The 57,671-nt window shown below is 71.5% G+C and carries 50 protein-coding genes, 1 tRNA gene and 1 pseudogene (1 of these 52 running past the window's edge); 31 read left to right on the top strand and 21 right to left on the bottom strand.

Translation table 11 applies throughout. The annotated features are described in order from the left end of the window. The 4 genes and pseudogenes from dpdF to Q0994_RS22500 form a co-directional block, all read right to left on the bottom strand. Positions 1–1,709, bottom strand: the 5' portion of a protein-coding gene (gene dpdF, locus Q0994_RS22515; RefSeq protein WP_299537801.1) for a protein DpdF. Its footprint begins 871 nt before the window's first position; 1,709 of the gene's 2,580 nt are visible here — the first part of the coding sequence; its start codon is at positions 1,707–1,709; the stop codon falls past the left edge of the window. Beyond that, positions 1,706–5,023: a protein DpdE gene (dpdE, locus tag Q0994_RS22510; protein WP_299537800.1), complete on the bottom strand. Its 3,318-nt coding sequence runs from the start codon at positions 5,021–5,023 to the stop codon at positions 1,706–1,708. Before dpdE ends, dpdF begins: the two co-directional genes overlap by 4 nt. Positions 5,024–5,754: 731 nt before the next feature. Then, positions 5,755–5,892 (bottom strand): annotated as a pseudogene (locus Q0994_RS22505) (helix-turn-helix domain-containing protein); the annotation flags it as partial. After that, a complete protein-coding gene (locus Q0994_RS22500) occupies positions 5,873–6,256 on the bottom strand; it encodes a hypothetical protein (protein ID WP_299537989.1) in 384 nt (127 codons plus the stop codon). The pseudogene Q0994_RS22505 and the gene Q0994_RS22500, both read right to left, overlap by 20 nt. Positions 6,257–7,183: 927 nt before the next feature. Between Q0994_RS22500 and Q0994_RS22495 the strand changes: the two genes are divergently transcribed. Continuing rightward, positions 7,184–8,069 (top strand): IS5 family transposase gene (locus tag Q0994_RS22495; RefSeq protein ID WP_299537981.1). Its coding sequence is split into 2 segments (ribosomal slippage): positions 7,184–7,648 and positions 7,650–8,069, totalling 885 coding nucleotides; the frame shifts between segments, so codons are not numbered across the junction. A 96-nt stretch (positions 8,070–8,165) separates the two neighbouring features. Next, a complete protein-coding gene (locus tag Q0994_RS22490; RefSeq protein WP_299537798.1) occupies positions 8,166–8,699 on the top strand; it encodes a BTAD domain-containing putative transcriptional regulator in 534 nt (177 codons plus the stop codon). Positions 8,700–8,726: 27 nt separating this feature from the next. On the opposite strand, the gene Q0994_RS22485 is transcribed toward Q0994_RS22490, so the two are convergent. After that, a complete protein-coding gene (locus tag Q0994_RS22485; protein WP_299537796.1) occupies positions 8,727–9,668 on the bottom strand; it encodes a LysR family transcriptional regulator in 942 nt (313 codons plus the stop codon). A 151-nt stretch (positions 9,669–9,819) separates the two neighbouring features. Between Q0994_RS22485 and Q0994_RS22480 the strand changes: the two genes are divergently transcribed. Continuing rightward, a complete protein-coding gene (locus Q0994_RS22480; protein WP_299537794.1) occupies positions 9,820–11,295 on the top strand; it encodes an MFS transporter in 1,476 nt (491 codons plus the stop codon). Positions 11,296–11,499: 204 nt separating this feature from the next. After that, positions 11,500–12,354 carry an MBL fold metallo-hydrolase gene (locus tag Q0994_RS22475; protein WP_299537792.1) on the top strand — a complete coding sequence of 285 codons (855 nt, stop codon included), beginning with the start codon at positions 11,500–11,502 and terminating at the stop codon, positions 12,352–12,354. A 76-nt stretch (positions 12,355–12,430) separates the two neighbouring features. On the opposite strand, the gene Q0994_RS22470 is transcribed toward Q0994_RS22475, so the two are convergent. Next, positions 12,431–13,711, bottom strand: coding sequence for a M6 family metalloprotease domain-containing protein (locus Q0994_RS22470; RefSeq protein WP_299537791.1), 1,281 nt, complete (start codon positions 13,709–13,711; stop codon positions 12,431–12,433). Positions 13,712–13,966: 255 nt separating this feature from the next. Between Q0994_RS22470 and Q0994_RS22465 the strand changes: the two genes are divergently transcribed. Continuing rightward, on the top strand, positions 13,967–14,626 hold the full coding sequence (locus Q0994_RS22465; protein WP_299537790.1) for a TetR/AcrR family transcriptional regulator: 660 nt from the start codon (positions 13,967–13,969) through the stop codon (positions 14,624–14,626). A gap of 662 nt (positions 14,627–15,288) precedes the next feature. Then, positions 15,289–16,839, top strand: coding sequence for an MFS transporter (locus Q0994_RS22460; RefSeq protein ID WP_299537789.1), 1,551 nt, complete (start codon positions 15,289–15,291; stop codon positions 16,837–16,839). A 171-nt stretch (positions 16,840–17,010) separates the two neighbouring features. Here Q0994_RS22460 and Q0994_RS22455 read toward each other — a convergent pair whose 3' ends face one another. Beyond that, the gene (locus Q0994_RS22455) at positions 17,011–17,520 is read right to left on the bottom strand and encodes a MarR family winged helix-turn-helix transcriptional regulator (protein WP_299537788.1); all 510 of its coding nucleotides are present in this window, start codon (positions 17,518–17,520) and stop codon (positions 17,011–17,013) included. Between the two features lie 143 nt (positions 17,521–17,663). On the opposite strand from Q0994_RS22455, the gene Q0994_RS22450 reads away from it, so the two are divergent. Next, positions 17,664–18,446 carry a dioxygenase gene (locus Q0994_RS22450; protein WP_299537786.1) on the top strand — a complete coding sequence of 261 codons (783 nt, stop codon included), beginning with the start codon at positions 17,664–17,666 and terminating at the stop codon, positions 18,444–18,446. A 90-nt stretch (positions 18,447–18,536) separates the two neighbouring features. Here Q0994_RS22450 and Q0994_RS22445 read toward each other — a convergent pair whose 3' ends face one another. Next, positions 18,537–19,076, bottom strand: coding sequence for a GNAT family N-acetyltransferase (locus tag Q0994_RS22445; RefSeq protein WP_299537784.1), 540 nt, complete (start codon positions 19,074–19,076; stop codon positions 18,537–18,539). 147 nt (positions 19,077–19,223) lie between these two features. Between Q0994_RS22445 and Q0994_RS22440 the strand changes: the two genes are divergently transcribed. Beyond that, positions 19,224–20,225 carry an RNA polymerase sigma factor RpoD/SigA gene (locus Q0994_RS22440; protein ID WP_299537783.1) on the top strand — a complete coding sequence of 334 codons (1,002 nt, stop codon included), beginning with the start codon at positions 19,224–19,226 and terminating at the stop codon, positions 20,223–20,225. A gap of 194 nt (positions 20,226–20,419) precedes the next feature. Here Q0994_RS22440 and Q0994_RS22435 read toward each other — a convergent pair whose 3' ends face one another. Both Q0994_RS22435 and Q0994_RS22430 read right to left on the bottom strand, forming a co-directional pair. Then, positions 20,420–21,184 (bottom strand): DUF6227 family protein, encoded by a 765-nt coding sequence (locus Q0994_RS22435; protein WP_299537782.1) that lies wholly within the window; start codon positions 21,182–21,184, stop codon positions 20,420–20,422. A 120-nt stretch (positions 21,185–21,304) separates the two neighbouring features. Then, entirely contained in the window at positions 21,305–22,510 is a 1,206-nt protein-coding gene (locus Q0994_RS22430; RefSeq protein ID WP_299537781.1) for a P1 family peptidase, read from the bottom strand. Positions 22,511–22,801: 291 nt separating this feature from the next. Here Q0994_RS22430 and pflB point away from each other — a divergent pair, with 291 nt between their 5' ends. The 8 genes from pflB (at position 22,802) to Q0994_RS22390 (ending at position 31,775) form a co-directional block, all read left to right on the top strand. Continuing rightward, entirely contained in the window at positions 22,802–25,060 is a 2,259-nt protein-coding gene (gene pflB / locus Q0994_RS22425; protein ID WP_299537780.1) for a formate C-acetyltransferase, read from the top strand. A gap of 184 nt (positions 25,061–25,244) precedes the next feature. After that, the gene (pflA, locus tag Q0994_RS22420; protein ID WP_299537779.1) at positions 25,245–26,039 is read left to right on the top strand and encodes a pyruvate formate-lyase-activating protein; all 795 of its coding nucleotides are present in this window, start codon (positions 25,245–25,247) and stop codon (positions 26,037–26,039) included. A 294-nt stretch (positions 26,040–26,333) separates the two neighbouring features. Then, complete coding sequence (locus Q0994_RS22415) at positions 26,334–27,506, top strand: MFS transporter (RefSeq protein WP_299537778.1); 1,173 nt, start codon at positions 26,334–26,336, stop codon at positions 27,504–27,506. Beyond that, on the top strand, positions 27,503–29,827 hold the full coding sequence (locus Q0994_RS22410; protein ID WP_299537777.1) for a molybdopterin oxidoreductase family protein: 2,325 nt from the start codon (positions 27,503–27,505) through the stop codon (positions 29,825–29,827). The genes Q0994_RS22415 and Q0994_RS22410 overlap by 4 nt, the downstream gene beginning before the upstream one ends. Before the next feature lie 6 nt (positions 29,828–29,833). Then, positions 29,834–30,436 carry a 4Fe-4S dicluster domain-containing protein gene (locus tag Q0994_RS22405; protein ID WP_299537776.1) on the top strand — a complete coding sequence of 201 codons (603 nt, stop codon included), beginning with the start codon at positions 29,834–29,836 and terminating at the stop codon, positions 30,434–30,436. Next, positions 30,433–31,128, top strand: coding sequence for a Rieske (2Fe-2S) protein (locus Q0994_RS22400; protein WP_299537775.1), 696 nt, complete (start codon positions 30,433–30,435; stop codon positions 31,126–31,128). The genes Q0994_RS22405 and Q0994_RS22400 overlap by 4 nt, the downstream gene beginning before the upstream one ends. Further along, entirely contained in the window at positions 31,125–31,499 is a 375-nt protein-coding gene (locus tag Q0994_RS22395) for a hypothetical protein (protein ID WP_299537774.1), read from the top strand. Before Q0994_RS22400 ends, Q0994_RS22395 begins: the two co-directional genes overlap by 4 nt. 39 nt (positions 31,500–31,538) lie before the next feature. Further along, positions 31,539–31,775 (top strand): hypothetical protein, encoded by a 237-nt coding sequence (locus tag Q0994_RS22390; RefSeq protein ID WP_299537773.1) that lies wholly within the window; start codon positions 31,539–31,541, stop codon positions 31,773–31,775. Between the two features lie 211 nt (positions 31,776–31,986). On the opposite strand, the gene Q0994_RS22385 is transcribed toward Q0994_RS22390, so the two are convergent. From Q0994_RS22385 to Q0994_RS22365, 5 genes are all read right to left on the bottom strand, one after another. After that, positions 31,987–32,469 carry a hypothetical protein gene (locus Q0994_RS22385; protein ID WP_363325567.1) on the bottom strand — a complete coding sequence of 161 codons (483 nt, stop codon included), beginning with the start codon at positions 32,467–32,469 and terminating at the stop codon, positions 31,987–31,989. 580 nt (positions 32,470–33,049) lie between these two features. Then, positions 33,050–33,919 (bottom strand): S-methyl-5'-thioadenosine phosphorylase, encoded by an 870-nt coding sequence (locus Q0994_RS22380; protein ID WP_299537979.1) that lies wholly within the window; start codon positions 33,917–33,919, stop codon positions 33,050–33,052. Between the two features lie 91 nt (positions 33,920–34,010). Continuing rightward, positions 34,011–34,349, bottom strand: a complete 339-nt coding sequence (locus Q0994_RS22375) for an FmdB family zinc ribbon protein (protein WP_299537772.1) — start codon at positions 34,347–34,349, stop codon at positions 34,011–34,013. 65 nt (positions 34,350–34,414) lie between these two features. Further along, the gene (locus tag Q0994_RS22370; protein WP_299537771.1) at positions 34,415–35,695 is read right to left on the bottom strand and encodes an MFS transporter; all 1,281 of its coding nucleotides are present in this window, start codon (positions 35,693–35,695) and stop codon (positions 34,415–34,417) included. A 330-nt stretch (positions 35,696–36,025) separates the two neighbouring features. Continuing rightward, positions 36,026–37,948 carry a potassium/proton antiporter gene (locus tag Q0994_RS22365; protein WP_299537977.1) on the bottom strand — a complete coding sequence of 641 codons (1,923 nt, stop codon included), beginning with the start codon at positions 37,946–37,948 and terminating at the stop codon, positions 36,026–36,028. A 217-nt stretch (positions 37,949–38,165) separates the two neighbouring features. Here Q0994_RS22365 and Q0994_RS22360 point away from each other — a divergent pair, with 217 nt between their 5' ends. Continuing rightward, complete coding sequence (locus Q0994_RS22360) at positions 38,166–40,910, top strand: penicillin acylase family protein (protein ID WP_299537770.1); 2,745 nt, start codon at positions 38,166–38,168, stop codon at positions 40,908–40,910. Positions 40,911–40,952: 42 nt separating this feature from the next. On the opposite strand, the gene Q0994_RS22355 is transcribed toward Q0994_RS22360, so the two are convergent. Then, complete coding sequence (locus Q0994_RS22355; RefSeq protein WP_299537769.1) at positions 40,953–41,546, bottom strand: 5-formyltetrahydrofolate cyclo-ligase; 594 nt, start codon at positions 41,544–41,546, stop codon at positions 40,953–40,955. Between the two features lie 94 nt (positions 41,547–41,640). Here Q0994_RS22355 and galU point away from each other — a divergent pair, with 94 nt between their 5' ends. From galU to Q0994_RS22320, 7 genes are all read left to right on the top strand, one after another. Next, positions 41,641–42,543: a UTP--glucose-1-phosphate uridylyltransferase GalU gene (gene galU, locus Q0994_RS22350; protein ID WP_299537768.1), complete on the top strand. Its 903-nt coding sequence runs from the start codon at positions 41,641–41,643 to the stop codon at positions 42,541–42,543. 3 nt (positions 42,544–42,546) lie between these two features. Continuing rightward, positions 42,547–43,857 (top strand): gephyrin-like molybdotransferase Glp, encoded by a 1,311-nt coding sequence (glp, locus tag Q0994_RS22345; protein ID WP_299537767.1) that lies wholly within the window; start codon positions 42,547–42,549, stop codon positions 43,855–43,857. Positions 43,858–43,983: 126 nt separating this feature from the next. Continuing rightward, positions 43,984–44,484, top strand: coding sequence for a cyclic pyranopterin monophosphate synthase MoaC (moaC, locus tag Q0994_RS22340; RefSeq protein WP_299537766.1), 501 nt, complete (start codon positions 43,984–43,986; stop codon positions 44,482–44,484). Further along, positions 44,481–45,017 (top strand): molybdenum cofactor biosynthesis protein B, encoded by a 537-nt coding sequence (locus Q0994_RS22335; RefSeq protein WP_299537765.1) that lies wholly within the window; start codon positions 44,481–44,483, stop codon positions 45,015–45,017. The genes moaC and Q0994_RS22335 overlap by 4 nt, the downstream gene beginning before the upstream one ends. A 17-nt stretch (positions 45,018–45,034) precedes the next feature. Continuing rightward, positions 45,035–45,655 carry a GNAT family N-acetyltransferase gene (locus Q0994_RS22330; protein ID WP_299537764.1) on the top strand — a complete coding sequence of 207 codons (621 nt, stop codon included), beginning with the start codon at positions 45,035–45,037 and terminating at the stop codon, positions 45,653–45,655. Positions 45,656–45,879: 224 nt separating this feature from the next. Then, the gene (gene glpR, locus Q0994_RS22325; RefSeq protein ID WP_299537763.1) at positions 45,880–47,070 is read left to right on the top strand and encodes a gephyrin-like molybdotransferase receptor GlpR; all 1,191 of its coding nucleotides are present in this window, start codon (positions 45,880–45,882) and stop codon (positions 47,068–47,070) included. A gap of 85 nt (positions 47,071–47,155) precedes the next feature. Then, a tRNA-Ala gene (locus Q0994_RS22320) sits at positions 47,156–47,229 on the top strand. Between the two features lie 294 nt (positions 47,230–47,523). On the opposite strand, the gene Q0994_RS22315 is transcribed toward Q0994_RS22320, so the two are convergent. The 3 genes from Q0994_RS22315 to Q0994_RS22305 all read right to left on the bottom strand — a co-directional run bounded on the left by Q0994_RS22315 (position 47,524) and on the right by Q0994_RS22305 (position 50,186). Then, positions 47,524–48,390 (bottom strand): YwqG family protein, encoded by an 867-nt coding sequence (locus Q0994_RS22315; protein ID WP_299537762.1) that lies wholly within the window; start codon positions 48,388–48,390, stop codon positions 47,524–47,526. Between the two features lie 67 nt (positions 48,391–48,457). After that, complete coding sequence (locus Q0994_RS22310; protein ID WP_299537761.1) at positions 48,458–48,922, bottom strand: DUF4265 domain-containing protein; 465 nt, start codon at positions 48,920–48,922, stop codon at positions 48,458–48,460. A 196-nt stretch (positions 48,923–49,118) separates the two neighbouring features. Then, positions 49,119–50,186, bottom strand: coding sequence for a hypothetical protein (locus tag Q0994_RS22305; RefSeq protein WP_299537760.1), 1,068 nt, complete (start codon positions 50,184–50,186; stop codon positions 49,119–49,121). Positions 50,187–50,429: 243 nt separating this feature from the next. On the opposite strand from Q0994_RS22305, the gene Q0994_RS22300 reads away from it, so the two are divergent. Together Q0994_RS22300 and Q0994_RS22295 are read left to right on the top strand one after the other, a co-directional pair. Further along, positions 50,430–50,894, top strand: coding sequence for a hypothetical protein (locus tag Q0994_RS22300; RefSeq protein WP_299537759.1), 465 nt, complete (start codon positions 50,430–50,432; stop codon positions 50,892–50,894). 101 nt (positions 50,895–50,995) lie between these two features. Continuing rightward, positions 50,996–51,337, top strand: coding sequence for a hypothetical protein (locus tag Q0994_RS22295; RefSeq protein ID WP_299537757.1), 342 nt, complete (start codon positions 50,996–50,998; stop codon positions 51,335–51,337). A gap of 43 nt (positions 51,338–51,380) precedes the next feature. On the opposite strand, the gene Q0994_RS22290 is transcribed toward Q0994_RS22295, so the two are convergent. Further along, complete coding sequence (locus tag Q0994_RS22290; RefSeq protein WP_299537756.1) at positions 51,381–51,863, bottom strand: GNAT family N-acetyltransferase; 483 nt, start codon at positions 51,861–51,863, stop codon at positions 51,381–51,383. Between the two features lie 50 nt (positions 51,864–51,913). Between Q0994_RS22290 and Q0994_RS22285 the strand changes: the two genes are divergently transcribed. Beyond that, positions 51,914–52,729 (top strand): exodeoxyribonuclease III, encoded by an 816-nt coding sequence (locus tag Q0994_RS22285; RefSeq protein ID WP_299537754.1) that lies wholly within the window; start codon positions 51,914–51,916, stop codon positions 52,727–52,729. Positions 52,730–52,830: 101 nt separating this feature from the next. Here the strand turns inward: Q0994_RS22285 and Q0994_RS22280 are convergent, their stop codons facing one another. Next, positions 52,831–53,472 (bottom strand): MerR family transcriptional regulator, encoded by a 642-nt coding sequence (locus Q0994_RS22280; RefSeq protein ID WP_299537976.1) that lies wholly within the window; start codon positions 53,470–53,472, stop codon positions 52,831–52,833. 168 nt (positions 53,473–53,640) lie between these two features. Between Q0994_RS22280 and Q0994_RS22275 the strand changes: the two genes are divergently transcribed. The 4 genes from Q0994_RS22275 to Q0994_RS22260 all read left to right on the top strand — a co-directional run bounded on the left by Q0994_RS22275 (position 53,641) and on the right by Q0994_RS22260 (position 57,308). After that, entirely contained in the window at positions 53,641–55,179 is a 1,539-nt protein-coding gene (locus tag Q0994_RS22275) for an NAD(P)/FAD-dependent oxidoreductase (RefSeq protein ID WP_299537752.1), read from the top strand. A gap of 26 nt (positions 55,180–55,205) precedes the next feature. Further along, complete coding sequence (locus tag Q0994_RS22270; RefSeq protein WP_299537975.1) at positions 55,206–56,108, top strand: alpha/beta fold hydrolase; 903 nt, start codon at positions 55,206–55,208, stop codon at positions 56,106–56,108. Beyond that, a complete protein-coding gene (locus Q0994_RS22265) occupies positions 56,105–56,989 on the top strand; it encodes an SDR family oxidoreductase (RefSeq protein ID WP_299537751.1) in 885 nt (294 codons plus the stop codon). The genes Q0994_RS22270 and Q0994_RS22265 overlap by 4 nt, the downstream gene beginning before the upstream one ends. A gap of 133 nt (positions 56,990–57,122) precedes the next feature. Next, positions 57,123–57,308 carry a hypothetical protein gene (locus Q0994_RS22260; RefSeq protein ID WP_299537750.1) on the top strand — a complete coding sequence of 62 codons (186 nt, stop codon included), beginning with the start codon at positions 57,123–57,125 and terminating at the stop codon, positions 57,306–57,308. The last annotated feature ends 363 nt before the right edge of the window (positions 57,309–57,671 follow it).

Below are 57,671 nucleotides of genomic sequence, written 5' to 3'. Positions count from 1 at the left end.
TCGTTCCAGCTGCGATGGCGCTTGTATCCCTCGGCAAGGCGTGCCGGCCGGTCCGTCAGGTTCAGCCGATACAAGGTGCCCTCTGTGGGAGGGCGCTTCAGGAACATGCCTTCATACCAGCGCTCCCAGGCGGTGGGGGCGGAGATGAGCTTTTGGCGGTTGAGGCTGTGCGCGATCTGGCGGTCTGAGGGGCATGTGGCGAGATAGGCCAAAGAGGGGCTGCCGTCACGGCCGCCGCGCCCGACTTCTTGGTAGTAGCGATCCACCGTTTCCGGCAGGCACGTGTGGATTACCGTGCGCACATCACCCAGATCGACTCCGAGTCCGAAGGCGGAGGTACCCACGATGACGTCGAACCGTGTCGAGACCGGCGTGTCATCGTGGCGTCCCGCCCACCCGGACAAAGCAGCCCGCCGCTCGTCTTCGGTCGAAGCACCATGCACCGTGGCCACCCGGTGCAACCCGGCGTCGCGTAGTCGCTGCAGCCACAGTTTGGCGTCGTCGCGCCGCGCCACATACAGCGCCATGGGTTTGGGTAGGCGGGTGACAGCCTCCAGCACGGCCTCAGTGCGCTCCTCCTCGGAGGGGAACGAATCCAAGAAGTAGGCCGGCTCCTGTCGCAATTCCGAGGCCCACACCATTTTTGCCCGCCGAGGGCGGGCGAAGAGGTTCTCCAGGGTTCGCACCTGCTGCTGCGTGAGGGTGGCGCTCATGGCAACGGTGCGCGGCGCCCGCCCCGGCAGTGCCGCCGTCATCCAGGAGCGGCGCTGCGCGGCCAGGGATTGGAACGCTGTGCGGAAGTCGTTGCCCCACTGCTCGACCAGATGGGCCTCGTCCAAAACGAGGTAGTTGAGATGGCCTGCTTTGGCGGCCTCCAGCAAGGCTGCCTGCAGCCCCATGGTCACGGCCTCGGGGGAGGCCACCACGAGGGGTTGGCGTCCGGAGACGATGCTGTCGCGCATTTCTTGCTTGGCGGCAGCATCGAGCGAGCCGACATAGGCATACCGGCGCTGGGCAGCCCGGGGATCGTTGCGGCCCAGCAGGCTACGGATTCTGCGTTCCATGTCGATGGCCAGCACCACCGTGGGGACCACAAGCACCGACACGCCGCCATGGGCGCCGGCCAGCATGCACGCTGCCAGAGCCACCGGTGTCTTGCCGTGCCCGGTGGGCAGGCACACGATCGCGGTTTCCCCCGGTGGCATCATGGCGAGTGAACGAGCAGCCTGCTGCTGGCCCCGTGACAAATAATGGTGGTAGTCCCACACGTGGGTCCAGAAGGGGTCGGCCGGCGTGTGGTCCAACGCGCGCCGCATCGGGGAGTCGGTTCCCAAGACGGCATGCCGGACCTGGTCAAGCCCTGCTTCCTGTGCCGTGGCGGATTCTTCGGCCGGTGCCCACGTCACGCCCCGCAGCAAGACTCTTTCGTCGTCGAAGAGCGCATCACAGCCGCCCTCCCGCCACTGCTCGAGCGTCGGCAACCCGGCCCGCAGCGGGACTGGCAATCGGTCGGTGTTGCCCAGTGCTTGTGCCCGCAACAGAATCTGATGCGTCAGTGTGATGACGTCGCGCCATCCGCTGTCGCCGCTGTGCAGGCCGGCCAGCGCGTCGCCCAACCGGCGCACTGTCCCTTCCTGCGTAAGACCCAAGGTGATGGTCGGCCACGCGGCAAACAGGTACCGGGCCTGCCCCCATTCGTCTTTGCTCATTTCTGTACATACTCCAAACCACGCCGCACGACACACGCCGCAGCGACGATGCGGATCACAGGACGGGACAAACCAGTGGCCAAGGTCTGCAAAATGGCCGCATCGGTCACCAGACCTTCGGTGTCTCCCACCAGGTGTCCGGCGGCGCGCCGCGCCCCGCACTGAGCATTGAGGACCGCTGCTACCTCCAGGGCCTGCTGTTGGGCTTCTTCGCAGGTGGCCGCCAGATCTGTGTGCTGGCGCAGGAACGCCAGCGCAGTCTCGGCAGCCTCGCGGGCCATGGAGGCGGCAGCCTCCTGGCCGCCAAACAGAGCGAAGTACTCATCGGCGCGTGTGCTGTTGTAGTTGCGGTCGCCCTTGTTCTTGTCGTAGGGCCGATCCAGCCAGTCGCGCTGCGCTGGATGGGTTACCGCCCGGTTGGTTCCCCCTTCCACCCATACCCGACGCACGAAGGGAGCTAGGATGCGGTCCGCCTGCCGGTGCAGGGCACGCGCGGCATCCGGGCTGTCTTCCACACACGATAGGGCGCCCGTGACATCGGCTTCAACGAGAAAGTCGAAGCCGTAGTACGGCTGGGGCTCCTCACCACAAGGCATCGCTCGGTCGATCCGGCGAAAGACGGCGCTTTGGCCCAGGTCGTCGTTGAGGACCGCTTCACTGAGCAGGTCTACCAGCGGGTTGCCCAGCCGGAACAGCCGTGTGCCAGGAAGCCGCAGTGCCGGTGAACGGTTGAACAAGCCGAGTGCCAACGCGTCATCACTGATCCGCTGCTGTACCTGCTGCCAGTGCCGAGGCGCCAGCATGGGGTGCGCCGTCCGCACGCTGAACTGCACCGCCGCTGCGCCGTCCACCGAGCGCGTCACGTGCGGCAGCTTGATCCCTCCGCCGTCCGCAGCGGTGTAGCCCAACAGCGCCGACTGGATCTGACCCCAGTCCGTTTCCGCTTCGATCAAGGATGCCGGCACGCTGCGCAGCCCCTGGCTCGCTGCATAGATGGACTCCAGAAGGTCCATCTTGGCGATCTCTTGCTGCTCCTCACGTAGTCGTCCCCGCACCCTTTCCCGCTGCGCCAGCAGCCCTTCCGGGCCGGAGACAAAGGCATGCGCCCACACCCTTTCAAGGGACTGGGCAATGGCATCCTGCAAAGTCGAGGTGGAGACATCAAAGATCTGGTAGCCCTCGGTCAACAACGTCGCCCACGCCTCGGTGAAAGAGCCGTCGCTGCCGCTCTCGTCTGCCAGACGGAACTGCGCGGCGGGCACGTCCGCTCCTGCCCCTTGTGCACCGGGGTAGCGGTCGACCCGTCCCATTCGCTGTTCCAGCTGGTTGGCGGACCAAGGCAGCCGCAGATGGAAGACGCCATCGGCTACCTGCAGGTTCAGACCGTCCTCGGCGGAGTCGTCTGCAAGGAGCAGTGCCTGTCCCGTGGCTTTCGACCACGCGGTAAGCGCATCCGCGGAAGGTCCTGGCCCTTGGCGGTGCGTGTGTTCGGCCACCGTCAGACGGTGAAAGGAGTTGCGTAGATGTTCGGCCAGGTGACCGGCCAACGACCCCGGTCCGCAGAAGATGACCGACCTTTTCAGCCGACGCAGGTGCGGCAGCAGGGCATCGACGATCGCCTGTAGGTCCTGTTGGGCAGGGGAGTGGCCTTGTTCTTCCACGCTGCTCAGCAGGCTGCGCTCCTCAGCCAGCACCGGGACCACGGCCAGCAGAGCCACTTCCCGCGTACTCAAGCCGGCTCGCTGCGCAGCGGCCTGATCGGTGTGCACGCGCCACCGTAGTACGTCTACGACGTCCCCCGGCCACACCGTCGCCCGTGCCGCAAGGACCGCCAGGACCATGCCATATGCAGCGCTGTGGTGGTCGGTGGATTCCTCGTTGTCCAGATGGTCGCGCACCTGACTCCACCAGCGCAGGACCAACTCTTCCCCTGCTTCGCCGGTGCCTGGGGGAGCGTGGATGAGCGTGGGCGGCTTCCGGCCTCGCACCGCATACGCCAATCCCACTGCGTCCGGGTCGGTGCTCTCCCGCAGTACCGCCTCGCGGCGATGCCGGATCACCCGCCGGTGAATGCGGTATGTCTCGCTGAGATGCGCGCGCACCTGCGCGACCCGGTAGCTGAACTCGCCCCGCAGCGCGTCATCAACCAACTCGTCTTCGCCGTCCAGCAACGCCAGGACATCCTGCGCAAGTTGGTGAAAACGAGTGTCGCTGTCTGGGAGCAGCTTGGCGATGTCCTCGAGGCTGTCGCGGATCACGTAGTTCAATTCCGGATCGAGCGACTGGACACTGTCAGCTAGGGCCGAGCGCATCACATAACGCTGCTCGAACTCTTTCTGCCGATCCCACCGGTACAGTTCGGGATCCAGCAAGTGCAGCAGGCCCAGGTTGGTCAGGTAGTGCGAGGTGACGGGCGTCGCAGACAGCAGCAGCAACCGCTCCGCGGAGTGCGCAAGGGCACAAAGTTCCCGATACGGCGACTGTTGCGGGCCCGACTGCACCAGAGCGTGCGCCTCATCCACGACAACGAGCGCAAATCCCTCGTAAGCTTGCCATTTATACGGTGTCTCATGCGAGGTGACGACCAGTCGCTCCAGCGAGAAGTCCCCGATGTGGAACTTCTCCTGAAGTTCCCGCAGCCACTGCCGGCGCAGCGCCGCGGGAGAAACGATCAACACCCGCGCAGCCGGATCATCCAACAGGATCTGCCGGATCACGTATCCCGCCTCGATCGTCTTGCCCAGGCCTACCTCGTCGGCCAGCAGATAACGCTGTACGGGGTCAGACAACACCGTCAAAGCGGTCTCGACCTGATGCGGATAAATCTCCACCGAAGAGGACAAAAAAGCGCCCATACCCGCGCACGCGCCACGCTGCTGCACCAGGCTGCGCAACATCGGCAGTCGGCCCTCCCGGAAGGGGGCTGTACTGCCTCCGCGCACTGCAAGATTGGCCACGGGGTCCTGCACCGGACGATCCCAGCGGACATAAAGATCGCCCACGGTAACCGGGAGATCGTAGTCCGCGTTAGGAAACCGCACGATGTACTCACGCTCGCTGGCGTGAACTATCCGTCCCGCGTTCCACGACCCGTTCGGGCTCCTCCACCAGATGCGCTCCTCGCGCTCCAGGAGCACCCGATGGATCAGTTGATTCGCAACCCACTGCGACTGTGCGATGACCGTAACCGGCGACTCGAAGTAGTCGACGCGGACGCGTTCCCCGTCTACCTCCCCAATCTTGCCGATCCCTGGACCGCCCGGTACCCGAACAAAAGCACCGCGCGTGATGTCGCTCGCGTGACCGTACTTCATGATCTTGCCCCCACCTGCTGTGCGGCCTGCCCCTCCCCAAGGCGCCATGGCCACATATCCTTCACTATTTGACCACATGATCTACGGGTTGTTGAACCCTTGAGGGTGCATCTACTTCGGCGTGGAGACGCGATTGCATCCTTAAAGGTGTAGCGCGCAACGGACGATAGAGGGCGGAGGTCTCCCCTCGTCGCTGTTCCTGCAGGTTGGACGCCACAAGGGGCGACACTCCATGCATTCGGTCGGACGGGAAGGCTCGGGCGTAGCCAACGTCACTGCGTCGACTGTGCCTGCCCTGTGTCGAGAGGTCACGTCCCCCTAAAGTCTCAAGTTTTCCGCCTCAATGGACGACGCTGCCCGGCTTCGCGACCCACGTATTGCGTCCTCCGGTGGACTCTTGAACGGCGCAGGCGCACCGCCCTCCATGACTTGGGGGCGCCGACGGGACGGTAACTGGCGGTCGTTCGCGTCATCTCCCCAACACGTTAACGGCACAACGTCTACCGCATGCCACTGACAACGGCTGAGTATGGCTCCTGGTTGCGTCCCGCTGAGTGGTGTAGCTCTGTGGGCCACGCGGCTCTGCTCCATGCCGTCGTGGAGAATGCAGGTCGGATCGCCTCTGGGGCGGTGGTGCTGCTCGCGGGCCTCGCAGAAATTCGGCATGGAGTCGGCCGTACTTCCGCATTGACCTGTGTCAATTGTGCGCTCCGGGCCAGGTAGTTGAGCTGGCCGCCGCGTGCGCCTGCGTTGCGCCGCAACTCCCGCGAGACGGTCGAGGGTGACCTGCCCGGCCGACGCGCGATCTCGCGCACCCCCTCGCCCTGGGTGATGAGTAGCGCGATCTCCTCATGCTCTGCGAACGACAGTGGTGCCTGCCCGAGGCGGGCTGAGTTGGATCGACGGCATGCGGCCACGCCCGCGGAACCACCGTGAACCGACCGGCCCCGACACGCCACACGCGATCGCCGCGTCATCGCTGGTCAGACCTCGGCGATCTTCACCCAAAACGCCCGCTCCACATCCCGACGGACCGGAGGCCGCCCCGGCGAACACATCGCCTGATGCCTCGTCAACGTCGTCACCTATCCCACTGGTCTTGCCATGCAACGCCTCCACGATCAGGTGTTGCGACGACCCGTTGAATCCACCCTCGCTGCCGCGATCGGAATGGAAGATCACGCCACGGACGTCACCGCTGCGGGTGGCCGCTGCACTGTTCAGCGCGGCCACGACCAGGTCCGTGTCGTGGTGGGCACTCATCGCGTAGCCGAGCAGGCGCCCGGGAGAACGGGTCGATCACCGTGGCGAGGTAGAGTTTGCGCTCCTCCGTGGCGATCTCCGTCATGTCGCCCGCCCAGGCGAGATCGGGTTCCTCGGCGGTGAAGGCCCGCTGGGCGAAGTCCGGTGCAGCCGGCAGTTTCCCCGGCCTGGCCAACCCGCTTCGGCGTCTCGGCCGACGAGGCCGAGTTTGGCCATCAGCATCAGCTTCGCGACGTTGTTCATCGAGACCCGCCAGCCCTTGCGGACCAGCAGAATGAAGATTTCCTTGATCTCGTTGGCCAGCCGCTGTCTGCGCAGTTCACGCTCGGTGAGCCTGCGGTTGCGTTATTTGTGGAACCATGGCTCGCTCACGCCAAGAGCGCGGCAGAGACGGTGTGAGGGATGCCGTGCCTGGTCCAGTTGTCGCTGACCATCCCCAGCCACGGCGGCCGGTGGGAGGGGTGTGCACGCTGGCGGCGTTTTGAATTCCGGGGGAGGTCGTTTTCACTCCCAGAGAGCCAAGCCGGTGACCTGCGTTTCGAGAGTTTTCGACACATCCTACGAAGGCGGGGTTCTGCCGACAACCAGGTCCGAAGCCGCCGCAGAGGGCTGCGACGCTTGTGGTCTGTCTGTCGCCAGGTCGTGGTCCGTCCGTGAGGCCGGGCCACCGCCGACAGTGTAGCGGGTGGGCTCACTCGCCATACGGAGATGTGGTTCCGGACGGCTCGGCCGCGGAGGCGCGTCCGGGGCCGTGCTCCGGATCCGGGGCACCCGTGCGTCTTCCGCACCAGCCCCGCCGCCACGGGGCCTCAGAAAGTGTTGGGTAACTGATCGCTTGCGTTCTGTTGCCGACGGGTGGTGATCTTCGCGGGTCGGGCGCCAGCGAAGATCATCTACATGTGCGTCTGCTCCTGTAAGCCTTGCTACGAGACGTCGTTGACGGACGCTCAGTGGGCGGTGATCGAGCCGCTTCTGCCCGTGCGTGACCTGCGGCGCGGTGGCCGTCCGCTGAAGTTCTCGCGCCGGCTGGTCCTGGACACGGTGCTGTATGTGCTGGGCACTGGGTGTGCCTGGCGGCTGGTTCCGCATGATCTTGCGCCCTGGGACGTCGCCTACCGGTGGTTCAGGTCATGGGCGGCAGACGGGACCTGGGACCGGGTCCATGACGCGTTGAGGGACCGCATCCGGGTGGCCGACGGTCGTGATCCGGAGCCGTCGGCCGCGGTGCTGGACTCGCAGTCGGCGAAGTCCCATCAGGGTGGCGAGAGCATCGGTTACGACGCGGGAAAACGGGTGCGCGGGCGGAAGCGCCATCTGCTGGTGGACACCTGCGGGCTCGTACTGCGCGCCGTGGTGCACTCCCGCTTCGGTCCAGGACCGGGCCGGAGCGAAACTGGTCCTCACCGGCATCCGGGAGCTGTTTCCGCAGGTCGGCCTGGTCTGGGTCGACGGCGGCTACGTCAATCGCGTCGATTCCGGACTGATCCGCTGGGCGGCGGACAACGAGAACGTCGAAATCGTCGCACTACCACGCAACGCGGACGTGAAAGGCTTCCAGGTGCTGCCCCGCAGGTGGGTGGTGGAACGAACATTCTCCTGGCTGGGACGGTGCAGACGGTTGGCCCGCGACTACGAGCGCAAGACGGCGCACGCCGAAGCCATGATCAAGGTTGCGATGATCCGGCTCATGGCCGCCCGCCTCGCCGGCGAGACCATCGAACCCCACGGCCCCATCGAAACCGAAGCGGCCCGACGCCTCACCGACGACCTCGACCACGAGTAATCAACCAGTTACCCAACACTTTCTCAGGCGGCGGCTCCACCGTCTTGATCGGATTGATCAAGCCATTCGTAGGGTTGGAGCGCCCAGGGGTGTTGGGTGTGGCTGTCAGGCGGCTGCCGCTCGTGGCTTCACTCGCTTCGCCGCCCGGCACCCCACGACGACTCGCGGTTCGAGCGTCCGGTCCTGGCTGCGCGCGGCCCGATGGCGGAGCGTGACGCGCAGGCGGCCACCGATGTCCTCGGGCGGGCGGGCGGGTGGGCGGGCGCTCGTGATGTGGCGCGGCACTCCGTTCTGCAACGTCCCCCCGGCAGTCAGCTCTCCGCGCACTCCCGGGTGTTGCAGGAAGCCCGCCTCGCGGCGCGCGACGTGCGGGTGGACGCGCTGCTGTCGAGCGGCCGGTTCCAGGAGGGGGTCGGCGAGGCCGTCGGGCTGGTCGAGGAGTATCCGTACCACGGGAACGCACACGCCCAGTTGCCGCGCGCCCTGTACGCGCCGGGGCGCGGAGCGGCGGCCCTCGACGTCTACCAGTCGCTGCGCCGCGGATGGCCGCCCACCAGGTCGCTGCACCACGTGATGCTTCAGGACCGTCCCGACCAGCGCTATCTGTCGGTCGCGGGAGTGGTGCGCTGACTCGTGTCCGGGGTGCGCCCGGGACGTTCAACCCGCGCCCTCGGACTCCCACAGGGTCTCCAGCGCCCGTTCCGGGCCGCCCAGTGCACGCACGTGCTCCACGGCCGCTCCGACGAAGGCGCGCAGCCGGCCCGTCTCGTGGTCGGCGGGCCACAGGAGGGCGTATTCGATGCGGGGTGCGTCGGTGAACGGCCGGAACACCAGGCCGGGCCGCGCGTAGTAGCGGGCCCCCGCGGCCGCCACCGGCGTCACCCCCTTGCCCGCCAGGACCAGCGAGAGCGCGTCCTCCCAGTGCGTGATCGCCTGGCCGTGCGGGATGGGCCGCCCCGACGGGGTCCGCCGCGGGAAGTGATGGTCCAGCCAGTGCGCCGGCACGGGACTGGTCACCGTCAGCAGGGTGGCCTCCGCCAGATCCTCCACGCTCAGCGCCTGGCGCCGCGCGAACGGATGCGTGGACGGCATCAGCAGCACCCGGGGCTGGGAGAGGAGCACCTGACCTGTCGTCAGGTCCGGCTCCGACACGGGGAGTTCGGTGACCTGGAGGTCGATGTCCCCCGCGCGCAGCGGCCCGTAGGGGTCGGAGATCTGAACCTGTCGGATCTGCACGTCCACGCCCGGGTGCTCGCGCCCGAACACCGCCGCGACGCTGTGCAGCACGTGTCCCGTGAACGCACCGGAGAAGCCGATGCGCAGCGTCCCGGTGATGCCCCGCCCGGCAGCCATGGCCGCGGCTATCGCCTCCTCGATACGGCGCTGGGCGGGGCCGATGCCGCCCCTGAGCTGCTCGCCGATGGCCGTCGTGGTCACGTGCCGGCTGCTGCGCTCGAACAGTTTGGCGCCGATGCGGCGCTCCAGCTTGGCGATGGTCTGGCTGACCCGGCTCTGCGAGACACCCACGCGTTCGGCGGTCCGTCCGAAGTGCAGCTCTTCCGCCAGCGTCAGAAAGATCTCGATCTCCTGGCGTTCCATGTCTCCCCCGTCGTCGGGTTACCGCCCCTCGTCGCCCGGCCACCTCGAACGATGAACCCGGCGAATCGATCGTTGCACAGAACGTCCTTGTTGCGCACGATCCACGGATCGATGCTCGTCAGGCCGACCGTTCTTCGAAGGGATCTTCCTGATGACCGTCACAGAATCCTCGCCCCCCGCGGGGGCCGCCCCCGATCTCCTGCTGCCGGAGCCGCCCACCGCCGCCGGAGACGGCGCGTTCAGCACCCGCGGCTGGCTGGTTCTGATCACGCTATGCTGCGCGACCTTCATGTGCGGCCTGGACTTCTCCATCGTCACCGTGGCCCTGCCCGACATCGGCAGCAGCCTGGGCTTCTCCTCGCCGGGCACCCTCCAGTGGGTGGCGACCGCGAGCCTGCTGCCCTCCGCGAGCCTGCTGCCGCTGTTCGCACGCGTCGCCGATCTGGTGGGCCGCAAGAAGCTGTTCACCTTCGGGGTCGCCCTGTTCACGCTGTTCTCGCTGGGAGCCGCGCTCGCCGGCAACCCCGGCGTCCTGATCGCCACCCGTGTCGGGCAGGGCACTGCCGCGGCGATGATCGCCCCGGCGGCCATCGCCCTGATGACGGGCTACTTCCCGGAGGGGCCGCAGCGGGCCCGCGCCCTCGGGCTCAACGGCGCCGTCATGTCGCTCGGGTTCGTGCTCGGCGCGCTGGGCGGCGGAGTCATCACCAGCGGCTTCAGCTGGCGCTGGACCATGGTCGTCCTGTGCGTCATGGGCGCCCTCGCGCTGGCGGGCGCCCTCGCCCTGCCGAAGATGCGCGAGTCGTCCGCCGCCAAGAGGATGGACGTCCCCGGTGCCGTTCTGGCCACCCTGGGTCTGTTCGGACTCGTCTACGGCATCTCCACCGGCGGCGACAAGGGCTGGGTGCGGCTGGACTCGCTGGGCTCCGTCGTCGCGGGCGCCGTGCTGCTGGGCGCCTTCCTGCTCGTCGAGCGGCGCCACCCGGAGCCCCTGATCCCGCTCACCGTCCTGAACCGGCCCACCGTCAAGTGGTCGGGTCTGTTCGGCGTCATCACCTTCGGCATGTGCGCGGGCACCACCGTCCTGCTCAGCCTCTACATGCAGAACGTCCTCGGTTTCACCCCCCTGCAGGCCGGTCTGAGCTACCTGGGCGAGGGCGCGGCCGCCATGCTCGGCGGCATGTACGTCGCCCGCCTCCTCGGTCGCTTCGGCGGGGCCCGGGTGCTGGCCGCGGGCCTCCTGATCCAGGGCATCGGCACGGTGGCGATGTTCCTGCTGCCGGAGACGGTGAACCTTCCGGTCCTCATCGTCACGTCCTCGGTGATGGGCCTCGGCCACGTCTTCAGCGTCGTCTCCTTCATCACCGTCATGACCACCGGTGTCGTCGAGGAGGACCAGGGGGTCGTCGGCGGCCTGTCCCAGCTCCCCCAGTACGTGGCAGCCATCGGAGTCGCGGGCCTGAGCGCCATCGCGGCGGCACGCACCACCTCGCTCGCCGGTGGCTCCGCGCCGGACGCCGCGGCGACCCTGGGCGGACTGCACGCGGGCATGGTCACCGCGGGCGCCGTCGCCCTGGCCGGCGCGGCGCTGGCGGCGACCGTCCTGCGCAAGCGGACCGCTGCCTAGCGGGCTCCCCCGTCGGCCCGCACGCGGTACGGCGCCCACCGGCGCCGCGGCGGGGGGCCGACGGGGGCACGGCGCGTCCTTCCGCCCCCGCCCGGGCGGACGGGCGCGCCCCTCCGGTACCGGCTCCGACCGGAATCCGCGCCTCGTCCCGGCCCGTCGTGGCACCGCACCCGGTGCCGGGGCCCTTCGGCAGGAGATCGACCCGTGAACGACAGGAGACTGCGCAGGCCGTCCGCCGTGCGCTCGGTGCGGATCGGCGACCTGAGGGTCAGCTACGTGCCCGACGGTGCCATGCTGCTCAGGCCGCCCGGGCCCGGGCCGCGGACCGCGGACGGCACGCCGTCCGCCCACGGTCCGTACCTCAACGACACCGCACGGCTGGTCGCCAACACCGGCGGCCTGCTCGTCCAGAACGGCTCCCGGTCGCTGCTGATCGACGCGGGATTCGGCCCCCACTCCGCGCCGGAGGACCCCGGCCACCCCTATCTGGGAACCGTCCACGGCGGCTCGCTGCTCGACAACCTGGTCCTGCTCGGCACGGCGCCCGAGCAGATCGAGGTGGTGGCCCTCACCCATCTGCACGCGGACCACATCGGCTGGGCGTGCGTCGTGCCGCCGCGGTTCACCCGCGCCACCTTCGCGGTGCCCGAGAGCGAGTGGGAGAACCGTCACCTGGTGGCAGGGCTCTCCAGTGTCGCGGTGGCGGCCGTGGAAGCCCGGATACGGCTGGTCGTTCCCGGGGAAGAGGTCTTCCCCGGGGTGCGGGCTCTGGCCCTGCCCGGTCACACGGCGGGCCACACCGGCTTCACCATCACCTCACGGGGCGAGAGACTGCTGGCGTTCGGGGACGCGCTGCACTCCCCGTTCCAGGTCAGGCACCCGGAGTGGTTCACGGCGCCCGACAGCGACCCGTCCCGCTCGGAAGTCCAACGGCGCCGCCTGATCGCCGAATTGGGGCAGCCGGGCACCCTGGGCTTCGGCATCCACTTCGCGGACGTCGTCTTCGGACGCGTCGTCCCGCACGGGAGGGACGGGGGCGCCGACTGGCATCCCGTGTGACCGCGGCCCGCGGGCCCGCCCGACCGGGAGCGGCCCTCCGCACCGGTGCCGCCCCCACGCGCGGGGCGGCACCGGCTCACGAACGGGTCACCCGGATCCGGTAGTTGCCGTCCGTGTCCTCGTCGACCACCGATACGCGTATCCCGTTGGCGCGGTCGGTGAAGGTCTCGCCGGGCCGGAAGGGGGCGTCGGAGAGTTCGGCGTGGACGTTGGGGCGGCGGGTGCAGCCGCCGCTGTCGCCGGTGCTGTCGGCGACGGAGACCGGGCCCTGGCCGGTGTCGACGTCGGAGCTGACCTTGTATATGAGGACACCGGGGCGGCACACGGCCTCGTCGTTGCCGGCGGCGGTCCGTACCTCGACGGCGTAGCCGGACTGCTCGCTCAGCGGGATCACGGCCAGTTTGGGTCCGCCGGACGCGGCCAGCGGGCCGAGGGTGTGGTCGCTGGTGCCGGACTCGGTGGCGCAGTGCACCTGGTCGTCGTCGAGCCAGCCCAGCTTCCACTTGTGCCAGCCGAGGAAGTCGTTGTTGGCCCCCCAGTCCTCGGACATGATGTCCCAGTGCCCGACGGAGCCGCCGCCCTCCATGGTGTAGAGGTCGGGGAGCCCGAACACGTGGCCGTTCTCGTGGGGCAGCACACGGTAGCCGGTCTCGGCGTACGAGCCCGAGCCGTCGTCCTGGCGGCTGTAGACGAAGGACGTGTTGGACAGCGGCACCCCGTCCGCGTAGGGGGCGTCCTCGTTGCCGGAGAAGGTGACCGAGAGGACGGTGTCCAGGGCGGAGGGTCCGGCGTTGGGCGTGACCAGGACGTTGACCAGGTCGTACGCGGAGAAGTCGACCTTCGGGTCGGCGGCCGTGACCATGTCCTTGACCAGCTTGCGGTAGCCCGGTTCGTACGGGGAGCCCCGCTCGATGCCGTAGTCCGCGAAGGGCAGCGGCATCCGGAGCCAGGACTTCAGGGGTGCCTCGGGGCGGTAGACGAGGCGGCCGTACGAGCTGGTGCGGAACCAGTCCGAGGTCTGCGGGAAGAATTCCGCGAGGCGGTCCGCGGCCTTCCCGGAGCCCTTCGCGTCGGGGAAGTCGATCATGAGGTTCAGTGCCCGGACCTCGCCGGTGGAGCGGGCGTAGCCGATGGAGGTCGGCATCCCCTCGGACATCTGCACCCCCATCGCCGAGGAGATGCGGCACGGCCCCAGCCCGCCCGGCTCGTGGGGGAGGGCGACCGGCCCGGACGAGGCGCGGCTGAAGACGGGGAGCGCGGTGCTGGCCGACGCCAGCACGGCGAGGGCCAGGGCGGCCGTCCCGCCGAGGGCGACCCGGCGGCGGTTTCTGCGTATCTCCCGGCGTGGCTTCTGCATACGGCCGCCTTCGGGTCCGCGGCAGTCGGCCGACCCCTGACTGCGCTCTGTCGATCAGCCTCGTGCGGGGGGTCCGGGGCCGCCCGTCGGGTGCGCCGATCGGATGGTTTCCCGGAGCGCATGCGTGTGGCGCAGGTCACAGGGGTGCGTGAAATAACCGGGGTCCTCGTCCCCGTTTGCATCTGTGTTCCCGTGAAACGGGGATGCCGTCCCCGGTTCGCCGTCGGGGGTGGCCCGCACCGTGGAAGGACCGTCGTGGAGACCGTCGAAGAGACCGCTCCGGGAGCCCGGCGCCGCCTGCCCCGTCCGCGGGCCGACGCGCTGCGCAACCGGGAGCGGATCGTGACGGCCGCCCGCGAGCTGTTCGTCGAGTCCGGGCCGGACGTGCCGCTCGACGACGTGGCGCGGCGGGCCGGGGTCGGCAACGCCACGCTCTACCGGAACTTCCCCGACCGCGCGGCGCTGACGCACGAGGTCGTCCTCGCCGTCACGTCCCGCACCACCGACCGTGCCGAGGAGGCCGCCGCGGCGGAATCCGACCCGTTCGCCGCGCTCAGCCGCTTCGTGCACGCGGCCGCCGACGAACGGATCGGCGCTCTCTGCCCGATGCTCTCCGGGGCCTTCGACCAGGCGCACCCGGAGCTGCTCGCCGAACTCAGGAACCTCGAAGAGGCCGTCGAGGGGCTGGTCGGACGGGCGAGGTCCGCGGGGCGGCTGCGCACCGACATCGACGTCGGTGACGTACTCGTCGCCCTCTCTCAGCTCACCCGGCCGCTGCCGGGCACCGTGTGCCCGGGCATCGACCGGTTCACCCACCGCCACCTGCAGTTGTTCCTGGACGGTCTGGAAGCGCCGGCCCGTTCGCAACTGCCCGGATCGGCAGCCACCTTGGAGGACCTGCGGTCGCGCTCATGACGACCGCTCCCTGCTCATGACCACCTGACCCGACCGGCCCCGCGGCCGCGTCCGGGGACCGACATCCGGGGGAGACCGGCCGTCGGGCGCGCTTCCGGGGGGACGCGCGCCGCGGCCCGCGCCGTGCGGCGCTCGGGGAGTCGGCCTTCCGGACAGCCCGGGGGCGGACGTCGGACCCGACCGCGTCGTTCCTCCCCGGAGCCCGCGGACCCGCCTGCCGACTCCACTTCCGCTGATCCGCCGATCCTCTGATCCGCCTGCCGATCGTCGACCACCGATCCGGCACGTTCCTTCCATCGACGCCCTTCCCGGCACCGCCGCCGGGACGAGGGCCGGTCCGCCACCCGGGGCCGCGCCCTCGGCCAAACGACCCCGATTCCGTACGACCGACGACTCCGTACGACCTACGACGTGCCGCGCCCGGCCCCGTGCCGCCGCGCTCCCACCTGCCTCACGGGGCCGGACGACGCAGTCCCGCGTCCCCGGTCCGACCCGGTCCCACGGGCCGGACCCGTCCGACCCCCGTACGCCTGATCCACCCGATCAACCTGACCAACCGATTCACCCGATTCACCCGATCCTTCGCGGGGTCGCAGTACCCCGGACCGAGCATCTCGGTCCGGGCATCTCGGCCCCGCGCATGTCCCTAGGCGGCTGTTCCCATGTCGAAAACCCTCTCCCAGACTGTCGGCACCGACAGTCCCGTGCCCGATCCGGGGCGGTGGAAGGCCCTCGCCTTCATCGCGCTGGCACAGCTGATGGTCGTGCTCGACGCGACGATCGTGAACATCGCCCTGCCGTCCGCCCAGGCCGATCTCGGTATCTCCGAGGGCAACAAGCAGTGGGTCATCACCGCCTACGCGCTGGCGTTCGGCGGGCTGCTCCTGTTCGGCGGACGCATCGCCGACCTCTGGGGCCGCAAGCGCACCTTCGTGGTCGGACTGGCCGGTTTCGCCCTGGCCTCCGCCCTCGGCGGCGCGGCCACCGGCCAGGCCATGATGTTCGGCTCGCGCGCCCTGCAGGGCGTGTTCGGCGCGCTCCTCGCGCCTGCCGCCCTCTCGCTGCTCGCCGTCATGTTCACCGATGCCAAGGAGCGCGCCAAGGCGTTCGGCATCTACGGCGCCATCGCCGGCGGTGGCGGCGCGGTCGGTCTGCTGCTCGGTGGGTTCCTGACCGACTCGCTCAACTGGCGCTGGACCTTCTTCGTCAACATCCCGTTCGCCGTGATCGCCGCCGCGGGCGCGTACTTCGTGATCCGTGAGCCGTCCGGCTCGCGCAACCGGTCCCCGCTCGACATCCCCGGCGTCGTGCTCTCCACCCTCGGGCTGGTCTCGCTCGTCTACGGTTTCACCCGCGCCGAGTCCTCCGGCTGGTCGGACGCGCTGACGGTCGGCTCGTTCGTCGCCGCCGTGGTGCTGCTGCTGGCGTTCGTCGTCACCGAGTCCAAGGTCGCCTCGCCGCTGCTGCCGCTGCGCGTGCTGGCCGACCGCAACCGGGGCGGGGTCTACCTCTCCCTCGGTCTCGCGATCATCGCGATGTTCGGGCTCTTCCTCTTCCTGACGTACTACCTCCAGGTCGTGAAGGGGTACTCCCCGCTCAAGACCGGCTTCGCCTTCCTCCCGATGGTGGTCGGCATGATCACCGGATCCACGCAGATCGGTGCGCGGCTCATGACCCGCGTTCCCCCGCGCCTGCTGATGGGTCCCGGCTTCCTGGTCGCTGCGACCGGCATGCTGCTGCTGACCCAGCTGGACCTCGACACGTCGTACGCGGCGGTCATCCTGCCCGGCATGGTGCTGCTCGGCCTCGGCATGGGTACCTCGTTCATGCCGGCGATGTCCCTGTCCACGCACGGCATCGAGCCGCGTGACGCGGGCGTGGCCTCGGCCATGGTCAACACCTCGCAGCAGGTCGGCGGGGCCATCGGCACCGCTCTGCTGAACACCATCGCGGCCGGAGCCACCACCGCGTACCTGACCGACCACGCGGCCGACGGGGCGAACCCGAAGACGCTGGCGCTCCAGGGCATGGTGGCCGGCTTCACCAGCGCCATCTGGTGGGCGGTCGGCATCCTCGTGGTGGCGGCCGGTATCGCGGTGACGCTGATCAACACCGGACGGCCGGGCTCCGGCGGGCCGGTCGGCGGCGGTGGCGGTGCCAAGGGCGCCGAGGGTGTCGAGGACGAGGTCCACATCCCCGTCATCGCGCACTGAGAATCGCGCACTGAGAATCGCGCGCCCAGGGATCGCGCGCCCAGGGATCGCGCGCCCAGGGATCGCGCACCGGGGGCGCGCACCGGGGGCGCGCACCGCGCGTCCCGTCACACGTCCGCCCCGACAGCCGCTCCGCGCGGCCGTCGGGGCGGACGTGTGTGTGCGTGCGGGTCAGCGGAGCCAGGGCAGGTCCGCGTCGGGGCCCTCCGGCTGGAGTCCGGCGGCGAGGGTGCTCATGATCTCGCCGAGGCCGCGCACCTGTTCCGGGGTGAGCCGGTCGAACAGGGCCTGGCGCACCGCGTTCACATGGCCGGGCGCCGAGCGGCGGAGCATCTCGTACCCCTCCTCGGTGAGGACCGCGTTCTGTCCGCGCTTGTCCGAGGGGCAGTTCTCGCGGCGCACCCAGCCGTTCTTCTCCAGGCGTGCGACGGCGTGCGAGAGCCGGGACCGGGTGATCTTCGCGTCCCGGGCCAGCTCCGTCATCCGCAGCTTGCGGCCGGGTGCCTGGGAGAGCTGGACGAGGAGCCCGTAATACACGTGGGGCATACCGGCGTCGCGCTGCAACTGACGGTCGAGGTGGTCCTCCAGCAGCGTGGTGGCGTGCAGGTATGCCTGCCAGACGCTCTGCTCTTCTTCGGTCAGCCATCGCGTGCCGGTCGGTGCCGTGGTCATGCGCTCCACTGTACGACCTTTTCTTGAAGTTTGAACTAGATGGGGTTAGGGTCGGATTAGAACTTGAACCTTCAAGAAGGTTCGCTTCCGGAGGGCCGGCGGGGGCCGGGTGTCCGGAGGTTTTCGGGGTACGGCAGTGGACGAGGAGTGTCATGACAGTCACCGCGGAGCGCATGCCCGCCCTCTATCTCTCGCACGGCGCTCCGCCGCTCGCCGACGATCCGGTCTGGCCCGGCGAGTTGGCCGCCTGGTCCGCCGACCTGCCCCGCCCCCGCGCGATCCTGGTCGTCTCCGCCCACTGGGAGGAGGCGCCGCTCGCTCTGGGCGCCGTCCAACCGGTGCCGCTGGTCTACGACTTCTGGGGCTTCCCCGAGCACTACTACCAGGTCCGCTACGACGCCCCCGGAGCGCCCGCGCTGGCGGAGAGCGTCCGCAAGCTGCTGCGCGCCCCCGGCACCCCCGTGCAGGACATCCCGGACCGGGGTCTCGACCACGGCGCGTACGTGCCGCTGGTCGAGATGTTCCCCGGGGCCGACATCCCGGTGCTCCAGATCTCGATGCCGACGCTCGACCCGCGCAAGCTGATGGAGATCGGCCGCAAGCTGGCCCCGCTGCGCGACGAGGGCGTGCTGATCGTCGGCAGCGGCTTCTTCACCCACAACCTGGCGGCCCTGCGGCACACCGGCGGAGGGGTGCCGAGCTGGTCCTCCGAGTTCGACGACTGGGGCGACCGGGCCCTGCGCGCCCAGGACGTCGACGCCCTGCTGGACTTCGAGGCGAAGTCGCCGGTGGGCAGGCTCGCCCATCCCCGTACGGAACACTTCGCTCCGCTCTTCGTCACGCTCGGCGCGGCCGAGGGCGAGCTGGGCAGTGGCCGCAGCGTGATCGACGGCTTCTGGCTCGGCATGGCGAAGCGCTCCGTGCAGTTCGGCTGAGCCCGCCGCGCCCGCTGCGCCCGCCCGCCCGCCGGTCCGTCCGCCCGGCGCCCTGTCCGCCCGGCGCCCGGCCTGACTGCCCGCCGGCCCTCATGGGCCGGCGGGCAGCGGTTTCTCGTACCAGGCCACGTCCCAGAACCGGCCGAACTTCCGGCCGACCTCGTGGTAGGTCCCCACGTGCCGGAAGCCGAAGGGCTCGTGCAGCCGCACGGAGGCGGCGTTGGGCTGGGCGATGCCCGCGTAGGCGCGGTGCACGTCCTGCCCCGCCAGGGCGTCGAAGAGGGCCGTGTAGAGCAACCGGCCGACCCCCCGGTCGGTCGCGTCCGGCGCGCAGTACACGCTCAGCTCGACGGAGGTGCCGTAGGCGGCCTTGGGCCGGAACGGGCCGCTCGTGGCGTACCCCAGGAGCCGGGCGGCGCCGTCACCGGCACACTCCTCGGCGATCAGCAAGCGGTGCGGGCCGGAGGTGTCATGGGCGAGAAGCCAGGGCAGGCGCTCCGTGAGGGTGAACGGCTCCGTGTCGAATGTGATCGCGGTCTCACCGACGTAATGGTTGTAGATGTCCGTAAGTGCCTGAAGATCGGCCTCCGTACCCGGTCTGACCTGCGGATCCCGGGGTATGCGCGACATCTGCACTCCTCTCGGCGGGCGACAGGGTACTGCATGATCGCGAAAATGATGCGGTGCATGGGAATTCTGTCCGGATTCCAGTCGTTGTTTCCATCGGATGCAGGGCACCCGGAAGGGTGTCGCGACCTACTCAGCAAGGGAGCACGCATGGCAACCCGTGCCGTCGCCCGACGTTCGTCCGCCGCTTCCGGTGGGACCACCCGGGCAAGCAGTGTTCGCGCCGGGGGCGGAGAGATCGCCGACCGCGACCTGGTCGGCATGTACCTCGACGAGATCGCACGTACACCGCTTCTCGACGCCGCCAAGGAAGTCGACCTCTCGCAGACCATCGAGGCGGGCGTCTACGCCCAGCAGATCCTCGACGGCGAAGTGGAGAGCGACGGCGGCGGTGCGAAGCGTGAGGAACTGGAGGCGCTGGTCGCCGAGGGCGAGCGCGCCAAGGACGTATTCATCCGGTCCAACCTCCGTCTCGTCGTCGCCGTGGCACGACGCTACCCGCGGGCGGGGCTGCCCCTGCTCGACCTCATCCAGGAGGGCAACGCCGGCCTGGTGCGCGCGGTCGAGAAGTTCGACTACGCCAAGGGCTTCAAGTTCTCCACCTACGCCACCTGGTGGATCCGGCAGGCCATCACCCGTTCCATAGCGGACCAGTCCCGCACGATCCGGCTCCCCGTCCACCTGGTGGAGGAGCTGGGGCGCATCCGACGGGTGCAGCGCGAGTTCAACCGCGAGCACGGGCGCGACCCGGAGCACGCGGAGATCGCCACCGAGCTGGGGTCCACCACCGAGCGCGTGAGCAACGTCCTGGACTGGGCCCGCGACCCGGTCAGCCTCAACATGTCGGTGGACGACGACGGCGACACGCAGTTCGGTGACCTGCTGGAGGACACCTCCGCGGTGTCGCCCGAGCAGTCGGTGATGTCCCTGCTGCGCAGCGAGGAGCTCGAAGAGCTCATCGGCAAGCTCGACAACCGCACCGCCTCCATCATCAAGATGCGGTACGGCATCGAGGACGGCCGCGAGCGCACCCTGACCGAAGTGGGCAAGGAACACGGTCTGACGCGTGAGCGCATCCGCCAGATCGAGAAGCACGCGTTGGTCGAATTGAAGCGAATGGCTCACGACACGGGCTTTGACGCTGCGGCGTGAGCCATTAACCCGTAACCTCGCCATCAAGCCGGTTCGCACCGGCCGACGACCGGTCACGCACCGGTCCCCGAAACTGAGTCCCGGCGCCCACCCCCCCCGGCGCCGGGGCTCACTCGTGTCCGGACCCGAAGAGCGTGTCGCAGGCCCGTGCCCGCTCTCCGGCGGGCAGAACCAGGTCGGGGCCCGTCCGGACGTCAGCAGATGCCGGTGCGGCTCTCCATGGCGGCCCGCGCGGTGTCCTCGTCGTCGTAGACCTCGCACATGTGGCGGCCGTCCGGGGTGGCGGTGTGCTCGACCTCCCACAGGCTGGTCTCGCTGCCGTCCAGCAGCAGGAACGCGTGCTCGTAGAGGGTGAAGCCCGCCTCCCGCGTGCCGACGCGGTACTGCCGGCCGAAGACCTGGGTGATGTGGTGGGCGAACGACGCGCGCAGCCGGCGGGCGGTGGCCTCCCCCGGACGGTCGGCGTTCTCCGCGCGGCGCAGCACCCGGCGTGCGTGGTCCGCGGAGTTGTCCGGCGCGTACGTCCGCGGGGTCGGAACCGGGGGAGCGGCCATGAGCGCCGCCGAGTCCAGGTCGAGTCCGGTGTCCCACACCGGCCTGGCGTCCCCGTCGGCGGGCGCGGGGCCCTCGGGCAGGCCGCCGGGCAGCCGCGCGGTGGCGACCTGGACCTCCGTCTCGTCGTCGTACAGCTCGTGGACGCGCCCCTCGGCGGTGCCGTGCCGGCCGGCGCCGTGCATCAGCTCCCAGAGCGTCAGCGCCGACCCGTCGGCCAGCAGATAGGTGTGGCGGTACGTCTCGCGGTGGAAGTCCGCACTGTGCAGCGACGAGTGCAGCGTGCTGCTGTGCGCCAGTGCCGTCCCCAGCCGGTCGACCGTGCTGTCGGAAAGGTCGAAGGAGTTGAGGGCGCATCGCAGGAGTCGGTCGAGGTGCTGCTCGGTTGTCTCGTACGGATCGCTCAAGGTGCTGTCTCCAGGCCGTCGCCGCGTGTTACTCGGTGCGTGCTCAACGTAGTCCCTGGGTCGGACATCGTGACCGGGGTTCGGAAAAACGTGGGGCGCGCGCGGAAAGTTCCCCCGCCGTCACGGTCCCCCCGCGCCGGGGGCGGCGTCGTCGCCGGGCGGGGCCGGGAAGGCGAGCGCCCCGCCGGGATCGGGCCCGTACGGGCCGCCGTAGAGGTCCCCGTAGGCGGGATAGGTGCCGCCGGGGCACTCCACGCCCACGGCTGCGCGCACCGCCTTCACGATGGCGCGGGCCAGTACGTCGGCGCCGGCCGCCAGGATCTCGTTCAACGCCCCTGTGTCCTCGTCCGGCAGGGGGATACGTCCGGTGGACAGGGCGAAGACGGTGTCCCCGTCGGTCAGCAGGTGCACCGGGCGCACGGCGCGCGCGAGGCCGTCGTGCGCGGTCCCCGCGAGCTTCTGTCCCCGGGCGCGCGCCAGCGCGGCGTCCGTGGCCACCACGGCGATCGTGGTGTTGAAGGGCGAGGCGCCGGACCCCCTGGCCCGGATCAGCTCGGCGAGCTGACGCGCGGCGGCGGCGTGCACCGCGGGCAACGGCTCGGGCGGCCGGTCCGCCGTGCCGTACTCGCCGTAGAGCGCGCCGTTGTGCGGGTCGACGACGGAGCCGGAGGCGTTCAGCGCGACCAGTGCGGCGACCGTGACCCCGGAGCCGAGCCGCACGCTCGCGGTCCCGATGCCGCCCTTGAGGTCACCCGCCACCGCGCCGCGTCCGGCCCCCACGCCGCCCTCCGGGACCGGGGCGCCGGGCCCGGACGCGGCGGCGGCCTCCACCGCGGCCCGTCCGGTGGCGGCGTCGGGGCGGGCGGTCCAGTCGCCGCCGCGGCCGAGATCGAAGAGGCAGGCGGCCGGGACGACCGGCACGACGTGCGCGGCGTCCGGGCCGACCCGGACGCCGCGTCCCCGCTCCTCCAGCCACGCCATCACGCCCGAGGCGGCGTCCAGGCCGAAGGCGCTGCCGCCGGTGAGGACGATCGCGTCCACCCGCTGCACGAGGTTCCGGGGGTCCAGGGCGTCCGTCTCGCGGGTGCCCGGCCCGCCGCCGCGTACGTCCACCGCCGCGACCGCGCCGCCCTCGGGCGCCAGGACCACGGTGGTACCGCTCAGGGCGCCCTCGCCGGGCGCCTCCGCGTGGCCGACGCGCAGCCCGGCCACGTCGGTCAGCGCGTCCAGGGGGCCGGTCGGTAGCCGCTCCCTTCGGGCCGGGCCGCCGTGGGCGGCGTGCCCGCCGTCGGCTGCTTGCGCGTCGGTCGCGTCCTCGCCGGTCATGGGCGGGCCTCCTCGATCGCTGTCTCGGCACTCACCACGTTAGACGGGAAAAGAGCGGTCCCGGTGCCGCGGGAGGGCCGCCCACTTTTCTTGTGAATGACTTCACAAGCCGTTCCGGGTCAAAAGTCATCAGCATCGCCGCAGGTGGGAGGGGGCGGGGCAGGTAGTGGTGGCTGTTCCGAAGGGACCTTCGTCCTTCCTCGCGTGACCATCGCCGCGCCCCGGAGGGCGCTCGCGGGAGTGCAATGAACTCAGGGAAGAACGCACGGACGGAAACGGAAGGTGTGCGCCATGACGGCTGCCGCCGCGGAAGCGACGACGAACGGCGAAGCGTGGGACGGCTTCAAGGGCGGACTGTGGCGCGACGCCATCGACGTCCGCGACTTCGTCCAGCAGAACTACACCCCGTACGAGGGGGACGGTTCGTTCCTCGCGGGGCCCACCGCGCGCACCACCGCCGTGTGGGAGAAGCTCCTCGGGATGTTCCCGGAGGAGATGGCCAGGGGCGTGCACGACGTGGACGTGAGGACGCCGTCCCGCATCGACGCCTTCCGGCCCGGCTACATCGACGCCGACCGCGACCTGATCGTCGGCCTCCAGACCGACGCGCCCCTGAAGCGCGCCATCATGCCCAACGGCGGCTGGCGCATGGTCGAGGGGGCCCTCAACGCCTACGGCTACGAGGCCGACCCCGAGGTCCGGGAGATCTACACCCACCTCCGCAAGACCCACAACGAGGGCGTCTTCGACGCCTACACCCCCGAGATCCGCGCCTGCCGCTCCTCCGGGATCATCACTGGCCTGCCGGACGCCTACGGCCGCGGCCGCATCATCGGCGACTACCGCCGGATCGCCCTCTACGGCGTCGACCGCCTGATCGCCGACAAGGAGCTCGACAAGGCCGAACTGGCGGGTCAGTGGGCGACCGAGAACGTCATCCGCGACCGTGAGGAGACGTCCGAGCAGATCAAGGCGCTGCGTGAGCTGAAGGCCATGGCGATGTCGTACGGCTACGACATCTCCGGCCCGGCCCGCACCGGCCGCGAGGCCGTCCAGTGGCTGTACTTCGGCTACCTCGGCGCGGTGAAGGAGCAGAACGGCGCGGCGATGTCGATCGGCCGCATCGACAGCTTCCTCGACGTCTACCTCCAGCGCGACATCGACGCCGGCCTGATCACCGAGGCGCAGGCGCAGGAGTTCGTCGACGACTTCGTGATCAAGCTCAGGATCGTCCGGTTCCTGCGCACCCCGGAGTACGACGAGCTGTACTCCGGCGACCCGACCTGGGTGACCTGGTCCATGGCGGGCATGGGCGAGGACGGCCGCCCGCTGGTCTCGCGGACGACCTTCCGCGCCCTCCAGACCCTCTACAACCTCGGCCCGGCCCCCGAGCCCAACCTCACCGTCCTCTGGTCGCCGCGCCTCCCCGAGGGGTTCAAGGCGTTCGCCTCGCAGGTCGCCATCGACACCTCGGCGCCCCAGTTCGAGTCGGACGAGCTGATGCGCCCGAAGTACGGCGACGACACCGCCATCGCCTGCTGCGTCTCCGCGATGGCCATGGGCAAGCAGATGCAGTTCTTCGGCGCCCGCGTCAACGTCGCCAAGGCCCTGCTGTACGCGATCAACGGCGGCCGGGACGAGAAGTCCGGCAAGCTCGTCGTCGAGGGCTTCGAGCCGATCACCGACGAGTACCTCGACATCGAGACCCTGGCGCCCCGCTACGACGCGATGCTCGACTGGCTGGCCCAGACGTACGTGCACGCGCTGAACGTCATCCACTACATGCACGACAAGTACGCGTACGAGCGCCTGGAGATGGCGCTGCACGACCGGCACGTCCTGCGCACCATGGCGTGCGGCATCGCGGGTCTGTCGGTGGCCGCCGACTCGCTCTCGGCCGTCAAGCACGCCAGGGTCCGGGTGGTCCGCGACGAGACCGGGCTCGCGGTCGACTACGAGATCGAGGGCGACTACCCGGCGTACGGCAACAACGACGACCGCGCCGACACGCTCGCCCGCGACCTCGTCCACGGCTTCATGGACAAGATCCGCAAGCACCCGACCTACCGGGACGCGGTGCACACCCAGTCGGTGCTGACCATCACCTCCAACGTCGTCTACGGCAAGAAGACGGGCAACACCCCCGACGGCCGCCGCTCCGGCGAACCCTTCGCGCCCGGCGCCAACCCGATGAACGGCCGCGACGAGCACGGCTACATCGCCTCCGCCCTCTCGGTGGCGAAGCTGCCGTACGACGACGCCGAGGACGGCATCTCGCTGACCAACACCATCACGCCCGACGCGCTGGGCCGGACCCCCGAGGACCGCGTCCGCAACCTCTCGGGCGTCCTGGACGGCTTCATGGCCGGCAACGGCTTCCACATGAACGTCAACGTGCTGGACCGGGCCACCCTCGAAGACGCCATGGAGCACCCCGAGAACTACCCGCAGCTGACCATCCGGGTCTCCGGCTACGCGGTCAACTTCGTGCGGCTGACCCGCGAGCAGCAGCTCGACGTCATCAACCGCACCTTCCACGGCGCGCTCTGAGACGTGGGCCCGGACCCTCTCCGGTCCGGGCCCGCACCGCGCCCCACCGGCCGGCGCGGCGCCGGGTGCCACCCCCCCCCGTAAGGCCCCGGCGCCGCGCCTCCCTCTTCTCCCCGATTCCCGGTCCGATCCCCGTCCCGTTCCGACGGCTTCCGCTCCGCCGGCCGCCCTGGAGGCCCTTGCCATGGCTCCGCTCCTCGCCCACAGCCCCGCCCCCGCCACCCCGGCGGGCGCGGCCTCGCGCCGCCCGATCTCCGGCTCGGTCCACTCCTGGGACCTCTCCACGGGCGTCGACGGTCCCGGAACCCGTTTCGTCACCTTCCTGGCGGGCTGCCCGCTGTCCTGCCTGTACTGCCACAACCCCGACACCATGCGGATGCGCAGCGGCACCCGGGTCGCGGCGGACGACATGGTCGCCGAGGCCGCGAAGTACACGGCCTTCATCAGGGCGGCCGGCGGCGGGGCCACCGTCAGCGGCGGCGAACCGCTCCTCCAGCCCGTCTTCACCGGCGAGCTGTTCCACCGCTTCAAGCACGAGCTCGGCCTGCACACCGCGCTCGACACCTCCGGCTTCCTCGGCGCCCGCGCCAACGAGGCGATGCTGCGCGACGTCGATCTCGTGCTGCTCGACATCAAGTCCTGGGACCGCGAGACGTACCGGAAGGTGACCGGCCGGCCGCTGGAGCCCACCCTCGACTTCGCCCGCCGCCTGGCGGACCTCGGCAAGGAGGTCCACGTCCGGTTCGTGCTGGTGCCCGGCCTGACGGACGCCCCGGACAACGTCGAGGGCGTGGCGGCCTTCGCCGGCGGCCTCGGCAACGTGTCACGCGTCGACGTGCTGCCGTTCCACAAGCTCGGCGCGTCCAAGTGGGAGGAGCTGGGCATGCCGTTCGCCCTCCACGACACGCCCTCGCCCTCCCCCGAGCAGGTCGCCGCCGCACGGGCCCGCTTCGAGGCGCACGGTCTGTACGCCGTCTGATCCCGGCGGCCGTGCACACCGTCCGACCCGGGCGGCGGAGGTGCGGCGCGACAGGTCCGGCCAGGGTCCGACCATCGGCCCGGCCAGGGTCCGGCCATCGGTCCGACCATCGGCCCGGCCAGGGTCCGGCCAAGGTCCGGCATCGGTCCGGCGAGAGGGTGGGGCGGGGCCCGGCGCGACCGGACACCGCCCTCGCGGGAGAGCGCCCGGTCAGCGAAAAAAGTCCATGCGACTCTTTGCTTCCCAAAGGGCACAAAAGCAGCGAATCGCCCAGTTCGGTCCTAACGTGGGTGCGTGACCGAGCCGTCAGACGCTTCCTCAGACGCCGAACCGCCCACGCCGGGTGACGAGCGACCCGTAGCCGCCAACGCCGCCGGGGCCGTGGCCGTCGCACCGCCCGACCCCGGCAGGAGCCGCCTGGGATCCGCCGCCGCGGCCCTCCCCCGATCCGCCACCGGCCGTGCGACGCTGGCCGGCGTCGTCGTCTCCGTCCTGCTGATCCTCGCGATCGTGCTCGGCAGCAGGCTGCTCCGGGACTTCGACTCGGCGCTCCTCCCGTATGCGGTGGCGACGGTCTTCCTCGCCTTCGGCGTCGCCTACCGCTACACGGTCTGGGTGTCCGCCCCCGGCGCCAAGCGCCTCTTCAAGCAGGGCTGGCGCAGTCTGTTCTCCAAGGAGAACTTCCGCCGGACCCCCACCGCGCTGCCGAAGATGATCGCCACGTACCTCGGCTTCCAGAAGTTCCTCGGCGCCCGGTCCCACGCCCGGTGGGCCGCGCACCAGCTGATCTTCTGGGGCTGCATCCTGGCCGCGCTCATCACCTTCCCGCTGACCTGGGGCTGGTTCACCTTCACCAGCTCCACCGGTGCGGGCCCCGGCTACGAGATGCGCCTGTGGGGCGTGAAGATCCTCGGGTTCGACTCGCTGAACTTCATCGGCTGGCTGATGTTCCACGGCCTGGACGTCGCCGCCGTACTGGTCATCCCCGGCGCGTCGTACTTCCTCTGGCGGCGGATGAAGGACCGCGGCGCCGTCACCGGCCAGCGCTTCGGCTACGACCTGGTCCCGCTGATCGCGCTCATCGTCATCTCGGTGACCGGCCTGCTGCTCACCTTCTCCTCGATCTTCCTGCACGGCGGAGGCTACGAGTTCCTGGCCGTGCTGCACATGGTGGCGGTGGTCTTCACCCTCATCTACATCCCGTTCGGCAAGTTCTTCCACATCATCCAGCGGCCGGCCGCCGTCGGCATGCAGCTGTTCAAGTACACCGGCCGGCAGGAGGACGAGGTCTTCACCTGCCGCCGCTGCGGAGAGCCCATCGACACCGCGCCGTACGTCGAGAACCTGCGCGGGACCATGCGCGACCTCCGGCTCGACTTCGACGAGTGGGCCGAGTACTGCCCGCGCTGCAAGCGGGTCCTGCGGGGAAGCGCCTACCTCTCCCACGTGAAGAAGGGATTCAAGTGACCGCGGATCCGCGAGCCGCCGACACCCGCCCGGTCGTTCCCCTCGACCCGTCGCTCGCCCCGCCGGGCACCCGCGCCTTCCGCGACGCGGGCGGCATCCCGGCCGACAAGTGGCACGCCGACCAGGACGGCGAAACCCTCGTCCCCACCCACTGCTGCTTCTGCGGGGTGCAGTGCGGGATGTATCTGCGCGTCGACCGCGGCGGCAAGGTGTTCGGCGTCGAACCCCGCAACCACGACATCAACCGGATGCGGCTCTGCCCGAAGGGCATCAACGCCTACCAGCAGGTCAACCACCCCGACCGGCTCACCGCCCCGCTGATGCGCCGCTCGCGGGACGAGGAGTTCCAGGAGGTCTCCTGGGAGGAGGCCCTCGACTTCACGGTCTCCGAGATCAAGCGCATCCAGGAGACCTACGGCAAGGACGCCTTCGGCCTGCTCGGCGGCGCCAGCCTCTACTCCGAGAAGACCTACCTGGTCGGCAAGTTCGCCCGCGTCGCCCTCAGGACCCGGCACGTCGACTACAACGGTCGGCTCTGCATGGTCAGCGCCGCGGGCGCCAACAAGCTCGCCTTCAACATCGACCGGGCGGGCAACCCCTTCGCCGACATCCTGCAGACCGACTGCCTGCTCATCGCCGGATCCAACGTCGGCGAGTGCTTCCCCGTGCTGACCCAGTACGTGTGGGGCGCCCGCGACCGGGGCGCGACCCTGATCGTGATCGACCCGCGGGAGACCGCGGTGGCCCGTACCGCCGACATCCACGTCGCACTGAAGCCCGGCACCGATTCGGCGTTCTTCAGCGCGGTGCTCCAGGTGATCGTCGAGGAAGGGCTCACCGACGAGGCGTTCCTCGCCGCGCACTGCACCGGCTGGGACGAGGTCAAGGCCACCGTCGCCGGCTACCCGCCGTCGCGGGCCGCCGAGATCTGCGGCGTTCCCGAGGAGCAGATCGTGCAGGTGGCCCGCGCCTTCGGCCGCGCGCCCCGGGCCATGGCCTGGCACGCCCGCGGCATCGAGCACCACTCGCAGGGCGTCGAGAACTGCCTCACCGTGATCAACCTCTGCGCGGCCACCGGCAACATCGGCAAGCCCGGCGCCGGATACGGCACGCTCACCGGCCAGGGCAACGGCCAGGGCGGCCGCGAACACGGCCAGAAGTCGGACCTGCTCCCCGGCGGCCGTTCCATCATGAACGACGAGCACCGGCGGCAGATCTGCGAGATCTGGGGCATCGACGAGGCGGACCTCCCGCTCGCGGGGACGTCGATGATGGAGATGGTCTGGCAGATGCAGCGCCGCGAGATCCGCGGACTGATCGGCATCTGCAACAACCCCTTCGTCTCGCTGCCCCACTACAAGGTGGTCAAGGAGGGTTACGACGCGACCGAGTTCCACGCGCAGTTCGACTTCTTCCTCTCCGAGACCGCGGCCAACGCGCACGTCGTCTTCCCGGTCACCGTCTGGGCCGAGGACGACGGGGTGATGGCCAACGCCGAAGCCCGGGTGGTCAAGCACAACAAGGCGCAGGACCCACCGGCCGGCGTCCGGACCGACACCTGGGTGATGTGCGAGCTCGCCCGGCGACTCGGAGCCGGCGACAAGTTCGACTTCCCCGACTCCCGCTCGGTCTTCGAGGAGCTGCGGGTCGCCTCGCGCGGCACCGTGAACGACTACTACGGCATCACCTACGAACGGCTGGAGGAGACCGGCGGCATCGCGTGGCCGTGCCCCGAGACCGACCACCCCGGCACTCCCCGGCTGTTCGAGGACGGGAAGACGTACCACGCCGACGGCAAGATCCACCTGCAGGTCGTCGAGTGGCACCCCCCGATGGACCCCTACGACGACGACCACCCGATGTCGCTCACCACCGGACGGACCGTCGCCCACTTCCTCTCCGGCAACCAGACCCGCCGCCTCGGCGCCCTCGTCGAGCAGACCCCGCGGCCGTGGGTCGAGGTCCACCCCTCCCACGGATTCCGCAACGGCGACCCGGTCCGGGTGGTCACCCGCCGCGGCAGCCAGGTCTTCCCGGCCCTGGTCACCGACGCGATCCGCCCGGACACCGTCTTCGTGCCCTACCACTGGCCGGTGCCCACCGCCGCCAACGCGCTCACCATCGACGCGCTGGACCCCCGCTCGAAGATCCCCGAGTACAAGGTGTGCGCCTGCCGGATCGAGCGCGCCGTGACCCTCGACGTCGTCCCCTCGCCACCCGTCGCGCCCGGACAGGTGGCGTACCCCGAGACCCAGGTCTCACGGACCGACCCGCTGCCACCCACGTCTCCTCAGGGCCGTGGCACCTCGGAGAGGAGCTGACGCCCCATGATGGGCAGAACGATCTTCATTGATCCCGGCCGGTGCATCGGATGCCAGGCCTGCGTCTCGGCCTGCCGCGAGTGCGACTCGCACCGCGGCAAGTCGATGATCCACCTCGACTACACCGACGAGGGCCAGTCCGTCGCCTCCCTTCCCACGGTCTGCATGCACTGCGAGGACCCCGTCGCCCCGTGTGCCGAGGTCTGCCCCGCCGACGCGATTCTGATCACCGCGGACGGCGTGGTGCAACAGGCGGACACCACCCGCTGCATCGGGTGCGCCAACTGCGTCAACGCCTGCCCCTTCGGCGTCCCCAAGATCGACCTCGGGGCGAAGCTGCAGATGAAGTGCAACCTCTGCTACGACCGCACCGCCTACGGCCTCGCCCCGATGTGCGCCACCGTCTGCCCGACGGGCGCACTGTTCTACGGCACGCTCGAGGAACTCCAGGCGGAGCGTCCCGGAGTGCAGGTCGCCGACACGTTCGTGTTCGGCGAGACCGAGGTGCGCACCGGGGTGGCCATGGTGGTGCCTGCCGAGAAGGTTCAGTGGCCGGTTCCGGGCGGACTTCCGGTCGTCGAGATCAACGGGAAGGACGTCCGCCGATGAGCGTCACCGAACAGCCGCCCGGGGACCGGAACGTGACCGGGGACCCCAGGGAGGCGCTGCACGAGCGCATCGCGGCCGACGCGCTCACCACCCGCCGGGACTACCTGCGCATCGTCACCACCGTCTCCGGGGGCCTGGCCGTCGGCGGGCTGGGCGTCGCCGGCGGCATCCTGCACCGCCACGGCGACCAGGAGGACGGCAAGGGCATCGAGCCCAAGCGGATCGCCGACCGGCTGCCGCCCGGCGAGTCTCTTGCGTTCCGGTATCCCGGAGACGACGACCGTGCGGTGGCCGTACGCCTCGACGACGGCACCCTCGTCGGGTACTCCGCCGTCTGCACGCACCTCGCCTGCGGGGTGCTCTGGCGCAAGGACCGGGGCACCGAGGGGGAGCTGTACTGCCCGTGCCACGAAGGCGTCTTCGACGCCCGCACGGGTGAGGTGACGGCGGGGCCCCCGCCGCGCGGACTGCCCAAGGTGGTCGTGGTGGAACAGGCGGACGGCAGCATCTGGGCCCTCGGCACCACCCGGTCCGGCGAGAGCGTCCAGGAAGGGCTCTGCCGCCGGCTGGGTGACGACGACCGGGCCCTCGCCTCCCGGATCGGCTGCGCCGACGCCCCCGGCGCGGAAGGCCCCGCCGCGAAGGCCGCCGCCCCGCGGGCCGGAGCCGCTCCCGCGGGAGGGCGATCATGAGCGAGCCCCAGCAGCCTCCGCACCGCTATCCCGAGTTCCACCCGGGCAGCGCCCGCGCCGAACTCAACCGGCCGGTCAGGGAGCGCTACCCGCAGATCCGCCCCACCAGCGGCTACGGCGACCCGCGGGTGCGGCACACGGGTCCCGGTCCTGGCGCCGGCGTGGACCAGGAGCCGGAGCGCTCCGCCAAGCTCACGGCCCGCCTGGTGCTCGCCATGTCGGTGGTCGTCGGCCAGCTCTGGGGGCTGACCATCATCGTCAACGAATGGATGGAAGGGCACACCGGCACCGCGTGGTGGGGCGCCGGGTTCCTCTGCCTGTCCTTCCTCGTGGTCCTCGGACTGTGGTGGCTCGACCCCAAGGACCGCTGACCGCCCGGTGCCGGGCGGGGGCAGCCGTACCCTTGAGGTATGAGCACCGCCCCCGCCCCCGGACCGCGCGATTCGAAGCCGGTGCGGCAGTCGTCGCAGGACCGGCCGTCGGAACGGCCGCAGCCCGCCCCGAAGCCCGCACTGCACTTCGATGATCCGTTCGACCAGCAGTCCGCGGACGATACGGACCAGGGATGGGGCGAGCGGGCTCCGGGCGCCGGGAGCGCCGCGGATCTGGCCCGCTTCCTCGACGAGAAGCCGCCCCACCACATTTGACCGCCGGACGGTCCAGGAGAGCGCACGGCCGGGCGTCACACCGGGTCCGGGACGCTCCGGCCCCCGGGGGAGGGTCCGTCGCCGGAGGCCGTGCCCGTGCCGTCGGCAGGCCCCGGAGACGATCTCCCCGCGACCTACGGCAGCGCACGCCCGCTCCCGGCTTTTCCGTGACTCCGTCGGCTGAGGTGACCACGCGTCGTACGACGGAACGTCAGTGCGCATCGGTCACCGCCACGGCCAGCCTGCCCGAGGTCCCCGCGCCGACCAGCGCGGCCGCGGCGGAACGGTCCACGGACAGCACCACCAGAGCACCCTCGCCCGGACCCTCGCCCGGCACCCCCGCCGCCGGGAACCCCTGGCCGGGGAGGAGCGGCCGGGGCACTCGCGCCACCCGGACGTCCCTCGCCAGCACCCGCGCCGGGCCGTCCCGGTGGCCGCCGTCGATGACGTCCACCCGGTCGCCGGGGCGCAGCAGGCGGACGGTGGCGGCGTCGGCGATGCGGACCGGCGCGGACACCAGGTGCACGGGACGCGGACCGGGACTCTCGCGGGCGGTGGGAGTGTCGGGTCGCCCCGCGTCGGCGGCGAAACCGGGGGCGGCGAGCGTCGCCGCGGACAGGGCGAGCCCGGCCGCCACGGCGCGCCGCTGCCGGCGCAGCGCCCGGCGCAGGCGGAGCGTGCTGTGGCCGCGCACCCGCAGGGGGGCGAAGGGCGGGACCGCGCACCGCGGCGGTCCCTGATCGTCCGGCGGCGCGGGAAAGGGGAGCGTCCGGGACGCGCCCGCACGGGGCGGCGAGCCGCCTCCGGGCGACCGGGGCCCGCCCGTGCCGGGGGCGGGACCGCCGCGGGCGGGCCCCGGGGGCCAGTCGTACGGGGGAGAGGGCGGCGGGACCGGCGGGTCGGCGTCGAAGGCCGGCATGGAGGGGGCGGCCGAGGCGGGCGCGGAAGGGTACGGGTACACCGAAGCTCCAGGTGGGGGAGGGGAATCCGGCCGGGGAGCCGGTCGGACCCCCTCACGATCCCCTCTCCGCCGGAATCCCGTCGGAGCCTGTGGACAGCCCTTCCTCTGTGGACAACGGCGTCACCCACAGGAGCCCCGTCAGCCGCACGAGACCCGTCAGCCGCGCGAGACCCGTCACTCACGGAGCCCAAGAACCCGCAGGAGCCCCGGAACCCGTGCCGGCCCCATTGGCCAGTCACCCGAAGGTCCCCGGGCACCTCCCCGGGCACCCCGCACGAACCCCACGGGACACGCGTACCGCGGTCGGGAGGGATCAGGGCAGCGTGATCCCCGTGTCGATCCCCTCGACCGCGCTCGCGCACCCGCAGGTGCGGGCGTCGTTCGGCGGGAGCGCCGCCACCGCGTCGAACAGGACCTTGCGCAGCCGGTCCACGTTCTCGGCGAAGACGGCGAGGACCTCCTCGTGGGAGACCCCCTCGCCCGCCTCGGCGCCCGCGTCCAGGTCAGTGACCAGGGTCGTCGTGGTGTAGCAGAGGCCCAGTTCGCGGGCGAGCACGGCCTCCGGATGTCCCGTCATGCCGACGACCGACCAGCCCATCGCGGCGTGCCAGCGCGATTCGGCGCGGGTGGAGAAGCGCGGGCCCTCGACGACCACCAGGGTGCCGCCGTCGACGGCGTCCCAGTCCTGTCCGCGCGCCGCCGCCAGGGCCGCCCGGCGGCCGGTCGGGCAGTACGGGTCGGCGAATCCGAGGTGCACCACGTTCGGGACCGAGCCGTCGGCGAGCGGCTCGCCGTCGTAGAAGGTCTGGACGCGGGTCTTGGTGCGGTCCACCAACTGGTCCGGCACGATCAGCGTCCCCGGCCCGAACTCCGGGCGCAGGCCGCCGACCGCGCAGGGGCCGAGCACCTGGCGCACGCCCACGGAGCGGAGCGCCCAGAGGTTGGCGCGGTAGTTGATCCGGTGCGGCGGCAGGTGGTGGCCACGCCCGTGGCGGGGGAGGAAGGCGACCCGGCGGCCCGCGACCTCGCCGAGGAAGACCGAGTCGCTGGGTGCGCCGTAGGGGGTGTCCACCTCGACCTCGGTGACGTCGTCCAGGAAGGAGTAGAACCCGGATCCGCCGATCACCCCGATCCCGGCGCCGTCGTGCGGAGCGGCGGGCCCCGTGTCCCTGCCCGGATTCATGTCTGCGTTCGCCATGCGGTCACAGTAGCGGGAGCGCCGAAAGGCCCCGCCGAGTGATCGGCGGGGCCCGGCGGAGCGGGTGCGGGACGGCTCAGGCCGCGGAACCGCTCGACGACGCCGTCGTCGTGGACGACGAGGACGAGGCCGACGAACTGGACGAGGAGGACGACTTCGCGTCCGAGCTCGACGAACTGCTGGAACCGGAGTCGGACGACTTGGCGGTCGTCGACGCCGGGGTGCTGCTCGACGACGAGCCGCGGCTGTCGTTCCGGTAGAAACCGGAACCCTTGAAGACGATGCCGACCGCGGAGAACACCTTCTTCAGGCGTCCGTTGCAGTTCGGGCAGACGGTCAGGGCGTCGTCGGTGAACTTCTGCACCGCCTCGAGGCCCTCGCCGCATTCGGTGCACTGGTACTGGTAGGTCGGCACGTATCCTCCTGGCACTCTCACTCAATGAGTGCTAACGACGCTCCATACTGACGTATTCCGCCGGATCAGTCCACCGTGACCGGCTCGCGGTGACCCACACCACGTGCCACGGTCCGCCCGGCCGAAGCGGGACGGAGCCGGGAACGCAGGGCGAACAGGGTCGCCAGGGCCAGCACGGTGCCGCCGAGCGGGACCAGGAAACCGGCCTCCGCGCCACGCGCGTCGGCGAGCCGCCCGGCGATCGTGACCGCCGCGGCCTGCCCCAGCGCCACCGCCCCCGTCAGCCAGGTGAACGCCTCGGTCCGTGCCGAACCGGGCACCAGAGCGTCGACCAGCGTGTACCCGCTGATCAGCGCGGGCGCGATGGAGAGCCCGACCAGCAGTCCGAGTCCGGCCAGCAGGAAGGGGGAGTGCACCGTCCAGAGGGCGGAGGCGGTCAGGGTGAGCGCCGTGTACCCGACCAGCAGGCGGCGGCGCGGCCCGCTCTTCCAGGCGATCGCGCCGCAGGCGATGCCGGCCAGCATGTTGCCCGCGGCGAAGACCCCGTAGAGGACGCCGTTGACGCCGGGGCGGCCGATCTCCTCCGCGAACGCGGTGAGGGAGACCTGCATCCCGCCGAACACCGCCCCGATGCCGAGGAAGGCGACCGCGAGGACGCGCACGCCCGGCGCCGGGAGCGCCGACGCGCGGCGCCGGCCGTCCTTCGTCACGGGGTGCGGCGCGGGTTCGGTGGCGCGCTGCGCCGCGAACAGGATGCCCCCGGCCAGGGTCAGCACCGCCTCGGCGATCAGGCCGGCCGCCGGGTGCACGCCGGTGCACAGCGCCGTGGCGAGCACCGGACCGATGACGAAGGTGAACTCGTCCGTCACCGACTCGAAGGCGGCCGCCGTCGGTGCCAGCGGCGAGGCGGGCCGACCGGGCCCCGGCGCCAGTACCGCGGCCCAGCGGGCCCGGACCATGGGGCCGACCTGCGGGATCGTGGCCCCGGTCGGCACGGCGGCCAGGAACAGGGCCCAGAGCGGCGCCCCGGCCAGCGCGAGTGTGACGAGGGCGGCCACGGACAGGGCGTGCGCCACCACGCCGGGCAGCAGCACCCGGCGCTGCCCGAACCGGTCGGCGAGCTTGCCGCTCTGCGGCGCGCAGACGGCCATCGAAACGCCGGACACGGCGGCGACCGCACCCGCGCTGCCGTAGGAACCGGTGGTGTGCTCGACGAGCAGGACGATGCCGATGGTCAGCATCGCGAAGGGCTGACGTGCGGCGAAGCCCGGAAGATAGAAGGTCCACGCACCGGGGGTGCGCAGCAACGACCCGTAACCGGGGCGTCCGGAGACCGTGGTCGCCACGGCCTTGCCTTTCTGCCGCCTGGTGGCACCGTCGTCCGTCGCCGTGCGGCGTGCGGGAGTTGCCGAGAGCTGTCCTCTTCGCGCGGAACTGCGGTAGATGCCGGGCGGTCCCGCCCCGGAGGGGGGTGCGCCTCGACCGCCATACGGTCGCGCCAGCCCTGCGTCAGGCAGAGTTGGTCGATCAGATGGTTCCGATCGTACAGGGACCGGACGCGACGCCTCCGGGTCCGTGCGGGTCGCACCGGACGCCGTGGCCCGGCCCCCGGGGAAGGGGCCGGGCCACGTAAGGGTGCGTGGGCACCGGACGCGCGTGCGTCCGGCGGCCGTGCGTCAGGAGTGCGCCTTGGCGTTGTCCGGTCCCTCGGCCGGCTCGACCCCGCCGGACACCGTGGCGGACTCCGGGCCGCGCGCCCGCCCCCGCCGGTCGCCGCCGTCGCCGGAGCCGCTGCCGTCGGCGGGGCCGGTGCCGTTGCGTCCGCCGGGCTTCCGGTCGGTGCCGCGCGGGCTCTCGGCCCACCCCGCCGGCCTGGAGTTCCCGCCGCGACCGCCCGTACCGCTGCCGCTTCCGCTGCCGCTTCCGTCCGGTCCGCGCCCGCCGCCGGGGCCGCGTCCGGAACCGCCGGGGCCGTGGGGGCCGGTGTTCCGGCCGCCGCCGGCCAGCCGCTTCACCAGGCCGGCGAGCTGGGCGAGGCGCGCCAGCTGGGCCAGGTGGACACGGCGGACCAGCCGGGCGGGCTTCGAAGCGGGCTTGCGGGCCGGGGGCTTGCCGGTGCCGAGCCAGCCGGCCAGCTTGCCGCCCTCGCCGACCGCGTGCAGCCGGGCCTCGGTCGCGTCGCGCACCGGGTCGGTGGCCACCACCAGCAGTTCGTCGCCGCGCCGGAGCACGGTCGACGGGCCCGGTACGAAGCTGTTGCCGCCCCGCACCACCAGGGTGACGGCTGCCCCGGCGGGCAGCCGCAGCTCGCCGACCTCGACGCCGTGCATCTTTGACTTGGCGGGGATCGCCACGGACAGCAGGTGTCCCCGCAGCCGTTCCAGCGGCGCCGACTCGATGCCGAGGTCGGCGGCGTCGGCCGGGTCGTCGCGGATGTGCAGCGCCTTCGCGAGCCAGGGCAGGGTCGGCCCCTGGATGAGGGTGTAGACGATGACGAGGACGAAGACGATGTTGAAGACGCGGGTGCTGCCGTCCATGTCGGACACCATGGGGATGGTGGCGAGGATGATGGGGACCGCGCCGCGCAGCCCGGCCCAGGACATCAGCGCCTTCTCGCGCCGCGGCAGCCGGAACGGCGCGAGGCTGACGAAGACCGACAGGGGCCGCGCCACCACCGTCAGCACCAGCCCCACCACGACCGCGGGCCAGAAGTCGCCGACCAGGTCGTGCGGGGTGACCAGCAGGCCGAGCAGGACGAACATCCCGATCTGGGCCAGCCAGCCCAGTCCGTCGGCGAAGCCGCGGGTGGCCGGCCAGTGCGGCAGCTTGGAGTTGCCGAGCACCATGGCGGCCAGGTAGACGGCGAGGAACCCGCTGCCGTGCGCCATCGCGCCGGCCGCGTAGGAGGCGACCGCGATGGCCATCACGGCGATCGGGTAGAGGCCGGAGGCGGGCAGCGCGACGTGGCGCAGGCCGTAGGCGCCGAGCCAGCCGACCGCGAGGCCGATGGCGGCGCCGATGGCGAGTTCCAGCGCTATCTCGCCGATCAGGACGTACCAGTGCTCGACCGGACCGGCGACCGAGAACGCGACGACGAGGATGACCACGGGGGCGTCGTTGAAGCCCGACTCGGCCTCCAGCACGCCGGTGATCCGGGACGGCAGCGGGACGCGCCGCAGCACCGAGAAGACCGCGGCGGCGTCGGTGGAGGAGACGACCGCGCCGATGATCAGCGACTGCCGCCAGTCCAGCCCGACGAGGTAGTGGGCCCCCGCCGCGGTGACGCCCACGCTGATGCCCACGCCGACGGTGGAGAGCACCGCGGCGGCCGGCAACGCGGGCCGGACTTCCTTCCACTTGGTGCCGAGTCCGCCCTCGGCGAGGATCACGACCAGGGCGGCGTAGCCGATCACCTGGGTCAGCTCGGCGTTGTCGAACTGGACGTCGAAGATGCCGTCCTGGCCGAGCGCGATGCCGATGCCGAGGTACAGGAGCAGGCTGGGAAGCCCGCTGCGCGACGAGATCCGCACCGCCGCCACCGCGACGAGCAGGACGAGTGAGCAGACCAGCAGGAGTTCGTTGAGCGCGTGGACAGTCAGGGTCCGTTCCTTCCCTGCGTGCGCCTGCCGGATCGTCCTCCGGCGGCCAGTTACTTCGTTACCTTACCTAATCTTTAACGCTTCCTTGACGCGTTCGGGCATTCGGGTGGGCCCCGCGCATATGGATGTATCTCCATACCGCGTCCGAGCGGGTTCGGCGCTGCGCCTATGGTTGCCCTTGCACTTCCAGGACCACCCTGCCCCTCGAAGGACAGCGATGCCCGCCAACACAACCGTCTCCTCCGGTTCTTCCGACGTGAAGAAGCCCGGCAGGAAGAAGAAGGGGCGACGCGCCCGCCTGATCGTCCTCGTCCTGGTCCTGGCCCTCGTCGCGGGTATCGGCTACGGCGCTTACTGGTCCGTGTCCACGGTCCGTGCCTCGTATCCGCAGACCACGGGTTCGACGACGCTCGACGGGCTCTCCGCCGACGTCGAGGTCCGGCGCGACGACTACGGGATCCCGCAGATCTACGCGGACAGCGACGCCGACCTCTTCCGCGCCCAGGGATTCGTCCAGGCGCAGGACCGCTTCTACGAGATGGACGTCCGGCGGCACATGACGTCCGGACGGCTCTCCGAGATGTTCGGGGCGGGGCAGGTCAAGACCGACGCCTTCCTGCGCACGCTCGGCTGGCGCCAGGTCGCGCAGAAGGAGTACGACACCGTCCTCACCGCGGAGACCAAGAAGAACCTCCAGTCGTACGCCGAGGGCGTCAACGCGTACCTCAAGGGCAAGAGCGGCAAGGACATCTCGGTCGAGTACGCGGCGCTCGGGCTGACCAACGACTACGCGCCCACCGAGTGGACCCCGGTCGACTCGGTCGCGTGGCTGAAGGCGATGGCCTGGGACCTGCGCGGCAACATGCAGGACGAGATCGACCGTTCGCTGATGACCAGCAGGCTCTCCACGGCGCAGATCGCGGACCTCTACCCGGAGTACCCGTACGACAGCCACCAGCCGATCGTCTCCGAGGGTGCGGTCTCCTCCGCCACCGGAAAGTACGACCCGGACGCGCAGCCCGCCGACGGGGTCACCGGGCAGAGCCTGGCGGACGCCACCGAGGGCCTCAACACCCAGCTCTCCGCGCTCTCCGACACGCTGGACGAGATCCCCGCGCTGCTCGGCCCGAACGGCAACGGCATCGGGTCGAACTCCTGGGTCGTCTCCGGCGAGCACACCACCACCGGCAAGCCGCTGCTGGCGAACGACCCGCACCTGGCGCCGATGCTGCCGTCGCTCTGGTACCAGATGGGGCTGCACTGCCGGACGGTCTCGGGGTCCTGCCAGTACGACACCGCCGGGTACACGTTCTCCGGGATGCCCGGTGTGGTCATCGGCCACAACCAGGACATCGCCTGGGGCCTCACCAACCTGGGCGCCGACGTCACCGACCTCTTCCTGGAGAAGGTGGACGCGGACGGTTACCAGTACGACGGCAGGACCGTGCCGTTCACCACCCGTGAGGAGACCATCAAGGTCGCCGGCGGGAAGGACCGGAAGATCACCGTCCGGGAGACCAACAACGGTCCGCTCGTCTCCGACCGGGACGGCGAACTGGAGAAGGTCGGCCAGAAGGCCCCGGTGGGCAACTCCGCCCCCGACCGCGGCGACGGCTACGCGGTCGCGCTGAAGTGGACCGCGCTCCAGCCCGGCAAGACGATGGACTCGGTCTTCGAGATCAACCGGGCCAAGGACTTCACGTCCTTCCGGGCCGCCGCCGCGCACTTCGAGGTCCCCTCGCAGAACCTCGTCTACGCGGACACCGAGGGCCACATCGGCTACCAGGCCCCCGGCACCATCCCGGTCCGCAAGGCGGGCGACGGCACCCTGCCCAGTCCGGGCTGGTCCTCGAAGTACGGCTGGGAGAAGGACCCGATCCCGTTCGACGAGCTGCCCTACGAGTACGACCCCGCGCGCGGCTACATCGTCACCGCGAACCAGGCGGTCGTCGACAAGAGCTACCCCCACCTCCTCACCGAGGACTGGGGCTACGGGACCCGCAGCCAGCGGATCAACGACCTCATCGCGTCGAAGCTCAAGGGCGGCGAGAAGATCTCGACCGACGACATGCAGAAGATGCAGATGGACAACACCAGCGAGATCGCCGCGCTGCTGGTGCCCAGGCTGCTGAAGATCAACATCGCCGACAAGGACGTCCGCGAGGCGCAGAAGCTGCTGGAGGGCTGGGACTACACCCAGGACTCCGACTCGGCGGCCGCCGCCTACTTCAACGGCGTCTGGCGCAACATCCTCAAGCTGGCGTTCGGCGACAAGCTCCCCAAGGAGCTGCGCGTCGAGGGCGACTGCATCGCCGTTCCCCGTGCCGACTCCACCGGCCCGGTCGACGAGCAGAACACCCTGGTGCGGGAGTGCGGCCGGAGGGACGCGGACACCGCGCAGCCCGACGGCGGCGACCGCTGGAACCAGGTCGTCCGCGACATCCTCGACGACGAGGACAACGCGTGGTGGAAGGTCCCGGCCAAGGGCCGCGAGAAGGCCGTCGACAACCGTGACCAGCTCTTCGCCCGCGCCATGGACGACGCCCGCTGGGAACTGACGGCCAAGCTCGGCAAGGACCTGTCCAGCTGGAGCTGGGGCCGGCTGCACCAGCTCACGCTGGAGAACCAGACGCTGGGCACGGCGGGCCCGGACCTGCTGAAGCGGGTGCTGAACCGGGGGCCGTACAACCTCGGCGGCGGCGAGGCGGCCGTCGACGCGACCGGCTGGAACGCGGCCGGCGGTTACGAGGTCGTCTGGGTGCCCTCGATGCGGATGGTGGTCAACGTGGGGGACTGGGACAAGTCCCGGTGGATCAACCTCACCGGCGCTTCCGGTCACGCCTTCAGCGCGCACTACACCGACCAGACGGAGAAGTGGATCGACGGCGAGCTGCTCGACTGGTCGTTCGGTGACCGGGCTGTCGGAGCGTCGACCACCGACACGCTCACGCTCAAGCCGTGAGCACGGGGCCGGGAGCCGCCGCTCCCGGCCCGCCCGTCGCGCTCAGCGGCCGAACCGCCGCGGGCCGGCGGGGGTGACGACCGCGTCCACGGGGTGGTCGTGCGGTTCCTCCGGGACCCGCGCGACCACCTCGTTCTCGTGGAGCAGCACGATCAGTGCCGGGTGCGCCCCGGCGGCCGCCAGCCGCGCCAGCACCCGGTCGTAGCTGCCGCCGCCGCGTCCCAGCCGCATCCCCCGGCCGTCCACCGCGAGGCCGGGCAGCAGTACCGCGTCCGCGTCGAGCACGGCGCCGGGACCCAGCCGGGGGCCGTCGGGTTCGAGCAGGCCGCGGCCCGCCGGACGGAGGCCGTCCGGCCCCCGGTACACGGCCCAGTCCAGGTCGTCGTCGGCCATCAGCACCGGCAGCAGCACCCGGGTGCCGTGCGCCCGCAGTCCGTCGACCAGGGCGCGGGTGCCCGGTTCCGCGCCCACGGAGACGTAGGCGGCCACGGTGCCCGCACCGGCCAGCTCGGGGAGGGCGAGGGCGTTGCGCCCGAGCAGCGTGTCGGCCGCGGCGAGGTCCCGCGGGGTCAGCAGGCGCCGTGCGGCGAGCAACGACCGGCGCAGCACGGGCTTCTGACGCTGTGGATCGTCCACCGGGACCTCACAAGGTTCTCGTATGGTGGTATAGGAGTACAAAGTTAACCGGACGGTCACCTTCCACCAAGATCAAGCCGTTATGGTTCGTCCCATGACTCAGTCTCGCCCCCGGATCAGCAAGGCCATCATCCCGGCCGCCGGTCTGGGCACCCGGTTCCTTCCGGCGACGAAGGCCACTCCCAAGGAGATGCTGCCGGTCGTCGACAAGCCCGCGATCCAGTACGTCGTCGAGGAAGCCGTCGCGGCGGGACTCGCGGACATCCTGATGATCACCGGGCGGAACAAGCGTCCGCTGGAGGACCACTTCGACCGGAACTACGAGCTGGAGTCCGCGCTCACCCGGAAGGGCGACGCGGAACGCCTCCAGCGCGTCCAGGAGTCGAGCGACCTCGCCACCATGCACTACGTGCGCCAGGGCGACCCCCGCGGGCTCGGTCACGCCGTGCTGTGCGCCGCCCCGCACGTGGGCGACCAGCCGTTCGCGGTCCTCCTCGGCGACGACCTGATCGACCCGCGCGACCCGCTGCTGTCGCGGATGGTGGACATCCAGGCGCGCGAGGGCGGCAGCGTCGTCGCGCTGATGGAGGTCGACCCCGCGCAGATCCACCTCTACGGCTGCGCCGCGGTGAAGCCCACCGGTGAGACCGACGTCGTGCGCGTCACCGGCCTGGTGGAGAAGCCCTCGCCGTCCGAGGCGCCCAGCAATCTCGCCGTCATCGGCCGGTACGTCCTCGACCCCGCCGTCTTCGGCGTGCTCCAGCACACCGAGCCCGGCCGGGGCGACGAGATCCAGCTGACCGACGCCCTCCAGCTGCTCGCCTCCGACGAGAGCATCGGCGGCCCGGTCCACGGGATCGTCTTCAAGGGCCGGCGCTACGACACCGGGGACCGCGGCGACTATCTGCGGGCCATTGTCAGACTCGCGTGCGAACGTGAGGACCTGGGGCCGGACTTCCGGACCTGGCTGCGCAGTTACGTCACCGAGGAGATGTAGTACGTGAGCGGCACGACCTGGACGGTGGACGAGCACCTCGGCGACATCCTCGGCGCGGTGTCGCCGCTCGAACCCATCGAGCTCCAACTGCTCGACGCCCAGGGGTGTGTCCTCGTCGAGGACGTGGTGGTGGAGATCGCCCTGCCACCCTTCGACAACAGTTCCATGGACGGTTACGCGGTCCGGGTCGCCGACGTCGAGGGCGCGAGCGAGGAGTTCCCCGCGGTGCTCACGGTGATCGGGGACGTCGCCGCCGGCAGCGACGGACTCCCCGACGGCCGGAGCGTCGGACCGGGCGAGGCCGCCCGCATCATGACCGGCGCACCGCTGCCCGCGGGCGCCGAGGCGGTCGTCCCGGTCGAGTGGACCGACGGCGGTTCGGGCGAGGGCCCGGCCGAGGGGATGCGCGCCCACAGCGACGCCCCCGAGGGCGCCGCCGGCCACGTCCGCGTCCACCGCTCCGCCCCGGCCCGCGCGCACGTCCGGGCCCGCGGCAGCGACGTCCGGCCGGGCGAGACCGCCCTGCGCGCCGGGTCGGTGCTCGGCCCGCCCCAGATCGGCCTGCTCGCCGCCATCGGCCGGGCGACGGTGAAGGTGCGGCCCCGCGCCAGGGTCGTCGTCGTCTCCACCGGCAGTGAACTCGTGCAGCCCGGAGAGCAGTTGGGCGGCGGCCAGATCCACGACTCCAACAGCTTCGCCCTGACGGCCGCCGCCCGTGACGCCGGAGCCATCGCCTACCGTGTCGGGGCGGTCGCCGACGACGCCGAGACGCTGCGCGCCACGATCGAGGACCAGCTGATCCGGGCCGACCTCGTCGTCACCACCGGTGGCGTCAGCGTCGGGGCGTACGACGTCGTCAAGGAGGCGCTCTCCCCCGCCGGGGAGGAGGACGGGACCGGCGGCGGCATCGACTTCCGCAAGGTGGCGATGCAGCCCGGCAAACCGCAGGGGTTCGGCATGATCGGCCCGGAGCACACCCCGTTGCTGGCCCTGCCCGGCAACCCGGTCTCCAGCTACGTCTCCTTCGAGCTTTTCGTACGGCCCGCCATCCGCACCATGATGGGGCTCGACGACGTGCACCGGCCCACCGTCCGGGCGGTGCTCCACGCGGAGAAGGCGCTCTCCTCGCCCGCCGGCCGCCGCCAGTTCCTGCGCGGTTCGTACGACGCCGCGGCCGGCACGGTGACCCCGGTGGGCGGCTCCGGCTCCCACCTCGTCGCCGCGCTCGCCCAGGCCGACGCGCTGATCGTGGTGCCCGAGGACGTCACCGCGGTGGAGCCCGGCACGGAGACCGAAGTGGTCCTGCTCGGCTGACCGGCGTCCGGTGGCGGTACGGTATCTGCCGCTGCCTCACCGGGGGACCACCCCGGGCCCCGGCCCGCGCCCGAACCGGGCGCGGACGCCGCGGGCGACCGGCGCCCTACCGCTAGGCGGAGTGAGTTGAGTACGGAGAACAGGCTGACGCACATCGACGAGGCGGGTGCCGCCCGCATGGTCGACGTGTCGGACAAGGACGTCACCGCGCGCGTAGCCCGCGCGAGCGGCCGGGTCCTCGTCTCGCCCCGGGTGGTCGAACTGCTCCGGGGGGAGGGCGTGCCCAAGGGCGACGCCCTCGCCACGGCCCGGATCGCCGGGATCATGGGCGCCAAGCGGACGCCGGACCTGATCCCGCTCTGCCACCCCCTCGCCGTCTCCGGCGTGAAGGTCGACCTGGAGGTGACCGACGACGCGGTCGAGATCCGTGCGCGGGTGAAGACCACCGACCGCACGGGGGTGGAGATGGAGGCGCTGACCGCCGTCTCGGTCGCCGCGCTCACCGTGATCGACATGGTGAAGGCGGTCGACAAGGCCGCGGTCATCACCGACGTACGGGTCGAGTCCAAGTCAGGCGGCAGGTCCGGCGACTGGGAACGGCCCGGCACGGAAGGGGCCCCGGCGTGAGCGGGACGGAGCGGCAGGGCTCCGCGGCGGCGCCCGGCGCGCCGTACCGGGCCCTCGTGATCACCGCGTCCAACCGTGCCGCCGCCGGTGTCTACGCCGACAAGGGCGGCCCGGTGCTGGCCGCAGGGCTCACCGCACTCGGCTTCTCGGTCGACGGACCGGTGGTGGTGCCGGACGGCGAACCGGTCGCCGAGGCGCTCCGCGGCGGAGTGGAGGCCGGCTACGACGTCGTCGTCACCACCGGCGGCACCGGCATCTCACCCACCGATCTGACCCCCGAGATGACCCGCCGCGTCCTGGACCGCGAGGTGCCAGGCATCCCGGAGTCGATCCGCGCCGAGAGCCGCGAGCAGGTCCCGACCGCCGCGCTCTCCCGAGGGCTCGCGGGTGTCGCCGGCTCCACCCTGATCGTCAACCTGCCGGGTTCGACGGGCGGAGTGCGGGACGGGCTCGCGGTCCTGGGCCGGATCCTGGTGCACGCCGTCGACCAGATCCGCGGCGGCGACCACCCCCGGCCGGGGAGCACGAGCTGAACGCCGCGTACTGGCCGGTGGTCCTGACGGACGGGGAGGTCGTGCTGCGGCCGATACGGCTGCGCGACCAGGCCGCGTGGCGCGAGGTCAACCGCCGCAACCGGGACTGGCTCAGACCCTGGGAGGCCACGGTGCCGCCGCCCGGCCCCGGCGCGCCGCCCGCCCAGCGCCCCACCTACCGCCAGATGGTCCGCCACCTGCGCGCCGAGGCACGGGCCGGCCGGATGCTGCCGTTCGCCATCGAGTACGAGGGCAGGCTGGTCGGGCAGTTGACCGTCGCCGGCATCACCTGGGGTTCCATGTGCTCCGCGCACATCGGCTACTGGGTCGACCGGAGCGTGGCGGGCCGCGGGGTCATGCCGACCGCCGTCGCGCTCGCCGCCGACCACTGTTTCCACCGGGTCGGGCTGCACCGCATCGAGGTCTGCATTCGTCCCGAGAACGCGCCGAGCCGCCGCGTCGTGGAGAAACTCGGATTCCGCGAGGAGGGGCTGAGGCCCCGTTATCTCCACATCGACGGAGCCTGGCGGGATCACCTGATCTTCGCGCTCACCGCGGAGGAGGCGCGGGACGGTCTGCTCCGGCGGTGGCAGCTCTCCCGTCCCGGACGGGAGCCGGGTGAGGGCGGGCCCGGCTGAGGGGCTGGGCAGCGGTGTGACGGCCGAGGGGCTCTCCGGAATACAGATGCACTCGTTATTAGAATAAGCGTTCGAATTTGATCGATGAATGACCGTTATCGACGCCGTAAGGAACGCCAGTTGATCCGAACAATCACAAAAAAAGTCCGTGATATCAGCCGGATCGTGCGACACACCGTGGCAATTGGCGGATCCCCGCGTGCAAACCCCTCTACGGTGTGAGCGTGAGCAGCAGCGGCCTGATCTACGCAGTCATCGTCGGGGCCTGGGCCGCCTACTTGGTGCCGATGTGGCTCCGCAGGCAGGACGAGCTCAACGAGGCCCGTCCGACGGAACGCTTCAGCACCGCCATCCGTCTGCTGTCGGGACGGGCGGCGATGGAGCGCCGGTACGCCAAGGAGTTGCGCGAGCGCGCCGCCGAGGAGGCGGGGCCCGACGTGGACCCGGAAGCGGAGACGGATCAATGGGATTCCGTCGACGTCCGGGCCTTCGCCGCGCCTCCGTCACACACCGAGGTCCGGCTCCAGGATCCCGCGCGCCCCGGGCCGCACGCCCCGGAGCGTCCGGCGGCCGGCCGGCCGGAGCCCCGCGACCGGCACGCGCCCGAGCGCGGGCCGCGTGAACCGGTCCACTCCGGTCCGCCCCAGCAGCGTTCGGCCCCGGCGGGTCCGCGCACGGCGGGGGCGGACGCCGAGCGCGCCCGACGTGCCCAGCGCACGCAGGTGCTCGCCCGCCGGCGCCGCACCACCACCGTGCTCTTCGTCATGTTCACCGCCGGTGCGGTCGTCGCGGCGGTCGGCGGCCTCGGCTTCCTGTGGGCGCCCGCCGCACCCGCTCTGCTGCTGAGCACGTACATCGTGCATCTGCGCGGACAGGAGCGACGCCGGTTCGCCTTCACCATGGACCGCCGTCGCGCCGAGGCGGCCGCGCAGCGGCTCCGGGAGAACCGGCCCCGCCGGCACCAGCCGTCGTCGTCCGCCCCGGCCGAGGGCGACGAGGAGTCCGAGGCGCGCCACCACGACGAGCCGGCGCCCGTGCCGACGGTCTCCCCGCAGGAGGCCGGACGCCGCGCCCTCGTCGAGCAGACGGACCACGCGGAGTGGGTGGACCAGCAGCGCGAGCGCGGCCGGGTGCAGGGCGACAGCTGGGAGCCGGTGCCGGTCCCGCTGCCGACCTACGTCACCGCCCCGGTCGCCCCGCGGGCCACCGGCGGGGTCGAGGTCAACGACCCGGAGACCTGGAGCGCGGCCCGCTCCAGCACCGCCGAGCCCGCCCACCAGGACGAGGCGCCCCCGGCCGTGGACCCGGCCCCGCGCCAGCGCACCGGCCAGTCCCGCCGCAACCGGGACCGGGGCCGCACCCCTCTCTTCGACCAGTACGACGACGAGGACAGGCCCCGCGCGGCCAACGAGTGACCCCGGTGGTCCGACACCTGCTGACCAGCGCGGGAACGGATTTCCAAGCACCCCCTGGAGGGTGCTAGAGTTTCACTCGTCGCAAGGGCCTGTGGCGCAGTCTGGTAGCGCACCTCGTTCGCATCGAGGGGGTCTGGGGTTCAAATCCCCACAGGTCCACACACGACAGTTCGCGAGTAGCACTCGTGAGCGTCACAAGATCCCGTCCGGTCGGAAGACCGGGCGGGATCTTGTCGTTCAACGGTCGTTCGCTGCCTGTTCGTGGTGGTGGAGCGTGGCGTGTCGGGTCCGCAGGCGGTTGGGCGGGTGCCTGGCCGCCGCCGGGGCATACGGCCGACGGCCTCCTCCCGGACCGAGGAGTGGATCCCGGACGGCTCAGCCGCCGCGGCGCGGGCAGCGTCCTCGCTCGGCAGACTCAGTGCGTACGGGACCCCGTCGGAGGCGTCGTGGTCATCAGCTGCACTGCCAGGTGAACATCGCCCGCTCGAAGCGCCGCGCGGCCAGATCCTCCGGGCGGATCAGCCAGTACAGGGCTCCGGCGTCGCCCCACATCATGTCAGCGGCGTCCTCGCTGTCGAACTGCGCCAACAGCACCCAGCCGGCGGCTTCCTCGGACAGCCGGGGGTCGTCCCGGGGCACCCCGCCGCCCAGGACCGCCTCCGCGATCTCGATCTCCACCGGGTTCTGGACGGAGTGGGCGTGGCCGCCGATCTGGTGCCCCACCTCGCCGTCGAACTCCCACAGCGCGTCGAGGAACTCCTGCGAGCAGACGGGATGGTCGTACCGGTTCCCCAGCGGGGCGCCCGGGGCGAAGGCGGCCCGCACGGACGGATGCCAGGGTTCGGTCGCCGTCATCTCCACCCGAGCGGTGAGCGGCACCACCGGATACGGCTTGAGCTCCGCGGGCGCCCCACGCTCCGCCGCCTCCGCGTCAGCCGCCACGTGGAGCACGCGGGCACCCGCCCAGCTCTCCCGGTCCTCAGCCAGAACGAGAGCATCGCCGTCGTCCGACTGTCCGTCGAAGTAGAAGAACAACAGCGTTCCTGCCGCGGGCAGATCGATGTCCAGCGCGGCCGTCGGCAGGCGTGCGCAGTCGATCGAGGCGACGAAGGAGAGCGGACCGTGCCCCTCCCACACCGGCCACTCCGCGCCGACAGGCAAGGCGGGAAGACCACCGAGGCGAGCCGCAGCGTCGTCAGTGTCGGTTGCCGTCTCAAGACGCATGCCAGGGCGAAGCAGTCCGAGCCACTTCTCGGCATCCTCGGACGACAGATGCCGCAGGGCGAGGGAGCGAAGGGCTTCTCGGGAACCATGTGCCATGGACCTGATCATCCACGGTGCCGCGGACAGGGACCTCGGCGGCCTCCCCGGCCGCGCACCCGGCAGCTCAGTCCGTGGCCGTGGATCTCCAAGCAGCGGTGACGCACCCTTCCTCCCGGCGCCACCAGCCCTCCGCCGCGCCGTGTTCCAGGAGCTTCCGGATCCGCGGCAGGTCCGCCCCCGGTGGGACATCCAGTGCGACCATCCGGAATCCCTCGATGCCTTCGCCCGTCGTGCCGAGCTTGTGGCATACCTTCAGGACGCTCTGCCGGGCTGCGGCTGAGCCGCCGTCCTTGAGCATGATCAACCGGATCGTGCAGTGCTCCGAAGATCGGACTGTCTCTCCGGCCCAGCGGATGCCCTCATCGTCGGCCTCCGCCCGGATGACGTCGTCGCAGGCGACGCCACGGACGAACCACGGGGTGTTGTCCAGCCGCACGGTGCCATCGCCGAGGTTTACGGCCCACAGGCTCTCGACGCTCGTCGGCGGCCAGCCGCCTTCGTCAACGTCCATCCTGAAGTGGACCTTCACATGGTCGTCACTGATGTGTGTCACGGCGCCGTCATCCCCGCCACGTGCACAGGATCGGACGGGGGAGCGCGGACGGAAGACGTCGAGCGGGGCGTCCGCCGAAGCGGAGCTTCCGTTCCGCGGCGAGACGTTCTTCCGACCCCGCGGATGACCCGGCGTTCGGGGTGGGGGCGCCCCGCCCTGCCGGGCCGGGCGTTCACCACGTCTCGTGCGCCGTGACCTCGTAGTGGTGCCGGACGGTGCCGCTCGGGGTCTCGGTGCGGGCGGAGAGCAGGATGCCGGTGGCCGGGTCGAGGGTGAGGTGGCAGGTCAGGGCGTCTTCCGGAAGCCAGGCGCTGCGAGGGGTGGGGGACGAGGGACGTGTCGTCGCGCGGATCGCGTGGGGGCCGGTGGCGGTGACGTCGGTGAGGCGGGACACGAGCCGGGCCGGGGTGAGGAGTTCGGCGAGGCGGGCGGTGGCCGGGTCCGTGAGGTCGGGGACGTAGTCGCCGGACACCGTGGTCGTACGGGGCGGCGGGCCGGGGGTGGTGACCCGCCAGGTCCGCGGCGGCGGGCCGGCGGTGTCCCGGCCGGTGCCGAGGGGCGGTGTCCCGTCCGGGCCGGTGGTGACATGGGCGCGCAGGCGTACGGGGTCGAGGAGGCCGGTCGCCATCCGGGCGAGGACGTGCGCCTCCCTCTCCTCCGGCCGCGTCCCCGGCCGGTCCGTCCGCAGGCCGCGCAGGGCGCCGGAGCGGAAGCAGCCGTGGGCGTCGTGGGCGCGGGCGCGCAGCAGCAGCCCGGTGGCCAGGTCCACGCTGACCGCCAAGACGGTCGCGGTCGGCGGGAGCCAGGGGTCCTCGGGCGCGGCGTTCCACGGGTGGGGGGTGAGCAGGACGTCGACGCAGGGCCGGCCGTCGCTCCACGCGGCCCGGCCGGAGGCGGCGCTCGCGGTGCCGGCGATGAGCCGGGCCGGGTCGGCGAGCGCGAGCAGCGGATCGCGGGCCGCCCCGGCGTCCCGGCGGAGGGCGGCGGTGGAGAGGCCGGTGAGCCGGCGGCGGACCGGTGCGGGGCGTCCGGCGGGGCCGGGGGCGTCGGGACCGTGTCCGCTCCAACGGGCGGCGTCCCGCCAGCCGTAGTGGCCGGCCGGTTCGAGCGGGGCGGGGCGGTGCTCCGTGCTCTCCGCCACCGCGTCGAAGCGGGTGTCCTCGGCCGCCGAGGCGGCCATCCTGCCCAGCGCCCAGCGGGCCAGCGCCGCCGGGTCGCCGGCCGGGTGAGGGGTCGCCATGGTCCTCGGTTCTTCCGTGACGGGGCCGGGACCCGCGGGGTCCGGGACGGCTGTGGTGGGACGGTTGCGGTGCGGGACGGCTGTGGTGCGGGACGCGCGGTGTGCCCCGCCCCTCTTGTCTACGACGGCCGGGCGCGCGGCGCACTTCGGCGGGCCGGTGTGCGCACTACCGGCCCGTCGGCGTGCTCCCTACGGTAGGGAGCACGCCCGCACGCCGGTGCGGGCGGCAGGGGGAGTGGTTCCGTGGAGGCAGAACTGGCCGCGCTCGCGGCCTCGGGGGCGACCGCACTGGTCGGACACATGGTGGAGGAGAGCTGGACGCAGGCGCGCGGGAGGGTCGCCCGCTTCTTCGCGCGGAGAGGGGGAGCGGAGCCGCCGCTCGAAGGGGAGTTGGACGAGTCGCGGGAGGACCTGCTGGCCGCCCGGGACGCCGAGGACGTCGAGGCCGCCGCGGACGTCGAGGCCCAGTGGCGTGCCCGCATGCGGCGCACCTTGCGGGCCGACCCTGCCGCCGCCGACGAACTGAGGTCCCTGCTGGCCGAGTTGGAGCGGGATACGGGTACGGTACCCGGGCGCGAGGTGCACAACACGATCACCGGCGACGTCCATGGTCCGGTCGTCCAGGGGCGGACGTTCCACGGGCTGACGTTTCACACCGGAGCGCCGGGAACGGCGTTCGGCGGGGCCGCTTCGGAACCTCCGCGATGAAATGAAGGGGACACCCGCCTCCGGGGCCGGGCGGTGGCTCCGGTGCGAACCACCGCGCCCTCGGGGCGGCGGGCGGCCAGGACGGGAGGAGGTGCGCTTCGTTGCGCGTACGGAGACTGGTGCTCGGGCTCTACGGGGACCCGGCGGAGATCGCGTGGGCCCGGGAGACCGTGCGGGCGGCGGTGGCGGGGCAGCCGGTGCGGCTGGTGCGGGAGGAACTGCGGACCGGCGCGGCGACGGCGGAGCAGTACGAGGAACTGCCGGTGCAGTGGGCGGCCGAACACCCCGGGCAGGAGCCCGGGGCGCGGGGGGCGGTGGAGCTGCGGGTCGGCGTCGTCTGCACGCCGAGGGTGGCCCGGCGGCTGCGGAGGGCGGTGCCCGACGCGCTCTGCCCGGCGGACGGGGCCGCGCACGTGTGCCGGGTGCCGTGGGCGCTCGGGTGAGACGGCCGGCGGCAGCCGCCCGCCGTCGGTCCCGCGACGCCCGTCAGCCCTGCAGCGGCTTCGCCATGCAGAGGGAGCTGTCGTACGTGCGGTAGTGGCCGAACTTCTCGCAGGGCTCGTATCCGCTCGACCGGTAGAGCGCGATGGCCTCCGGCTGCTTGTCGCCGGTCTCCAGCACCATGCGGGTGCGGCCCGCCGCGCGGGCGTCGTCCTCCAACATGCCGAGGATGCGGCGGGCGAGGCCCTGGCCGCGGCCCTCGGGTATCACGAACATCCGCTTGATCTCGGCGTCACCGTCCGAGTACCCCTCGTCGTTGGTCTCCTGGGCCCGCCAGGCGCCGGTCGCCACCGGGCGGTCCCGGTCGTCGTACGCCACGAGGTAGACGCCCCTGGGCGGGGCGAACATGGTCGGGTCGAGCGGGGTGATGTCGCCCTCGTCGCCGTACCGGGCGGCGTATTCGAGCTGCACCTGGTCGTTGAGCTTGACGGCGTCGGGGTGGTCGTACGACCGGCGCTGGATGTTCATACGGGTAAGGGTACATATGTGCCATGCACCGAAGTAGGTATGGTTCCCGCATGCTTACCGTGACCTCCGTCAACGTGAATGGGCTCCGGGCCGCCGCGAAGAAGGGCTTCGTCCCCTGGCTGGCGGAGACCGGGGCCGACGTCGTCTGCCTGCAGGAGGTGCGGGCCGAGCCCCAGCAGCTTCCCGAGGAGGTGCGCGACCCCGAGGGCTGGCACGTGGTGCACGCGCCGGCCGCCGCCAAGGGGCGGGCCGGGGTCTCGCTGTACTCCCGGCGTGCGCCGGAGCGCGTGCAGATCGGGTTCGGCGGATTCGGGGTCGAGGGCGCGGAGGAGTTCGACGCGAGCGGCCGGTACGTCGAGATCGATCTGCCCGGCGTGACGGTCGCCAGCCTGTACCTGCCCTCGGGCGAGGTGGGCACCGGACGCCAGGACGAGAAGGAGCGGTTCATGGCCGCCTTCCTGCCGTACCTCCAGGGTCTGAGGAAGCGGTCGGAGGCCGGGGGGCGGGAGGTCGTGGTGTGCGGCGACTGGAACATCGCGCACCAGGAGGCCGACCTCAAGAACTGGAAGTCCAACACGAAGAACTCGGGCTTCCTGCCGGAGGAGAGGGCGTGGCTGACCCGTGTCTTCGCCGAGGCGGAGTACGTGGACGTGGTGCGCGCCCTGCACCCGGACCAGGCCGGTCCGTACTCGTGGTGGTCCTACCGGGGCCGCGCCTTCGACAACGACGCGGGGTGGCGGATCGACTACCAGGTGGCGACCCCCGGGCTGGCCGCCCGCGCGGTGAAGGGCTGGGTCGAGCGGGCCGCCACGCACGGCGAGCGGTGGAGCGACCACGCGCCGGTGACGGTGGTGTACGAGCGGTAGCGGCCGTGGGGGCGCACAGGGCGTAGCGCCCGCGGGGGCGCACGAGGTCGGCCGGGTGCGCCCCTCGCGCCGGGCCGACCGCGGCGCTGCCCCGCCGGTCCTCAGTCGCCGGCGGGCGTCTCCCCGTCCGGCGCACGCAGTTTCCGGTCGAGTGCCATCGAGAGTTCCGCGTCGACCACCGCGCGGGCCAGCGGCCGCAGTTGGTCGGGTTCCGCGCCGGAAGCGTGGATGAGCAGCACCTCGACGAAGAGGTCCGCGAGCGATTCCGCGTGCTCGCGGACCCGCCGGCCGCTGTCCAGTACCGTCGCGAGCGGTACCCCGGCGCGTACCAGTTGGGCCGAGACCTCCAGCAGCCGACGGCTGATGTGCACGATCTCGTCGCCGTCCGTGGCGACATAGCCGAGGTCGAGGGCGCCCGCCAGGTTCTCCGGGGTGACCTCGCCCTCGAAGTAGTCGGCGAGCTGTTCGGGGGTGAGCCGGACCGGGGTCTCCTCGGTGGGCTCGCCCAGGCCGAAGGCCTCCGCGACGTCCCGTCCGCTGTCGAAGGTGGCGGCGAGGTCGGCGATCCCGTTGAGGGTGTGGCCGCGCTCCAGCAGTCCGGTGATGGTCCGCAGCCGGGCCAGGTGATGGTCGTCGTACCAGGCGATACGGCCTTCCCGGCGGGGTGGCTGGATCAGCCCGCGCTCCCGGTAGAAGCGCAGGGTCCGCACGGAGATCCCGGCCTCCTTCGCCAGTTCCTCCATGCGGTATTCGCGGTGCTCGCTTCCTCCGGCCACAGCCGCAGCCTATGTCGTACCGCAGGTAACTTTCCTCGTCCCGCCCCCTACCCATCAGTACGGCACTGCTCTACCCTCCGAACAGTGCCAGTGATTGCTGGCAGAGTCGGTGGACGTAGCGCGGGAGGCGGGAGCATGGCCCAGCACGAACATGTACGTGTGGCGGTGATCGGATCCGGATTCGGGGGCCTCGGGGCGGCGGTCCGGCTGCGCCGCGAAGGGATCACCGATTTCGTCGTGCTGGAGCGGGCCGGTTCGGTCGGCGGCACATGGCGGGACAACACCTATCCGGGCTGCGCCTGCGACGTGCCCTCGCACCTGTACTCCTTCTCCTTCGCGCCCAACTCCGAGTGGCCGCGCACCTTCTCGGGCCAGGAGCACATCCGCGCCTACCTGGAGAGGGTCGCCGACACCTTCGGTCTGCGGCCGCACATCCGGCTGAACCACGAGGTCACCCGGATGACCTGGGACACCGAGGCGCTGAACTGGGTCATCGGGTGCGGCAACGGCACCACCGTGGTGGCCGACGTCGTCGTCTCCGCGTCCGGACCGCTCTCCGACCCCAAGACGCCCGACATCCCGGGCCTCGCGGACTTCCCCGGCGAGGTCTTCCACTCGGCGCGCTGGGACCACGACGCCGACCTCGCCGGCAAGCGGGTCGCCGTTATCGGCACCGGCGCCTCCGCGATCCAGATCGTCCCGGCGATCCAGCCCGAGGTCGGCCGGCTCACCCTCTTCCAGCGCACCCCGGCCTGGGTCATGCCGCGCATGGACCGGCCGGTCAGCAAGGCCGAGCGCTGGCTGCACCGCACCGTCCCGGTTACCGGCAAGGCCCGCCGCGGACTGCTGTGGGGCATCCGGGAACTGCAGGTCAGCGCCTTCACGAAGTACCCGGACGGGCTCGGCCTCATCGAGTCCATAGCCAAGGCGGGCATGGCGCGGGCGATCAAGGACCCGGCGCTGCGCGCCAAGCTGACCCCCTCGTACCGGATCGGCTGCAAGCGCATCCTGCTCTCCAGCACCTACTATCCGGCGCTCGCGCAGCCCAACACCGAGGTGATCGCCTCCGGGCTGGCCGAGGTGCGCGGATCGACGCTGGTGGCCTCCGACGGCACGGAGACCGAGGTCGACGCGATCATCTTCGGCACCGGGTTCCACGTCACGGACATGCCGATCGCGGACCGGGTGGTCGGCGCCGGCGGCTTCACCCTGGCCGAGCACTGGAAGGGCGGGATGCGGTCGCTGCGCGGCGCCACCGCCGAGGGCTTCCCCAACTGGATGACGATCATCGGCCCCAACACCGGCCTCGGGAACTCCTCCATGATCCTCATGATCGAGTCCCAGCTGAACTACATGGCGGACTACCTGCGCCAGCTCGACGTCCTCGGCGGCCGGGTCGCGCTCGACGCGCGCGCCTCGGCGGTGGACGGCTGGAACGAGCGGGTGCAGAAGCGCATGGAGCGCACCGTGTGGAACACCGGCGGCTGCACCAGCTGGTACCTGGACGAGCAGGGCCGCAACACCACCGTCTGGCCCGGCACCACGGCCGACTTCCGGCGCGCCACCCGGTCGGTGGACCTCGGCGAGTACGAGGTGGTCCGGGCCGCCGCGGACGCGGTCCCGGCGCAGCGCGAGGCGTCGGGGCGCGCCGTCGCCGAGGAGGTCGCGGGATGAGCGCGCCCATCGGGGGGCACACCCCCATGCCGGTGGCCGGCAGCGAGCAGGTCGTCACCTCGGCCGACGGTTCGCGGATCAACGTCGAGCTGTACGGCGACGCCGACCGGCCCGCCGTGGTGCTGGCGCATGGCTGGACCTGCAACACCCGCTTCTGGGACGCCCAGATCCGGGACCTCGCGGTCGACCACCACGTCATCGCGTACGACCAGCGCGGCCACGGCCGCACCCCGGACGTCGGGCCCGGCGGGCACAGCACCGACGCGCTGGCCGACGACCTCGAAGCGGTCCTCGGCGCCACCCTCGCCCCCGGCCGCAAGGCGGTGCTGGCCGGGCACTCCATGGGCGGGATGACGCTGATGGCCGCCGCGCGCCGGCCCCGGCTGCGCGAGCACGCCGCCGCGATCCTGCTGTGCAGCACCGGCAGTTCCCGGCTGACCGCCGAGTCGCTGGTGGTGCCGGGACGCGCCGGCGCGCTGCGGACCCGGATCACCGGCGCCGTCATCGCGGCCCCGGCCCCGCTCGGACCGGTCACGCCCGTGTCGAAACGCCTCCTGCGCTACGTCACGATGGGGCCCGGCTCGCCGCCGGACCGGATCGACACCGTCGCGCGGATCGTGCACGCCTGTCCCCGCCGCGCCCGGGTGTCCTGGGGCCATGTGCTGGGGGCCCTCGATCTGGAAACCGGCGTACGGGAGTTGAACGTGCCCACCGCCGTGATCGTGGGCAGCGAGGACCGGTTGACGCCGCCCGTGCACGCCCGCGCCATCGCCTCGGCGCTGCCCAAGAGCCTCGGTCTGACCGAACTGGCGGGCATGGGCCACATGACACCGGTGGAAGCGCCGGAGGCGGTGACCGGAAAGATCCGGGAGCTTGTTGTGAAATATGTCGCGGGGGCCGTCGCGGCCGAGAAGGAGGATGTCGGATGAGCGGCAGTCGGAGTCTCGAAGGTCAGGTCGTCGTCGTCACCGGCGCGGCCCGCGGCGTGGGCGAACTGCTCGCCCGCAAGCTCTCCGCGCGGGGCGCGAAGCTCGCCCTGGTCGGCCTGGAGCCGGACGAGCTGAAGAACGTGTCCGAGCGGCTGCACGGCGAGAGCGCGCACTGGTTCGCCGACGTCACCGACCACGTGGCGATGGCCGCGGTGGCCGAGGAGGTCAAGGCGCACTTCGGCAAGGTCGACGTGGTCGTCGCCAACGCCGGCGTCGCCTCCGGCGGCCCGTTCGTCGACTCCGACCCGGACGCCTGGCGCCGGGTCATCGAGGTCAACCTCATCGGCGGCGCGGTGACCGGCCGGGCGTTCCTCCCGGTGCTGATGGAGAGCCGCGGCTACTTCCTCCAGATCGCCTCGCTCGCGGCGCTCACCCCCGCGCCGATGATGAGCGCCTACTGCGCCTCCAAGTCCGGGGTGGAGGCGTTCGCGCACAGCCTGCGCGCCGAGGTCGGCTACCGGGGCGTGAAGGTCGGCGTCGGCTACCTCTCCTGGACCGACACCGACATGGTGCGCGGCGCCGACGAGGACGAGGTGATGCGGGAACTGCGCTCCCGCCTCCCCTGGCCGACCAACCGCACCTACCCGCTGGGCCCGGCCGTCGACCGGATCGTCACCGGCATCGAGCGCCGCTCGGCCCATGTGTACGCCCAGTGGTGGCTGCGCGGCATGCAGTCGATAAGGGGTTACCTGCCGGCCGTCATCGGGGTGGTGGGACAGCGCGAGATGAAGCGGTTCGGACCGCGGCTGGAGGGCGTCCCCACCCGGCTGGTCGGGGCCGGCGGAGCGGCGGACCAGGCGGCGCGCGCCGTCCGTGAGTGAGGGCGCCGACGGCTCTTCCGGCACCGTCCGATGATCGAAATGCGCACTATGTCGGGTCGTGCAAGGCTGGGCGGGGCCGCCCTCGCGGGCGGTCTTCCCGCACTGCCTCACACATCCCACAGGAGTGAACAGCATGGGTATCGCAGACCAGTTCAAGGACAAGGCGCAGGAGCTCGCCGACCAGGCGAAGAAGAAGGGCGGCGAGGGCAAGGACACCGCCCAGGACCGCGCCTCGGACGCTCAGGACCAGGACCGGTCGGGTCTGCGCGACCGGGCCGAGGACGCGACGGACCAGGCGCGGGACCGCTTCGACCGTTGACGGCCCGCATCTGAGCGGCGGACCGGCCTCCGGGCCGGCCGCCCTCCGGCGGTCCGAGCGCCACGAGGGGCGCACCCGCGACACCGGGTGCGCCCTTTTCGCGCGCCCGGCTCGGGTCCTGCGCACCGGATGATCCCCGCACACCGAACCCGCGGGCCCCGTGCCCGCGCACCCCGATCCTGTGCACCCCGATCCTGTGCACCCCGGAACCGCGAACCCCGCTCCCGCACGCCCCGGAACCGCGCACCCGCCCCCGCGCCCGTACGCCCCCGCGCACCCGCTCCCCCCCCCGTTATCTTTTTCGCGGTCCTGCAATGGGGCCGCTGGCCTCCGGGCCCGGCATGACTGTTGCCCCCTGTCGAT

The organism is uncultured Streptomyces sp. (genome assembly GCF_947488945.1).
Lineage (GTDB): Bacteria > Actinomycetota > Actinomycetes > Streptomycetales > Streptomycetaceae > Streptomyces.
This window is presented reverse-complemented; position numbering and strand designations above follow the sequence as displayed.

Bases quoted from the DNA above. Each gene is read 5' to 3' on its own strand.
- Q0994_RS22485 (WP_299537796.1), bottom strand. From the start codon at position 9,668: ATGGAACGCCAGGAGATCGAGATCTTTCTGACGCTGGCGGAAGAGCTG.
- Q0994_RS22430 (WP_299537781.1), bottom strand. From the start codon at position 22,510: ATGACCGGCGAGGACGCGACCGACGCGCAAGCAGCCGACGGCGGGCAC.
- Q0994_RS22265 (WP_299537751.1), top strand. From the start codon at position 56,105: ATGAGCGGCAGTCGGAGTCTCGAAGGTCAGGTCGTCGTCGTCACCGGC.
- Q0994_RS22450 (WP_299537786.1), top strand. From the start codon at position 17,664: ATGACAGTCACCGCGGAGCGCATGCCCGCCCTCTATCTCTCGCACGGC.
- Q0994_RS22460 (WP_299537789.1), top strand. From the start codon at position 15,289: ATGTCGAAAACCCTCTCCCAGACTGTCGGCACCGACAGTCCCGTGCCC.
- Q0994_RS22390 (WP_299537773.1), top strand. From the start codon at position 31,539: ATGAGCACCGCCCCCGCCCCCGGACCGCGCGATTCGAAGCCGGTGCGG.
- Q0994_RS22405 (WP_299537776.1), top strand. From the start codon at position 29,834: ATGATGGGCAGAACGATCTTCATTGATCCCGGCCGGTGCATCGGATGC.
- pflA (WP_299537779.1), top strand. From the start codon at position 25,245: ATGGCTCCGCTCCTCGCCCACAGCCCCGCCCCCGCCACCCCGGCGGGC.
- dpdE (WP_299537800.1), bottom strand. From the start codon at position 5,023: ATGAAGTACGGTCACGCGAGCGACATCACGCGCGGTGCTTTTGTTCGG.
- Q0994_RS22270 (WP_299537975.1), top strand. From the start codon at position 55,206: ATGCCGGTGGCCGGCAGCGAGCAGGTCGTCACCTCGGCCGACGGTTCG.
- Q0994_RS22470 (WP_299537791.1), bottom strand. From the start codon at position 13,711: ATGCAGAAGCCACGCCGGGAGATACGCAGAAACCGCCGCCGGGTCGCC.
- Q0994_RS22380 (WP_299537979.1), bottom strand. From the start codon at position 33,919: ATGAATCCGGGCAGGGACACGGGGCCCGCCGCTCCGCACGACGGCGCC.
- Q0994_RS22400 (WP_299537775.1), top strand. From the start codon at position 30,433: ATGAGCGTCACCGAACAGCCGCCCGGGGACCGGAACGTGACCGGGGAC.
- Q0994_RS22315 (WP_299537762.1), bottom strand. From the start codon at position 48,390: ATGGCACATGGTTCCCGAGAAGCCCTTCGCTCCCTCGCCCTGCGGCAT.
- Q0994_RS22440 (WP_299537783.1), top strand. From the start codon at position 19,224: ATGGCAACCCGTGCCGTCGCCCGACGTTCGTCCGCCGCTTCCGGTGGG.
- Q0994_RS22480 (WP_299537794.1), top strand. From the start codon at position 9,820: ATGACCGTCACAGAATCCTCGCCCCCCGCGGGGGCCGCCCCCGATCTC.
- Q0994_RS22275 (WP_299537752.1), top strand. From the start codon at position 53,641: ATGGCCCAGCACGAACATGTACGTGTGGCGGTGATCGGATCCGGATTC.
- Q0994_RS22285 (WP_299537754.1), top strand. From the start codon at position 51,914: ATGCTTACCGTGACCTCCGTCAACGTGAATGGGCTCCGGGCCGCCGCG.
- Q0994_RS22280 (WP_299537976.1), bottom strand. From the start codon at position 53,472: ATGGAGGAACTGGCGAAGGAGGCCGGGATCTCCGTGCGGACCCTGCGC.
- Q0994_RS22360 (WP_299537770.1), top strand. From the start codon at position 38,166: ATGCCCGCCAACACAACCGTCTCCTCCGGTTCTTCCGACGTGAAGAAG.
- Q0994_RS22260 (WP_299537750.1), top strand. From the start codon at position 57,123: ATGGGTATCGCAGACCAGTTCAAGGACAAGGCGCAGGAGCTCGCCGAC.
- Q0994_RS22395 (WP_299537774.1), top strand. From the start codon at position 31,125: ATGAGCGAGCCCCAGCAGCCTCCGCACCGCTATCCCGAGTTCCACCCG.
- Q0994_RS22445 (WP_299537784.1), bottom strand. From the start codon at position 19,076: ATGTCGCGCATACCCCGGGATCCGCAGGTCAGACCGGGTACGGAGGCC.
- Q0994_RS22305 (WP_299537760.1), bottom strand. From the start codon at position 50,186: ATGGCGACCCCTCACCCGGCCGGCGACCCGGCGGCGCTGGCCCGCTGG.
- galU (WP_299537768.1), top strand. From the start codon at position 41,641: ATGACTCAGTCTCGCCCCCGGATCAGCAAGGCCATCATCCCGGCCGCC.
- Q0994_RS22290 (WP_299537756.1), bottom strand. From the start codon at position 51,863: ATGAACATCCAGCGCCGGTCGTACGACCACCCCGACGCCGTCAAGCTC.
- pflB (WP_299537780.1), top strand. From the start codon at position 22,802: ATGACGGCTGCCGCCGCGGAAGCGACGACGAACGGCGAAGCGTGGGAC.